At 35.0% G+C, this 57,671-nt stretch carries 49 protein-coding genes (1 of these 49 only partly in view); 26 read left to right on the plus strand and 23 right to left on the minus strand.

Features of this window, described 5'->3' with window-relative positions; translation table 11 throughout:
* Positions 1–144 precede the first annotated feature (144 nt).
* From HHL23_RS13505 to HHL23_RS13530, 6 genes are all read right to left on the minus strand, one after another.
* Entirely contained in the window at positions 145–615 is a 471-nt protein-coding gene (locus HHL23_RS13505; RefSeq protein WP_169235319.1) for a PH domain-containing protein, read from the minus strand.
* 477 nt (positions 616–1,092) lie between these two features.
* A complete protein-coding gene (locus tag HHL23_RS13510; RefSeq protein WP_169235320.1) occupies positions 1,093–2,775 on the minus strand; it encodes a DUF262 domain-containing protein in 1,683 nt (560 codons plus the stop codon).
* A gap of 86 nt (positions 2,776–2,861) precedes the next feature.
* Positions 2,862–3,188, minus strand: coding sequence for a hypothetical protein (locus tag HHL23_RS13515; protein ID WP_169235321.1), 327 nt, complete (start codon positions 3,186–3,188; stop codon positions 2,862–2,864).
* A gap of 110 nt (positions 3,189–3,298) precedes the next feature.
* On the minus strand, positions 3,299–3,658 hold the full coding sequence (locus HHL23_RS13520) for a helix-turn-helix domain-containing protein (protein WP_169235322.1): 360 nt from the start codon (positions 3,656–3,658) through the stop codon (positions 3,299–3,301).
* 87 nt (positions 3,659–3,745) lie between these two features.
* Positions 3,746–4,582: a hypothetical protein gene (locus HHL23_RS13525; protein WP_169235323.1), complete on the minus strand. Its 837-nt coding sequence runs from the start codon at positions 4,580–4,582 to the stop codon at positions 3,746–3,748.
* Positions 4,583–4,778: 196 nt separating this feature from the next.
* A complete protein-coding gene (locus tag HHL23_RS13530) occupies positions 4,779–5,846 on the minus strand; it encodes a DUF3800 domain-containing protein (protein ID WP_169235324.1) in 1,068 nt (355 codons plus the stop codon).
* Positions 5,847–5,997: 151 nt separating this feature from the next.
* Here HHL23_RS13530 and HHL23_RS13535 point away from each other — a divergent pair, with 151 nt between their 5' ends.
* Positions 5,998–7,494 carry a DNA/RNA helicase domain-containing protein gene (locus HHL23_RS13535; RefSeq protein WP_169235325.1) on the plus strand — a complete coding sequence of 499 codons (1,497 nt, stop codon included), beginning with the start codon at positions 5,998–6,000 and terminating at the stop codon, positions 7,492–7,494.
* A 244-nt stretch (positions 7,495–7,738) separates the two neighbouring features.
* Here HHL23_RS13535 and HHL23_RS13540 read toward each other — a convergent pair whose 3' ends face one another.
* Positions 7,739–8,665, minus strand: coding sequence for a hypothetical protein (locus HHL23_RS13540; RefSeq protein WP_169235326.1), 927 nt, complete (start codon positions 8,663–8,665; stop codon positions 7,739–7,741).
* Positions 8,666–8,937: 272 nt separating this feature from the next.
* Positions 8,938–10,260 (minus strand): caspase family protein, encoded by a 1,323-nt coding sequence (locus tag HHL23_RS13545; protein WP_169235327.1) that lies wholly within the window; start codon positions 10,258–10,260, stop codon positions 8,938–8,940.
* A gap of 112 nt (positions 10,261–10,372) precedes the next feature.
* On the opposite strand from HHL23_RS13545, the gene HHL23_RS13550 reads away from it, so the two are divergent.
* Positions 10,373–11,131: an IS5 family transposase gene (locus HHL23_RS13550; protein ID WP_169235328.1), complete on the plus strand. Its 759-nt coding sequence runs from the start codon at positions 10,373–10,375 to the stop codon at positions 11,129–11,131.
* A gap of 100 nt (positions 11,132–11,231) precedes the next feature.
* Here the strand turns inward: HHL23_RS13550 and HHL23_RS13555 are convergent, their stop codons facing one another.
* The 12 genes from HHL23_RS13555 to HHL23_RS13610 all read right to left on the minus strand — a co-directional run bounded on the left by HHL23_RS13555 (position 11,232) and on the right by HHL23_RS13610 (position 24,086).
* Entirely contained in the window at positions 11,232–11,558 is a 327-nt protein-coding gene (locus tag HHL23_RS13555; protein ID WP_169235329.1) for a helix-turn-helix domain-containing protein, read from the minus strand.
* Positions 11,559–11,586: 28 nt separating this feature from the next.
* Positions 11,587–12,018, minus strand: coding sequence for a transposase (locus HHL23_RS13560; protein ID WP_169235330.1), 432 nt, complete (start codon positions 12,016–12,018; stop codon positions 11,587–11,589).
* A 9-nt stretch (positions 12,019–12,027) separates the two neighbouring features.
* On the minus strand, positions 12,028–12,663 hold the full coding sequence (locus HHL23_RS13565; protein ID WP_169235331.1) for a hypothetical protein: 636 nt from the start codon (positions 12,661–12,663) through the stop codon (positions 12,028–12,030).
* Positions 12,664–12,758: 95 nt separating this feature from the next.
* Positions 12,759–14,207, minus strand: a complete 1,449-nt coding sequence (locus HHL23_RS13570; RefSeq protein ID WP_169235332.1) for a hypothetical protein — start codon at positions 14,205–14,207, stop codon at positions 12,759–12,761.
* Positions 14,208–14,510: 303 nt separating this feature from the next.
* Positions 14,511–15,017 carry a hypothetical protein gene (locus HHL23_RS13575; protein ID WP_169235333.1) on the minus strand — a complete coding sequence of 169 codons (507 nt, stop codon included), beginning with the start codon at positions 15,015–15,017 and terminating at the stop codon, positions 14,511–14,513.
* A 968-nt stretch (positions 15,018–15,985) separates the two neighbouring features.
* On the minus strand, positions 15,986–16,828 hold the full coding sequence (locus HHL23_RS13580) for a hypothetical protein (protein ID WP_169235334.1): 843 nt from the start codon (positions 16,826–16,828) through the stop codon (positions 15,986–15,988).
* Between the two features lies 1 nt (position 16,829).
* The gene (locus tag HHL23_RS13585; protein ID WP_169235335.1) at positions 16,830–17,690 is read right to left on the minus strand and encodes a hypothetical protein; all 861 of its coding nucleotides are present in this window, start codon (positions 17,688–17,690) and stop codon (positions 16,830–16,832) included.
* Positions 17,691–17,692: 2 nt separating this feature from the next.
* On the minus strand, positions 17,693–18,601 hold the full coding sequence (locus HHL23_RS13590; protein WP_169235336.1) for a hypothetical protein: 909 nt from the start codon (positions 18,599–18,601) through the stop codon (positions 17,693–17,695).
* Positions 18,602–18,945: 344 nt separating this feature from the next.
* Positions 18,946–20,409, minus strand: coding sequence for a helix-turn-helix transcriptional regulator (locus HHL23_RS13595; RefSeq protein ID WP_169235337.1), 1,464 nt, complete (start codon positions 20,407–20,409; stop codon positions 18,946–18,948).
* Positions 20,410–20,612: 203 nt separating this feature from the next.
* Positions 20,613–21,218, minus strand: coding sequence for a hypothetical protein (locus HHL23_RS13600; RefSeq protein WP_169235338.1), 606 nt, complete (start codon positions 21,216–21,218; stop codon positions 20,613–20,615).
* Between the two features lie 298 nt (positions 21,219–21,516).
* Positions 21,517–23,001 (minus strand): hypothetical protein, encoded by a 1,485-nt coding sequence (locus HHL23_RS13605; protein ID WP_169235339.1) that lies wholly within the window; start codon positions 22,999–23,001, stop codon positions 21,517–21,519.
* 302 nt (positions 23,002–23,303) lie between these two features.
* Entirely contained in the window at positions 23,304–24,086 is a 783-nt protein-coding gene (locus tag HHL23_RS13610; protein WP_169235340.1) for a hypothetical protein, read from the minus strand.
* Positions 24,087–25,058: 972 nt separating this feature from the next.
* Here HHL23_RS13610 and HHL23_RS13615 point away from each other — a divergent pair.
* Both HHL23_RS13615 and HHL23_RS13620 read left to right on the plus strand, forming a co-directional pair.
* Complete coding sequence (locus HHL23_RS13615) at positions 25,059–25,349, plus strand: hypothetical protein (RefSeq protein ID WP_169235341.1); 291 nt, start codon at positions 25,059–25,061, stop codon at positions 25,347–25,349.
* A gap of 395 nt (positions 25,350–25,744) precedes the next feature.
* A complete protein-coding gene (locus HHL23_RS13620) occupies positions 25,745–26,464 on the plus strand; it encodes an IS5 family transposase (RefSeq protein ID WP_394354157.1) in 720 nt (239 codons plus the stop codon).
* A 43-nt stretch (positions 26,465–26,507) separates the two neighbouring features.
* Here the strand turns inward: HHL23_RS13620 and HHL23_RS13625 are convergent, their stop codons facing one another.
* The 3 genes from HHL23_RS13625 to HHL23_RS13635 form a co-directional block, all read right to left on the minus strand.
* Entirely contained in the window at positions 26,508–28,583 is a 2,076-nt protein-coding gene (locus HHL23_RS13625) for a UvrD-helicase domain-containing protein (RefSeq protein ID WP_169235342.1), read from the minus strand.
* Positions 28,567–30,384 (minus strand): ATP-dependent nuclease, encoded by a 1,818-nt coding sequence (locus HHL23_RS13630; protein WP_169235343.1) that lies wholly within the window; start codon positions 30,382–30,384, stop codon positions 28,567–28,569. The genes HHL23_RS13625 and HHL23_RS13630 overlap by 17 nt, the downstream gene beginning before the upstream one ends.
* A 306-nt stretch (positions 30,385–30,690) precedes the next feature.
* Positions 30,691–31,296 carry a recombinase family protein gene (locus tag HHL23_RS13635; protein ID WP_169235344.1) on the minus strand — a complete coding sequence of 202 codons (606 nt, stop codon included), beginning with the start codon at positions 31,294–31,296 and terminating at the stop codon, positions 30,691–30,693.
* Between the two features lie 1,130 nt (positions 31,297–32,426).
* Here HHL23_RS13635 and HHL23_RS13640 point away from each other — a divergent pair.
* The 22 genes from HHL23_RS13640 to HHL23_RS13750 all read left to right on the plus strand — a co-directional run.
* Positions 32,427–32,777 carry a hypothetical protein gene (locus HHL23_RS13640; RefSeq protein WP_169235345.1) on the plus strand — a complete coding sequence of 117 codons (351 nt, stop codon included), beginning with the start codon at positions 32,427–32,429 and terminating at the stop codon, positions 32,775–32,777.
* The gene (locus HHL23_RS13645) at positions 32,774–34,297 is read left to right on the plus strand and encodes a relaxase/mobilization nuclease domain-containing protein (protein ID WP_169235346.1); all 1,524 of its coding nucleotides are present in this window, start codon (positions 32,774–32,776) and stop codon (positions 34,295–34,297) included. Before HHL23_RS13640 ends, HHL23_RS13645 begins: the two co-directional genes overlap by 4 nt.
* 88 nt (positions 34,298–34,385) lie before the next feature.
* On the plus strand, positions 34,386–35,039 hold the full coding sequence (locus HHL23_RS13650; protein WP_169235347.1) for a ParA family protein: 654 nt from the start codon (positions 34,386–34,388) through the stop codon (positions 35,037–35,039).
* Positions 35,040–35,075: 36 nt separating this feature from the next.
* Positions 35,076–35,615 carry a hypothetical protein gene (locus HHL23_RS13655; RefSeq protein ID WP_169235348.1) on the plus strand — a complete coding sequence of 180 codons (540 nt, stop codon included), beginning with the start codon at positions 35,076–35,078 and terminating at the stop codon, positions 35,613–35,615.
* Positions 35,616–35,732: 117 nt separating this feature from the next.
* Complete coding sequence (locus HHL23_RS13660) at positions 35,733–36,053, plus strand: DUF4134 domain-containing protein (protein WP_169235349.1); 321 nt, start codon at positions 35,733–35,735, stop codon at positions 36,051–36,053.
* Between the two features lie 3 nt (positions 36,054–36,056).
* Positions 36,057–36,371 (plus strand): DUF4133 domain-containing protein, encoded by a 315-nt coding sequence (locus HHL23_RS13665; protein ID WP_169235350.1) that lies wholly within the window; start codon positions 36,057–36,059, stop codon positions 36,369–36,371.
* Complete coding sequence (locus HHL23_RS13670) at positions 36,343–39,423, plus strand: TraG family conjugative transposon ATPase (protein WP_169235351.1); 3,081 nt, start codon at positions 36,343–36,345, stop codon at positions 39,421–39,423. Before HHL23_RS13665 ends, HHL23_RS13670 begins: the two co-directional genes overlap by 29 nt.
* On the plus strand, positions 39,410–40,063 hold the full coding sequence (locus tag HHL23_RS13675; RefSeq protein ID WP_169235352.1) for a hypothetical protein: 654 nt from the start codon (positions 39,410–39,412) through the stop codon (positions 40,061–40,063). The genes HHL23_RS13670 and HHL23_RS13675 overlap by 14 nt, the downstream gene beginning before the upstream one ends.
* An 11-nt stretch (positions 40,064–40,074) precedes the next feature.
* Entirely contained in the window at positions 40,075–40,797 is a 723-nt protein-coding gene (locus HHL23_RS13680) for a hypothetical protein (protein WP_169235353.1), read from the plus strand.
* 6 nt (positions 40,798–40,803) lie between these two features.
* Positions 40,804–41,469 carry a hypothetical protein gene (locus HHL23_RS13685; protein WP_169235354.1) on the plus strand — a complete coding sequence of 222 codons (666 nt, stop codon included), beginning with the start codon at positions 40,804–40,806 and terminating at the stop codon, positions 41,467–41,469.
* A 4-nt stretch (positions 41,470–41,473) separates the two neighbouring features.
* On the plus strand, positions 41,474–42,304 hold the full coding sequence (locus tag HHL23_RS13690) for a hypothetical protein (protein ID WP_169235355.1): 831 nt from the start codon (positions 41,474–41,476) through the stop codon (positions 42,302–42,304).
* A gap of 1 nt (position 42,305) precedes the next feature.
* Positions 42,306–43,553, plus strand: a complete 1,248-nt coding sequence (locus HHL23_RS13695; RefSeq protein ID WP_169235356.1) for a hypothetical protein — start codon at positions 42,306–42,308, stop codon at positions 43,551–43,553.
* A 21-nt stretch (positions 43,554–43,574) separates the two neighbouring features.
* Entirely contained in the window at positions 43,575–44,189 is a 615-nt protein-coding gene (traK, locus tag HHL23_RS13700) for a conjugative transposon protein TraK (protein WP_169235357.1), read from the plus strand.
* Positions 44,190–44,191: 2 nt separating this feature from the next.
* On the plus strand, positions 44,192–44,545 hold the full coding sequence (locus tag HHL23_RS13705; RefSeq protein WP_169235358.1) for a hypothetical protein: 354 nt from the start codon (positions 44,192–44,194) through the stop codon (positions 44,543–44,545).
* Between the two features lie 33 nt (positions 44,546–44,578).
* Positions 44,579–45,793 carry a conjugative transposon protein TraM gene (gene traM, locus HHL23_RS13710; protein ID WP_169235359.1) on the plus strand — a complete coding sequence of 405 codons (1,215 nt, stop codon included), beginning with the start codon at positions 44,579–44,581 and terminating at the stop codon, positions 45,791–45,793.
* 4 nt (positions 45,794–45,797) lie between these two features.
* A complete protein-coding gene (locus tag HHL23_RS13715; RefSeq protein ID WP_169235360.1) occupies positions 45,798–46,670 on the plus strand; it encodes a DUF4138 domain-containing protein in 873 nt (290 codons plus the stop codon).
* A 60-nt stretch (positions 46,671–46,730) separates the two neighbouring features.
* On the plus strand, positions 46,731–48,719 hold the full coding sequence (locus HHL23_RS13720; RefSeq protein WP_169235361.1) for a type IV secretory system conjugative DNA transfer family protein: 1,989 nt from the start codon (positions 46,731–46,733) through the stop codon (positions 48,717–48,719).
* Between the two features lie 4 nt (positions 48,720–48,723).
* Entirely contained in the window at positions 48,724–49,608 is an 885-nt protein-coding gene (locus HHL23_RS13725; protein ID WP_194306305.1) for a M23 family metallopeptidase, read from the plus strand.
* Between the two features lie 11 nt (positions 49,609–49,619).
* Positions 49,620–50,324, plus strand: a complete 705-nt coding sequence (locus HHL23_RS13730) for a hypothetical protein (protein ID WP_169235362.1) — start codon at positions 49,620–49,622, stop codon at positions 50,322–50,324.
* A 69-nt stretch (positions 50,325–50,393) separates the two neighbouring features.
* The gene (locus tag HHL23_RS22525; protein ID WP_228464755.1) at positions 50,394–52,367 is read left to right on the plus strand and encodes a hypothetical protein; all 1,974 of its coding nucleotides are present in this window, start codon (positions 50,394–50,396) and stop codon (positions 52,365–52,367) included.
* 71 nt (positions 52,368–52,438) lie between these two features.
* Positions 52,439–53,119 (plus strand): hypothetical protein, encoded by a 681-nt coding sequence (locus HHL23_RS13745; protein WP_169235363.1) that lies wholly within the window; start codon positions 52,439–52,441, stop codon positions 53,117–53,119.
* Positions 53,112–57,671, plus strand: partial view of an Eco57I restriction-modification methylase domain-containing protein gene (locus HHL23_RS13750; RefSeq protein WP_169235364.1) — the 5' portion only. 600 nt of this gene lie beyond the right edge of the window; 4,560 of the gene's 5,160 nt are visible here — the first part of the coding sequence; its start codon is at positions 53,112–53,114; its stop codon lies off the right edge, out of view. The genes HHL23_RS13745 and HHL23_RS13750 overlap by 8 nt, the downstream gene beginning before the upstream one ends.

Raw genomic sequence — 57,671 nt, forward strand, 5'->3', positions numbered from 1 at the left:
TTTTGGTCGGAAACGCATTTTGCGGAAAGCGGTGCAACCACATTTCAAAAACATAGCCGAATTTTAGCAGGGCATGTTTTTGAAAAGAGATTGCGGGATTAATTTATTGCAATTAATTCCAGATTAAATAAACTATACTTTTAATCAGACTGCTTTTTGAGAATGGAGTAAGGCACTTCTTAACTCCATTGGATTTTCAATGAAATATGAATGAGTCATTCCCCCGGTAGTAACAACCAAGGTTCCGAAATTTAATGTTTTACCTAAAAAGCTTTGTTGTAATTGCATTCCTTCAAGCTTATTTAATGAAAGATCGGAAAGTGTTTTTCCTAATATCCCCGTGGAAAAAGAAAGATGATTATCCGTAACGTAAATTTTTGTGTTTTTATTCCGGATTATTTTGATGATACCTTTAATGAAAAGAAAAATTAGAAACAGGGAAATAATGCCCATAAATCCTAACATAAATTTGTATCCGAGCAATAAAAAATAGAGAACTCCCACAGAACCAATTACTGTAAAGAAAACAGGAATAACATAGGAAATCCAGTGGACTCTCGCTTCATAATTTATAGATTCGGAAGATGTTTTGAAATCAGTAAGTAAGTCTTTCATAATTAAAAACTTTTCTTAAATTAAAATTATCCCAATTTAGTGAAAAACAATGAAAAACCAACTAATGATAAGTTTAGCTTAGCTTTTGTTTCTATTTTTATTTTTATTAGGAAACTTTAAACAACTTCATTCATTAATAGACAATATTTCCAGCATCTTTGATAAAAGTTACAAATATTTTCCAGCCCATATTTTTAAATTTTCATTTTATTATTAATTTAGACAGATCCTAATGCATTAACTAATGCGCTTAGTATAGTTTTTTGAGATTAATCTTTTTGTCTAAATAAATCCGTCTTTCTCTACACTTGCTACAAACGTTTCGGGGCTTTGATATGGTTTACAAATCGGAGCACTTTCGTTCATTTTTTTTTACAAAAAGTTCAATAGAATTACAACTGTTGAACATTGCAGTTTCTCCCCACACCCCTTGTTGCCTTCCAGTGATTTTTTTGGTCTTTTTAGTTTCTATTTTCATTAATCCAAATTAAAACGTAAAATGCAAAAATCTACAATTTCTTTTCTTCGGTTATCTACGTTTGTTTTATCAAAATTTCCTCTTTGTATTTGTCCTGCTAAATTTGTTATTTCTGTATTTGTTGATTTTAAATAGCCGTCAACTTTGTTTATTGGCGGAAGATTTCCTAATCCGATATTTAATCCTTTCTCTAAAAGGGAAAGATTTCCTAATCTATTTTTTTCATAATCGTAATCGTCTGCAAATCCATATGAAGTTGCATCATAATTTGGATCTTTACTAAATATGTGTTCTACTTGATAGTCTTTGTAAGTTTCAATGTCATGATTATCATTGCTATATTCTGAAAGTATATATTTTACCGCACCGTTTGCATAAATAGCTCCGTCAAGGTAGGTTCTAAAAACGTAATTGTTTACAAATTTTTCACTGAATCCTATTAGATGTCTTTTAATCTCTTCAACAGTTAAATTGTGTTCAGAAATATGAGAACTTAACCAATACATATCTGCAATAGGGTTTGTTCCTCTTAATTTGTAGACTCTAACTTCAATAGTTTCCAAGATTGTTAATAATTCATCAAGTTTACCTTGCATATAAAGTCTTACTAATAAAGGATATAAAGTTGCTGTAAACTCCAAATATCTAAATGGGTTTTGATAAATATCTTTTGTTTCAACTTCTTTGATTAGGTTTGAGTAACTAACAGCAAACTTTTCAAAATCTTCTAAATATTCTGAAACAAAAAGTTTCAATTCGTCTGGTCGTTCTTTTAGTTCTTCGCATTTTACTTTTAGATTATCAAATATTGTGTCAGCACCGTCTCTGTTGTTCCAAGTTGATGAGAATAATTTTCTTGAAGAATAGTAATGTTGGGTAAAAATTGTATTTTCTTCAAGTCTTCCCAATATTCCTAATTTGTCTCTGCTGACTAAAAGGTCATCATAAGAGTCAAATATTTTTTCAAAACTATTATTTATATTGTCGTTAAGTTCTTCTTTTAAATGTAGTGTTGAATAAAGCATTAAAATACTTTTAGTTTTATCTAAAATTCGTAACGGTAAACCTCTGTCGTTTATGATTGAAAACATTTTAACGGCCTGTGCTTGGCTCTCAACATTAAAAACCAAAACTTCAATATTATCACGAATAAAAATTATTCGTTGTTCAATTTCAGTAGCTGTCAAAGAGTTTGAAAATGCAGTGAATAATTTCTTTGCCGAAAACATAAATCTTTGACTTCTCTTGTTTATTTTTTCTGCATCTAATGTTTCAGGTTCAAAAAGAAGTTGATTTAAAAACTCTCCATCAATTCCAAGTGGTTGAAGTTTTAAGTTATTGTGACTACCAATAAATGCTAATAATTGACTTTTTTTAACATCTTCGTCTGAAATTTTGTCAATAAGAACTTTTAGTAATATGAATATTGTAGTTATGCGTTGTTGTCCATCAATGATTTCATATACTGTGTCAGTTGATAATCCAATAGATTTATTTTCTTTGAATGAAAGTGTTCCAACAAAATGGTTCATTTTGTCTTTTATACTTTCTTCAATGTCTTGCCATAACGCTTTTCTTTCCGTATCTGTCCAGCTATATTTACGTTGATATGTTGGAATAATAAATCTATTTCCATTGAAGATAGAGCCAATTTTTTCTGTCTGACTTTTTGTTATTGACATATTGAATTTTAATGCTGTTGTTTAGTGGTTACGTGCCTGGATCGTTTTTTGAGATTTATGAATTTCTTCTTTCCTTTTTTCCAAACTTATATTTTGTCAACTTCTTTATCATAAAATCTTGCTACTTCTTCGCCAACTTGAATTGCAATAAAGGTTAAAAAATCTTTCATAGTCATCTCTAAACCATTAGTATTTTTAAGAATTTCATCCAAATTAAAATTTGTTGCAGCAACAGCTTTTTCAAAAAAATCTGTATCGAAGTTAATAATTTCTGACCGGTAAATTAGCCTTGCGATATGTATTTCATCATTGTGATTTTGTGAAAGCTTTTTAAGCATCTCCAAAGGCTCGTGAATACTAATCATTTTTAGTCGATTATATTCTGAAATAAACGTAATGAGATTTAAATTCATAATAGTTTTTATAAAATAGATATTTGAATATTATTTATTTTTTATCGTTTTTTGAGATTATTTATTTTCTACTTAAAAAAGTGAAAGTTGTTTTTCAGTTTGAAACAATTCTATTTTTTTAACCTCTTAATCTCTGCTTTTAAATATGTTATGTAATCTTGTAAATCTTGAATAATAATTTTGTAGAAATTCTCATCTTTATAACTTGTCAGAAGTGTATTTTCCTTTAATATATACTGTGGATTTACATTTTCTACTTCGACACCACCTGATTCATAATCATCTTCATAAATTTGATCTACAGAAACATTCATATAATCGGCAATTTTCTGCCATTCTCTAGGAGTTATACTCACATTTCCGCTTTCCTTTCTGCTGAAATTAGAAACCTCCGTTGAAATAAGGTCTGCCAATTGTTGCTGGGTTATTCCTTTTTCTTTTCTGATTTTACGTAATTTCTCTTTTTTCATTTATGTGTTTTTAAATTGATTTCAGTTAATATCGTTTTGTGAGATTATTTTTGCCCAATAGATAACTGAAAAAGTATTGGCGATATGTTAATTGTTTTCAATTAATCTTTCAAAAAAATTGATTTTATTTTCTGGAGTATTGTTATAACCATTTTCATATTTTATGTGAATGTCATTCATAAAACCTATTTTAGAAAATTTATTATTATCATTTTGATTTGTAATTGGAAACTTAGAATCAGTAAGTAGAACCGATTCTTTTTCTTGATACATTCTTAAATAATCTTCATCGGATATATCTTTTCCAATTACCCAATTCGAAGTGATAAAATTGTTTGTTGTCCATCCTCCAAAAATCAGTTCATTTCCTACATTATATGCTATTGTTTCTGAATTATACAAATGGGTATATTTACCCATTTCATTCGTAACTTTTATCAAAATCTCAATCGCTTGCTTTAATTCAAATTTTAACACAAAATCTCTGCAAACGTCTTTTCCTAAAATGAACTTGGATACATTAGTTAAATCAAATTCAAATTCAGATGTAAAAACTTTACATCCAGCGTGTTTTGCATAATATCTATATAAATCTATTTTTTTTTCGAGCCAAAGTTCATCACCGTAAACATCTTGAAAGTCTATTATTCTGTCTCTCAATATTTTCTGTTGATTAGTATATGCGTATTTAACAAATTCGTCGTAAGCATCATCATGTTTTCGAGTTTTATTATTATTACAATCAATACAAATTGCTTTTGGAAATTGTATTAAATCATCTTTGTATGAAGTAAATGACTGGACATTTTTACCATTAAATAAATAGGCTTCAAATTTTTTTCCAAGTGCTCTTTTGATATCAGATGCTTTAAATTTATGTTCTTTAGAATTAGCTAATTCTCCACAAATCCAACAATTACTCATTTATGACAGTTTGTTTTTTAGCATATCGCCTAACTTCCAAATTTACGTATTGCGTAAATCTGTTTATATAACTTTCGCAAAGCTATTGATGATACTAATTTAAAATTTATTTTTATGATTTTATCGTTTTTTGAGACAATCAATATTAGAAAATTAATTCATATTTTTTAAATTCATGAACACTTTTATTCGAAATTTACAGTTTTTTTTCCTTTCTCATTTGTATAATACTTTGTGTTGCCAAGAAATCTAAAATATTTTGACCATCTGAAACATCTTGTTTAATTTCATTAGGATGCGATGGAAAGAGGGGATGGGTATTATTTAAGCGGAAAATTTTTGATTCTTTTATTTGATTTACGAATGCTTGATATTTTGGGTTTTTGTTGTTCTGTGAAAAGGAGATTGAGCTTGCAATTATATCAGAGATTTGTATATTAAATTCATCCTCAGAGTCTGACAACTTTATATTGTTAATTTGAAGGGGAAAAGTCATTTTTCTTGATCCAAATCCTACGTTTTGTATAGGAACATCCATTTCTCTAGCAAAGTCAATATAGCTCATATAATGCTCTAGCTGCTTTGAATTATCACAAATAACATCAAATTGCTCATTAAGCTTATTATACCACGAATCACACAATACTAAAAATGTACTTAAAGTAACATCAAGTGAAAATTTGTCAACAGGACTTAAAATTTCTTCAATATAAGTCTGACTTCCAAGAATAGGTCCTATAAGTGCCTTATCATCATCATTAACAACTTCATAAAGATTATGAATGACTTCATAAAAATTATAAATTGAGATTGGGGTCTTAAGCCTAAACATTTCGATAAAAGAATTGAGAAGTTCTTCATAAAGCCCTTTGTCCCATTCGTACTTTCCAAAAAAATAAATCATGTTAGCAAATTTTACTTGATCATTATTTTTATGAATGTCGGTTCCTAAATGATAATAAAATGTTTCTATCAGATGATTTACTATTTGTGCCACAGTTGCAAATTCTTTGTCGACGATAAAAATAATTATTTTATTTTCACATATTAAATCATGATTTAGCATTTTGACAATAGACCTTCTACCAGCTTGAGATTTTTTGAGCTTAACAAAATGTAATTCCTTTGTGTTCTTAAAAACGGATGCTAATTCAGAAGCTTCATTTTCGGTAAATATATTCGAGCATAGTGTAAACACTTTTTGCTCTGGATTGAGAAGATCCGCTCCAGTATTACCAGCTTCATCAAAAAAAATTTTTCTCATAGTTATTGTTTTTTTGAGACTTTAAAGTAATATAATTTTCCCAAATTCCTTTTGTGATTTTACACAATTCACCTATTTTAATAATTAACTAAAATTGCTTACTTTTTCAAAACTATTTTTTATAGAATTTTAAACAGTTTATATTATTAACATGTTACAAAAAACTAATTTATACAGTTTGTTCAGAGCGAACTTAGATTTTGATAAAGATACGTTTTTGGCTTATTTGAAATTTCATTCTATAAAAATTAAAACTAATGAGCTCTCAGATTTAGTAAAATGTATTAACGCTTTATTGACTCCAGGAACAGCGAAATACAGAGCATTTGAATACTTTTCATTTAGCTTCGTGATTCCTCAAATAGGAAAAGAATTTGATTTATTACGTTTTGGAGTAAAATCAATTATAAACATAGAATTAAAATCTGAAAGTACTTTTGATAAAATTAGAGATCAGCTAATAAAAAACAAATATTATTTGAAATTTTTGAATTTGACACTGTATTTATTTACTTATATTTCAAGTGAAAACAAGTTTTATGCTTTAAATGATAATGATGAGTTATATTTAATAGAAGCTTCAAAAATAATTATCTTACTAAATCAGGAAACTGTAGATACAGATATTGACTTATCAACAATCTTTAACCCTTCTGATTTCTTAGTTTCTCCATTTAATTCTACCGAAAAATTTATTAATAAAGAATACTTTTTAACCACTGAACAAGACCAATTTAAGAAGAAAATAATTAAAAATATTGAGACTGATAACAAACAATTTATTGTTGTTAAAGGTCAGCCAGGCTCAGGTAAAACCTTATTAATATATGATCTAGCAGAATATTTTTCTAAGAATAAAAATACTGTAATAGTACATTGTGCAAATCTAAATGAAGGACAAATTAAACTTATTAACGATTATAATTGGAACATTATTTCTATTAAAAACTATTCACAAATAACCCGTCAAGAAATTCAGGTTATTATAATAGACGAAACCCAAAGAGTAAGAAAAGCTCAATTAGAACAGATTATTGACTATGCTAGGCAAAATCATGCTATTGTAATTTTTTCGTATGATGAAAAACAAGTCCTTCAGTCCTCAGAGAAAAGTAATAATATACCGGAACTTATTCAAACTAAAACTTCACCGGAAATATATACCTTAACTTCTAAAGTAAGAACTAATAAGGAGATTAGTGCATTTATAAAATCTTTATTTGAAAGGACAAGGCTAATTGAACAATATCAGTATGAATCTGTAGAGTTAGTATATCTAAGTAATATGGAGCAAACTAAAGCATTTATGGCAAGTGATATTGTGGGAGATTGGACAGTAATAAATTATACACCTTCACTATACAATACTCATCAATATGAAAATTATCATAATCCACAAGTTTCAACAAAAACTCATAGCGTAATAGGTCAAGAATTTGATAAGGTGATAGTTGTTGTAGACCAAGATTTCAAATATAGAAATGATTCTTTAGTATATACAAAAAAATGTTTTTATGATCCTGGCCTTATGCTGTACCAAAATATAACGAGAGCAAGAAACAAAATTAAAGTTGTAGTAGTAAATAATATCGAAGTAATGAATAGATGTCTACAAATTTTAAATATTCAAAAAAATAGTCTGAGCTAAATTAAAGATGATATTACTTATCTTATCAGGTATTTTAAAATGAGAATTACCATTAATTTACTAAAATCCATAAATGAGTTAGATGAACATCATTTGACGCTGTATGAGCTATTGATTTCAAAGACAATAATCGGGATCATTTTTTGAGATTAATTAAAATCTAAAATCTCTTGTTTACTAAATTCCATAATAATGTATTTTTTATCTTTTTTTAGAGCTATTATTATAGCCAAAGCTTTTACTTCTAAAATTTATCTGCAAGTTTTATATTTAATTTTTTGTCTTTCATTATAAACAATAGCCAAATCCATACAAGTAATGCCAATAGAAAAGAAATAATAATACTCTGATAAAAGAAGTCTTTTGCTGTTTCATTGGTTTGAAACTCCTGAATTGCATGATTTATAGTAAAACCCTGTTTTACCAATAAAGTAATGACAGTCATGATGTTGGCAATAATGATGCTTACAATGTTTGTAAGAACAATAATATACTTTGTCAGTTTTCCATGCCGTCCTTTGAAATAATCATAGCCTAAAATTCCGAGGAATGCAATAACAAATGCCATTCCAGAGGCAAGTCTTTCAAAATATACTGCACACAAAATCCAAAGTATAATTCCCGGAACTGAAAAAATAAGTGCACCTAAAAATCCTGTTAAATAATTTTTTTCTTTTGAAATTCTTTCTTTTTCAATTTCATAGAATCTATGATCCTCTTGGCTGAAACAGGTATCACAAAGTATGATACTTGTATCGTTAAGGTCGTAATAGTTGATTCTTTGATCTCTCCCACAGTTATGACATTTGTTTTGCTCTGATATGTTTAGTTTTTTGAACAGGTCAACCAAAAAGTCGAACAAAGAATAAACAGTCTTAAGTTGAGTAAGAGTTACATTTTCAGTGAACTTAAAAAAAATCCCATTGTCGCTAATTTCAAAGAGGGTAAACTTTAATTTTCTTTTGTTGAGGTTTAATTCTGTTTTGATTTGTAGCTTTTGTTCTTCTGTTATATTGCCGGTGGTCGCCGTTACCAATTTGAATTGAGGAGTGGTGATTAAACTTGCGTCCGAAACGTTGAAAAAGTACCCTTTGTAAAGTCCAAATACGCTGTCGTTTGTTTTATGCCAGCCAAGGTCTTTGGCTATTTTTTTTGCTTTTGGAAAAATCATTTGTTATTTTAATTTTATTATTGATCTTACTAATCCCTCGTTTTCTGCTCTTTAAATAGTAATTTAGAGCTAACCGGAAATTAGTATTTTTTGAAATTTCTCACAATCCATTTTTTATTTTCTTCATATAGGTGCTTCCATTTAATCGTTTTTTGAGACTAATATAAATAGTTGTACCATTTTATATGTTAAATGTCGCTGATACTGAATAAAAATATTTTTCATTTTTTTTCATATTATATCTTACATATAAAGTGTTATTATGAGTAGTTTCAATCCCATTTAAATTTTTCTAACTCACCAGATTTTTTTTCTAAATGCTCTCTTTTGTTAAAATAGTTTTCTAAAAAACTCTCGGCTTCAGAATTTACTAATAGTCCATAATTATGAAAAGTTAGCGGCTGTTGGTTTTTCATAAAAATGATTGGACTTACTATATGTTGCTTTCCGTCAGACGTTACAAAGACGCTTAGAAGACCTTGTTTGTCATTAACAATTATATTATTGGCCATAATTTGAGGAAAACTTTCATCAGGTGTCCACAGAAAATTAAACCCATAATTAATTTCGTCAATTATTTCAATTTTCTCCAAATCTAATTTGCCGGGATTAATTTTCAAATTTTTTATAAATAACTCACTTAATATTGGAAATATTAAATCCACTCTCTTGGTAGTGTAATAATCTTGGTCGATAGTGCTTGGTACAATTTTTATTCTTTCCCTTTCAAACCCAATATCAAAAAGGGTGAATAGTAATTGTAGTTTCTCAGGCGAATAAATATTTTTGACTTTAGCATCATCAAACAAATTATTAATTTCATAAAAATCGATAGGTTCTGCTGAAGTTAGCCATCTGTTTATTATCTTGTCAAGTTCAATCTCTATAGAGTTAACTTTTAAAAATACAAAATCCTCACCATGCAATGATGACTCTTCCCATGGAACTTGACGTCCATTTGTATAATCCATTACTTTTGTTCTTGTGTTTCTAAATACTTGCTCAATTGTCAGGTTTGGTTTAACAATTTCTTCTAATAGTGCTTTAGTAAAATAGCTATTTCTTTCTCCTGTATTTTCAAGTGAATTAGTTCCAGGGCTAGTAGCAAAAGAAATTAAAGTTCCTAATGGCGCAGAAATTCTATTAAGTCCGATTTCATGACCTCTTGAATTGATAACACTTGGAAATTTATTATTCCTGCATGCATCTAGTATAATAATGTGAAGATTGTTATTTGCTGGTTTATTTGAAATTAATAGGTCCTCCGCATTAATACACTTATAAGGAATTTCTTCTACATATTCAATATTTGCATCTTTTGGGACAAGAAAATTATCTGTCTCAACTTTTAATCCATGACCTGCAAAAAAGATTAATGAAATATCATTTTCAGAAATTTGCAATTTAAATTCTCTTAATGCTCTTATGATTTCATCTTGAGTTAGATTTAAAAGTAATTTGGATTCGAAACCAAATTTTGTAAGTATATCTGATAAATCAGAAGCATCATTTTCACAATTACTCAAATTCTCAAAAAAATCGTAGTTATTTATTCCTATACAGAGGCTTAGTTTTTTCATAGCATTTTTATTCATCGTTTAAGTTTTATGAAATTATTAGAGCCTGTTTAAAAACGTTATAAAAAAAGAGTAAGGGTTACTCATTGGCTTAAAAACGTCAATTTAGAGCTGCAAAACAAAAAAATTGATGTATCCAACGGACTTAACTCTTACTCAGTGGCAATTTATAAAAAAAACGCTTGATTTTGATGATAGAAAGCGAAAATATGATTTATGTATCATCTGGAATGCCATTTATTATATCGTAAAAACAGGCTGCCAGTGGCGAATGCTCCCCTCGAATTATCCCAAATGGCAATTGGTCTACTATTACTACTCTAAATGGTCAAATTTAGAACTCTTCGATTTACTTCTGTGTAATTTAAGAGAGAAGGTACGAGTAAAGAGAGGCCAAAATGCAGAAGCAAGTTTAGGAATTATAGACAGTCAGAGTGTGCGCTGGGGAAATAATCGTTCCCTTAATGGGTTTGATGGGAATAAGAAGGTAAAAGGAATAAAAAGGCATGTTGTGGTAGATAAAAATGGATTTTTGTTAGCCGTAATGGTAAGTGTAGCCAATTTTCACGATAGTAAAGCTGCTTTGTTATTCATGAGAACATTGCAATATCTTTTGATTCCAATTACGGTGATTTTAGCAGATGGAGGCTATAGAGGAAATATTATTGAAGAAATAAAAGATAAGTTTGGCTACATTATTCAGGTTGTTTTACGGTCCGATCATAAAGAAAAACTCTTTAAGCCTATACACAAAAGATGGATTATTGAAAGAACTTTTTCTTGGTTTGATAATGACAGAAGACTTTGCCGAAATTATGAATTGCTAATGGAAAATTCTGAAAATATGGTCAAACTATCAGCTATAAAAATAGTATTGAACAAAATTTAAACAGGCTCTAAGTATTTTGTATATGTTAAATCGTAGATTCATTACAGCTTTGTACCTAAACTTTTTAATTTAATACATTTGTGAAGTCAATATTATACAGCTATATTAAAAACATTTTTTTCCACTTAGTTACGGTATTCCGGCTGAGTTTAAAATGTTTAGCCAACTGAGAATTATTAAGTTGATTTCTTTTTTGGTAATTTAATATTTCAAAAATATCAGATTTGTTATATGAATGATGCTGCTGATTGAATTGCTCAGTATCTTTTGTAGGGATTCCAAATATTTTTTTATTGATCTCTAAAACATCCAGCACGGATAAATCTTTCTTATTTAATAATATGCTGTACTTTTCTTTCAAATGAGGCAATTTCTCAGTTAGTATATCGCTATAGATACGATTGTAATCAGGCTTTTGTTGTATCATGTGTATTTTTTCCAGTATAATTAAGGCTCTAGGTAGTTCTGTATTTGTCTATCCATTTGTACAAAGTTGTTTTTGGAATTTTATATTCGTTTATGACCTGAAGTTTTGTCATTCCTCCTTTCTCTATTTTTTCCAAAATAAATTCTATCATTTCTTTCGTATAGATGTTTTTCTTAAACTGGGGAAGCGAAGATCGATTTCCATTAGATACAACATTATATTTTGTATTTCCCTGTGGCGCATATAATATCAGATGTTGATTATAAATTCTGAAAAAATCATATTCTAATAATTTACTCCAGCGAAGTAAAACTTCAGAATCTAAGCTTTTTGAGTCATACATTTTTAAAACTTCTTCTTCGGAACTATTTAAAAAATTACAGATACGGGATATTTCTATCCCGCATTCTGCAACCTTTTGGTAAATTAAATTTCCAATATGAATATCTTTGAAGTTCATCTTTTTAAATTACGGTTTCCAAAAAGACCAAACAGTACCATTGTATACGGCGAGCTGTTTTTTTGTAGTGTCATATGCCATTAAACCCGGTGTTGGGTTTTTGATGTTGAGATGTGGGCTTGCAACTTTCGGAAGTACCATTGCACGATTCGCATCTGTGAGTACCAAAATTCCAGCAGTAGTGTCTGTCGTGCTATTGCCTCCTATCGCTGCTTTTGCACTAGCACCTTCTTTTTTGCTATCCTGCAAAGAGCTGTCGACAGCATTGAAGCTACTGTAAGTAGTTGCACCCGCGATAAGTGGCAAAGCACCTGTTAATGCAGACCAAGTTCCATTTTTCATATATTTTACTTTCTTATCCGAAAGATCAAAAATTATAGTGCCATCTACCACTGTTCCCTGCATTCCTCTATAACCTGCTTCGGTTGTACTGTTGTAAGCTATAGGTTGGTTAATGACAGTAGATGTCCAAGGTAAAACCAAGCCTTTGGTATTATCTGCATTATCGTAAAACTCTAAAGATATACTTGGGTTGGTCACTGTATTAGCTGGTTGTATTTTACTCAGTTCGCTCTTTCCGATAGCTATTTGTGCCATTGCTATAGCAGAACTGAATACTGTTATAATTAGAACTATTTTTTTCATTTGAGCTGTTTTTTTTACGTTGTTAATATTAAAATATTGAGGCGGTTGTTTTTTCTAAAGCATTTCTCCGCCCCAATTTTTATTTTAGAATAAGATTAATCAGGACAAGCTTGCGTTGTGAAACAATGCCACGCCATTACAGTATCTCCGGATTTTAGGGTATAGATTTTCAAACAGTCTGCCTGCTCATCATACACCATCATTCCTTCTACAGGATTGGTAATGCTTGCTAAACCAGCTGTTGTAGCAACTCTGTTTACTACAAACCCTTTTTCTTTAGATTCTAAAACTGTCCAGGCACTTTGTCTTACCATTGGCCAGTTTTCGTTTTCTGCTCCGGCTCTTCCTAATGCTGTAATACCGTGTTTAGTGGGGTAGGTGTTAGCTGCATCTAAAACTCCTGGTTTGAAACAAAAACAAGTATTGACTGTAGCATCAATAGAGCTCCCAATTCCTTGTCCTACATCTCCACCAATATCAGCTGTACCACCGCTATTAACTAAATTAGGCACACCTGAATTGACATTGAAAGTAGTTCCTATACCTCCGGTAGTACCAATATTAATACTTCCATTGGCATTCAATTGTGTTGCAGTTACATTTTCATCCCCTTCAATGGCATCAAAACAACCGTCGCCGTCTGAGTCCAAATCTAAATAATCCGGAATCCCGTCACCGTCTGTGTCTTTGTGGTTACAGTATGTGATTGTATTCTGAGAAATACTGATAAGCCCCCTGCCGGCTGAGTTAGCTCCTGAGCCCGCTGTATTTGTAAATGCAGTATAATCCCAAATGTACGTGTTACCATAATTTACTGATAATGGTAATGTAGTTGCCGTGCCACCTGTATTTGTGGTGTTTTGAAGCTGCATTTTTGCATAAAACCCACTGTCGAGAAGTGAACCCCCTGAAACGTTAAAAACAGAAAATAAATCCAAACCTGTATTACTGCTGTAAGACGATAAAGCAGATACAGCAGGTAAACTACCAATGGTTGTGGTAAAGGTTCCTAACTGACTGATTCTATTTGTATTGAGAAAATATCTGAACCAGCCATCAGGTGAATTTGGTGTTGCACCACTGTGATCTTCTTGCGTCGTATTATTGGCTGGTAACCCAGTGTAAAGAGAAGTTGCGTTCGGTTCTATCATAAACCTGGTTGCGCCAAGACTGAATGCTGCCCAAGTATGATTCTGCGCATTAACAGAATTATTAAAATCAGAATACGAGAAAGGAACAGTAAAGGTGTTTCCCAAGGATGGCACAGCTGTACCAGATGTCAGCGTGTAGACCAAGTTGAAAGTCCCGCCATTTGCAGCAATCGTAGCCCCGGCTAATGTTGAAGCTAAATTCAGACTATAAACAGCCTGAGTGTCGCAATAGCCTTCCGCCGTATCTGAAATACCGTCGTTATCGTCGTCTAAATCAATTGAATTCAGAATCCCATCTCCGTCAGAATCCTGAGCAGAAACGACGGAAAATGAAAATAGGCAGAAAATGAATACTAGCAATCTGATATTCAAAAAAATAGGTATGTTTTTCATTTGTTTATGTTTTTAGTGGATCTCATTTGTAGATAAAGAGATTATTGTTAATAAAAATTCTGGAATTCTATTAGCTCCAAATTGGAGTAGTCTTACCGAGAATAATTTAGAATAAGGGCAATTTTGGCTAGTATTCCAACCTACTTTTCAACCTAACTTAAATGATATTATTGGTTCGGATAGGAGTAGGAGAGATGCGTCATCAGTAAAATACTGACGAGATTATATTCTTTAAATGCATTTTCTGAAAGTAAATTTTTTAGAAATACATTTATCTCAAAAAGTGAAACGTTAGCCTTTTTATCAGCTGAATGGTGGTGCACGGGAGGGCTTATAACAAATGTACTGCTCTGCAAAAAAGTTTGTCTTTTCAGATATTTTTCTATTATACCATAAAATTTGGAAATAATTATATTTTGTATCCTCAATGACTCCCATAACTTTCAATTGGGAATGCGAGTTCAAAGCAATTATTTGATGATTAGAAGCTACAGAAATAGAAGTGCCACTTTCTTGAGGTTTATAGGTAACTTCGATCTTTGCGGATGAATCGTCTTTTGCTTGGAGTCTTCTTTTTTTGTTTCTGGAAGCTTTTGGAAAATTCGTGTTTTTTAGCTTGCCAATCCTCGGTATTGAATTATTTGCGGAGCTATTACTACCGTGGTCGTGGTCTACTTTCGAGAAGTTTGGAGGTAATGCTACATTATCTATGTACATCACTGCCTCATCCTTAACTACAATATACTCTAACCCTGTAATAATAGTTTGTGCATTCGTAGGAATGAAAAAGAAAAAAAACTGTAGTATCACAATTCTTCTCAATAATGAATTGAGAGAATGAATTGAGAGAATGAAATAAGCTTGATGTAAGTGTGGTAAACATATTTTTTAGTTCATCAACAAAATAGAATCTTCGCAGTAATAAAAAAGACCATACTAGCTGGGGGAGATACTATGACCCGGGTATATAAAATTTGTGTTTATTAACTGTGTTTTGTTTTCGGAAAGGAAGGATACTTATTTCAAACAGCAATAAAATAAGCTACCATTTAGCTACCACATAATTATAAATTAAAGCAAATCAATTAGTTATAAATCATTTATCCATATATAGATGTCAGCATCTGAAGGGATATTCAGTCTTTTTCTGATTCTATTCTTCCGGTTTTGTATTGCTTTTGCGGTGACAAAAGTACAGGTAGCCATATCTTTGGTAGAAAAATTTAGTTTCAGATAAGCACAAAAAATTAATTCTGAAGTTATTAAGTCAGGATTAATAGAAGTTATTTTATCTATAAAGTCGGGGTACACTTCCTTGAAACTTAAAAGAAAATCAGGTGAATTTTTTTGGCCAATATAATGAGATTCTCATGAGAATCTATTTCTAATTTTGTTCGAAGGGAATCTATTTCTTTTTCCTTAGTATTGATAATGTTTCTTTCTGTGTGCTTTAGTTTTTTAAAGGAATACAGAAACCAAAGTTTCTCGAGAATAATAAATACAATCCTCAACAGTTTACTGCATTCCTCTATAACCTGCTTCCGTGGTATTATTGTATGCTACATGTGGATGTCCAAGGTAAAACCAAACCTTTTGTATTATCGTAAAACGCTAAAGATATACTTGGGTTGGTTACTGTATTAGCTGGTTGTATTTTGCTCAGTTCACTCTTTCCGATAGCTATTTTGCCATTGCTATTGCATGGCTATAATGAAAAAAATTGTAATAAAAAGTTAAAGAATATTAATCTTTAACTTTTTATTACAATTTTTTTTATCTTATTGCTGAATTCTCACAATCCTAAAAGTTTTTGTTATATCACTTCCGGGGACATTAACGATGATCCCAGAATTTGCTGCAAAGGGATTAGCTGTATTTGGTTTGTAAATCACAAATCTCAGAAGTTCATTCGCCAAAAAGTGATGGATAAATTTTTCGAAAGCGATACTTTGAGTTTTGTCTGCTGCATTTTTTTCCACAGGTGTTGCATTGCTGAAAAGATTGCTCCATGTGATACCATCCGTTGAGGACTGCAGCGCAATAATCACTTTGGTGCTATTTCCTGTTGTGCTTACCATTGGTTTAAAATTGACTGCACCAGAAATTTGATAGTAAGAATCTGTTAAGAACCTTACTTGATTTCCTGTCAGCTGCATATCATCTGGGTTATCTATAAACACGTCTCCAGCTACCCAGCTAATAACCACAGGGGATCCAGAGTTAACAGCGCCTAATTCTGCAGGACTGAAATTCTGTTGATCCTTAGATGTCAGTACATACAGTATAGGAACTTTTAGCATTTTTATCTCAGGCAGATTACTGATGCTTTCCCAGAAATTATTTTTCCAAACAACCATAGAGTTTTCTTTTATCAGATCATTACCAATTCCGGAAGTAGTCTTGCTGTATACCAAGAGTCCTGTGGCGGGTGAAGCGATAGTGCTGTTATCGTTACGATCCAACAGACTTACTCTTGGCAAAAGAAAGCCTTTTTTTGGTGTAATGGATGTTACATCCATGTCCAAAATAGCAGAAGCATTAGGGCTTGTGGTTCCAATTCCAACTTGCCCAACAAGAGAGTGTACCGTTATAAAACATACGATTGATATAATTTTTCTCATCTTAATCTAATTTTTGAATTTTTAAAACTTTACCATAGCTTAAACCTGTTGCAGAACTTATTGTTGCGGACGCACTATGATTAGTCCCTGAAGTTTTAAGTACTGTACATCGGATTAAATTGTTTTTATTAAGGCCAACTACAAGCGGAGGGATGTTATTGGTTTTGTTATTTGCCGTCGTTCCATTTCCCCAGACACCTACTGTTTTGGCAATGTTTGACCAAGTTGTTCCATTGTCGGTAGAGATTTGAATAGTAAATTCCATATTAGTTGCTGATGTTAAAACTGAAATTGCGGGATTATAACCCAGATATCCAGAAATCTGGTAATTACCGGAATTGTTGATCATGAAGTTATTTTCATTCAAAAGAGATATATTATTTTCTGAGTTCAAGACAATAGACCCAACAGAAAAATCGACTAGTACGGGCGCAGTATTTATATTGTCAGCACCAGAGACAGGGAGTTGGGGCGTTGTAACACCATTATTTCCCTCAGCAAGAAAGAATACTTGGGGCAAAAGCTCTCTTTTTATCTCTGTAATATTAGAAAGATTGATCCAATTTGTACCATTCCAATAATAAAAGGTATTGGCAACTACCGCAGAGATACCTGAACCATTAGCTGTTGTGTTATAAACAGTGAGTCCTGCTACCGGACTCTGAATTGTAGTAATGTCTGCATTATTTTGAAGAGCTACGCGGGGCAAAAGAACGCCTTTTTTATTATTGGCTGCCAAACTTGATACATCAAGATCCAGAACAGCAGAATTATTGGGAGTACTTGTTCCAATGCCCACCTGCGAAAAGAGCATTTGCGAGGCGAAAATATTCAGAAGTATTTTTATTTTTAGATATTTCATAATTAATTGATATTAAAATCCAATAAGCTTATTATAAGTCCTTTAGAAGTAGGGATATTATTAGCGGGATCGGCTGCAATGTAACAGTTACCTGCACCACAATGGTCATTTGACCCACTGGAATTGAAGGGGTTGCTAATCACCATTCTTATTTGGTCTCCCTGATTTAATCTTAATGGAGTTCCGAGTAGAATGGCTGTTTTTAGTTCACCGGCTCCATCCTCACCCCAAGCTGTTCTCGATCCTATTTCATTGGTCCAGGTCGTTCCATTGTTGATGGACTTCTGGATTTTAAGATTTAGAAAAGCTCTTTTCTGATAGCTGTTAGAAGGAACGCCCGTTGTTGTAGCCATAGGATTATAGTTAACAAATGAGGAAAACTCATATAAACCTGTGACATTTGCTGTAAAAGTAGAATTTGCACTATTGAAAGTAATGATATTTTTCACATTAATCATCGGTATAGTAAAAGTGACAAGGTTGTCGCTTGGTATTCCGGTAGCAATGTTCATATCTGCGCTTGTAAAGGTTTGATTTCCATTGCTTTCAATGTAAAAAACTCTAGGTTTTACAGCTTCTTCTACCAGGCTCGTATAGGCAAGTCCTTCCCAATTAGTTCCATTCCAATAATAGAAATTATTAGCAAAAACCTGATTGGGATCTACGCCTTGAGTTACCGTATTAAATACTAAAACACCGTTCGCTGGATTTGGAATTGTGGTAATATCATTGATTCCGCTGAGCCCAACCCTAGGGGGTAGAAAGCCTTTTTTACCTGTTATTAAGGAGCCTTCTGGAGGATCGGCATTCAGTTCCAAAATTGCAGAAGGATCTGGTGTAGAAGTGTTAATTCCTACATTTTGTGCATAGCATAAATTAATAGCTAAGATCGCAATTAAACTTTTTTTCATCATTTATTTGTTTAAATAATTAAATAATTCAAAATTTTTGTGTTCAAAAAATTTTATCTAAACAAATGTCTCTATTATAAATCTATAATCATATTACCAGTTGCCATGAAATTAATACAAATAATTCCAAATTGGTGTTTTTAGGCATTGATAAATTGACGTGGAATAAAATTTGGTTTTTATATAACTAGGTATTATAAAATATATTATTCTTAAGGTTGTTATAATAAATCATTTGTTTATTGTGTTTTGTTTTCGGAAAGAAAGGATAGTTATTTCCAACAGCAATAAAATCAGCTACCATTTAGATACCACATAATTATAAATTAAAGCAAATCAATTAGTTATAAATCATTTATCCATATATAGATATCAGCATCTGAAGGGATATTCAACCTTTTTCTGATTCTATTCTTACGATTTTGGATAGCCTTTGCGGTGACAAAAGTGTAGGTAGCAATATCTTTGGTAGAAAAATTTAGTTTCAGATAAGCGCAAAAAACTAATTCTGAAGTTATTAGATCAGGAGTAATAGAAGTTATCCTATCTATAAATTCTGGATACACTTCTTTGAAACTTAAAAGAAAATCAGGAGAATTAGTTTGTGCCAATATAATGAGATCCTCACGAGAATCTCCTTTTAATTTGGTTCTAAGTGAATCTATTTCTTTCTCCCTAGTATTGATAATGTTTCTTTTTCTATGCTTCAGCTTTTTAAAGGAATACAAAAACCAAAGTATCCCAAGAATAATAAACACTAAAATAAAACAGGAGGCCCAGAAAAATATTCTTTTGGTTTCTGAAATATTTTGTTCTTTTTCATTAACAAGCTTTTGTGTATAAGTTTCCTTTCCCTTATTTCGCACAAAGGTCATACTGTCGTTAATGCGGACATATTCGTTACGGTTTTTTAACTCTTCTGCTGTATTCTTTAAGAAGTGCTGATTGTCTGCAATGATCCTATACGCAGCCAAAACCTGCTCTGTCCTATTTTTAGCTATGGATTCTTTTAGGGCAATTTCTGCATATTTCAGAGATTCCTTGTAATTCTTTTTTAGAAATAGAATATCTGCTTTTTGGAGATAAACAACATATAGAAATGAATCATTATATTGTAAACTAATCTTTAATGATCTGTTGTTATGATAGAACGCAGAGTCTAAGCTTTTGGTTTCCGTAATATGGTAATCTGCTAAGCTGGAATAAATATAAAAATAATCTTCTTTATTTTTAATTTTATTATAATACGGAAGAGTTTTGCATAGGTAATAATACATGCTGTCTGCTTCTTCACTTGATGCCTGAAGCTGAATGTAAGCAGATATTTTATCTCTATAAATATCTTCTTTATCCATCCGCAAATCTGCAATTTCAAGTTCCTTTTTAAACTCTGTTTTTGCATTTTCGATAAAGCCCAAAGCAAGATAATTTCTGCCTTTTAAATCGATAACGTTTCTATTAAGTAACAGATCTTTTCTTACAATATCATTATAATCTTTTTCAAGAATATCGAGGTATTTAAAGCTTTCATCATATTTACCAATGTTGCATAAATAATATGCGATATTATAGTAACTTTCACAAATTCCCTTTTTGTAATTATTTTTTTTTGACAAATATAGAGCTTGTTTGCTAAGAGAATTGCTTTTCTCAAATTGAAAATCTCTTGATTCTTTTTTTGCTTTGGATAACAATAAATCAATCTGCTTATAATTATTTTGAGAGAAAATAAATGAAGAATAAAAATAGAAGAGGATGCAAAATAGCGAATTGTTAATTTTTAATCTTTGTGTTAATAAAAATTTCATTCATTTGTTTTTAATAAATTTTGTTTCTCCACATAGGACAGCAAATAAATAGTTTTATATCAAATTAATATCTGTTGATGCTTTTTGATCTTATTCAAATATGGATTGCTAACGCATGTATCTTTAATTTTTTCATTTAACAAATACACCGCATAGAAATCATTTTATCCGGTGTATATATTATCATTCTTTCATATAAAATATTACTGCGTCAAATATGTGATTGTTAAGTAATTCACATTTTCTCTTTTATAATTAATCAATTCAGTATTTATAGGCCACGCAGTTGGATCCATGTATCTTGTTCCTACTGCAATCTGTGCTCCTGCATTAAGATAAATTACCCCGGACACCTGAATACAATCAGGAATATTAGAACCTGTACTTTGATTAAGTCTTTGTGTCAGAAAAGCAAAACTTGCATTTCCATTTTGGAAATTTGTTTCATTAGCTACAGATACTCCTAAACGCATAGGAGAAATGCCTGCACCGATACTGTTTGCATTCCTAACGAGTAATCCTACTTCAATTTTAAAAAAACCTGTTTCACCAACTGTGAAAATTCCTGTTGTGGCATTAAATGAACCTGCCGTAGCCGCATATTTAACACTGTTAAATAAAACTCGACGAATTTCATTTCCCAGATCAGCCGTCGTATATGCTATTCCCGTATCTGTTGAAGGTGTAAATCCTGCTAACAGTTTAAAAGATACCGCATCAGCAGGTACAGAAACTACATCCTTATTAGCATTGAGTAGGAGTTTTCTATAAAGTGGGAGTAATTGCAGAAGACTGTACTTGAATTTCACCTTCTATCCTTAATGCCGATGCTTGAGCAGTAACTCCTGTATTATTGATGTGCAGCTTGGCTTGAGGATTTGTTGTACTTATGCCTATCTTGTGTAAAAAATAAAGTTGAAAATAATAATAAAGCAAAAGAAGTAATTTTATTTTTCATGTTTATCTTATTTATGTTTATGAGGAACATTCATCATTTATATCTATGATTTTTTTTCGTAAACAAAGGAAGGATAGTTATTTTCAACACCAATAAAATCAGCTACCATTTAGATACCACATAGTTGTAAATTAAATAAAATCAATTAGTTATAAATCATTTATCCATATATAGATGTCAGCATCTGAAGGGATATTCAGTCTTTTTCTGATTCTATTCTTACGGTTTTGTATTGCTTTTGCGGTGACAAAAGTATAAGTAGCAATATCTTTGGTAGAAAAATTTAGTTTCAGATAAGCACACAAAATTAATTCTGAAGTTAAAATGTCGGGTTGCAATTCTAAAATATTATTACAAAACTCAGGATAAACCTCTTGGAATCTCGCCAAAAAAGCAGGATCATTTTGCTTTGCTAATTGAAGAACTTCTTCGAAAGTATCTTTTTGCAACTTTTCTATTTCTATTTCTCTTTCCTTTATTTCAATTTTTTTTTCAGAAAGCAGATATTCTTGTTCTTGAATTATTTTTCTTTTTCTTTTCCTGATTTTGCGAGACCGAAGTAAAACGATAATTAATAATAAAACACTAATGAAGATTACCAATAGAATAGTGTAGAAATTTTTCTTTTGTAGATTTATTTTGTCAGTTTTCTCTTTTTTTAATGTTTGATTGAATTCATTTTGCACAAATTCCAAATCATCTTTGCGGTCAGTTTCAAGTCTAATTCCAGCTCTCTCAGAGTATAAAGACATATTTTTATAATCTCCCAATGCCTTATATGATGCTGCAATTTTAGAATCAACGAGTGCGTGATTCTGATGAAATTTTTCCTTATTATCTACAGTTTTTAGATAGTATTCTATTGCTTTTGGATGAGCTTGAGTCTGGAAATAATAGTCACCGTAAATCTCATAGAAAAGTGCCATGTAATTATACTTTTCTAGTATTGCATTATTATATGCCTTCTGAATGAAAGGTAATGCTTCGTCGGGTCTCTTTTCTTGCAATAAGATCCAACTTTTATAAAAATAAATGAACGGTTTTTCTCTGAAAATTTTTTTAGCAGAAAGGTATTTTTGCTCAGGGATTTTCTCAATGGCATCTATTGATTTGTCAGCATACAGATGTGCAGATTCAAAATCATTCGTATCAGTGTAGTAATCTGCGAAACTAATGTATAAATCAGCAATTAAAAGTTGAGATTCTAGATCATGGTTTAGTTCGATTAATTTTAAAGCCTTCTGCTTGCTCTGAAATGATTCCTCAAACAAAGACATTCTACTATAATATGATCCCTTCAAACTTAAAAACAATGATTTCAGAAGGACATCATTTGTAAGCGCATTTACCCTTAGGCCTTCTTCAATGTATTGAGTGCTTTTTTCAAGCCTTCGGAAAAAAACAAGAGATTTGGCTGCATAGAAATATGCTTTGGTAATTCTTTCGGGATCGTTTTCTTTCTTTGCCTTTGTAATTGCTTTTTCGGCAAATAGGAGAGTCTTATCGAAATCTACATCGATGTTTTGGTCGGCTAAATTGATCAGACTATCAATTTCCTGAATCTTTTCTCTATTTTGGGAAAAATAAAGATTACTGGATAAAACCAGGAATAAAAGTAATTTTTTTATACTCATCTGTATCAAGATATTAAAAACTTATAAAAATACTCAAAATATAATACTGACAGAGACCCAAAAGCCTTTCTATTGACCCTTTTTTCTACCGACTTATACACGCTTTTTCTCGTAACAGCTGATTAAAATCGGCACCTAAACAGGCATGAAATAAATAGTTTTATATCAAATTAATATCTGTTAGATACTATATTGATCTAATTCAAATATGTATAGGATACATATTTATTTTTTTATATAATAAATACACCGCATAAATCATTTTGTACGGTGTGTTTATTATAATTATGTCATATAAAATATTACTGCGTCAAATATGTGATTGTTAAGTAATTCACATTTTCTCTTTTATAATTAATCAATTCATTATTTATAGGCCACACAGTTGGATCCATGTATCTTGTTCCTACTGCAATCTGTGCTCCTGCATTAAGGTAAATTACCCCGGACACCTGAATACAATCAGGAATATTAGAACCTGTACTTTGATTAAGTCTTTGTGTCAAAAAAGCAAAACTTGCATTTCCGTTCTGAAAATTCGTTTCATTAGCTACAGATACTCCCAAACGCATAGGAGCAGTACATGCTGCAATATTATTTGCATTTCTTACGAGCAATCCCACCTCAATTTTAAAAAATCCTGTTTCACCAACTGTAAAAATTCCTGTTGCGGTATTAAATGAGCCTGAAGTAGCTTCATATTTAACATTGTTAAATAGAACTCGACGAATTTCACTTCCTAAATCAGCTGTTGTATATGCTGTTCCAATGTCTATTGAAGGTATGAATCCTGATAACAACTTGAAAGATACAGCGTCGGCAGGTACAGAAACCACATCCTTATTGGCATTTAATAAGAGCTTTCTATAAGCAGGTGTAACTGCAGCAGACTGCGCTTGAATTTCGCCTTGTATCCTTAATGCTGATGCCTGAGCTGTAGCTCCGGTATTATTGATGTGAAGTGTGGCCTGAGGGCTTGTTGTATTAATTCCTACTTGGGGAAAAAATAAAACCGGACATAATATTAAAGTTAAGAAAGTAGTTTTTTTTTCATTTTGTTTAAATTTATCATTATTATTTAGCAAATATATAAATAATAATTCGTTTTTAATATTAATTTTATTTAAAATGAATAGGTGTTCTGAAGAAAGTATAAATTATCAATTTTGAGATTTTAGAGCTTTGTTATTTTAAAATTGGAAAAAATATATTCTTGTTTGCTGAAGTTTCAAATTCAATTGTGGGATAAAAGTATTTAGTGCTAAATCTCTAGGGTAATTTGTAGTTAAATAAGATTCCTTTAATAGCACCTTTTTTTAGTATCTGAAATCAAAATAAAAACTACAAATCATTCATTTACGGTGTTTTATTTAGGGTTGGGGGGTGAGGCTTTTCTGCTGAAAGAAGTTTCAATAGAAATGAGGTTTGCAAGAATGGTTTGACATCAGGAATGTTTAGATAATCGTCTTACTGCCAAGGATAATTGCATAGCTATACTTACAATAGGTGCTAGTCTTATTTATAAAAATAATTAGGTCTAATTTACTAAACCTAAATTTGTTTTATGAAGAAATTTAAGGTTTAAGAGCTAATTATGAGTCATTGTCCCCAATGTTTATTTTTTAGATATGTAACAGTTACTAATCATCGATTTTTTATATAAATAATTTCAAAATTCATCCTGCCAAATTTCTGAAAATCCTTAACTGAAGATAGTTTGTAAAAGTAAATTTGTTAAAAGTGGGTAATTTGGATGTCTTCGCAGCTTAAAATTTGTAAGCAATCCCAAAAGTGGGAATTGTTACGATTCTATTGGAGATTTATATTTTGCCATGCCAAACAAAGCAAAGGCAATAGAATAATTCAAGAAAGCGTTGACGTTAAAAGAAATTCCAGAAACAAAAGAAAAGTTGGAAACGTTGTTGAAAGAAAAAAATAAAATGATAGGCTTAACATCTTTGCTAAGTCTTGTCATTTTGTACCTTATTTGTACCATTAAGATGCAATTAATTGATTATTAATTCTTGTTATTTTTGAAGAAGCAAAAAAATCTGAAAATGGAAGCACTACACCTGAATCCGAAAGAGTTTCCGAAACTCAGTCAATGGGGAGCGGAATACCTGAACGAAGCATTGGAGCGATTAGTGAAAACAGCCAATCCGAACAAACCAGAAATTACCGAGGCAGACAAGCAGTGGGCAGCGACGATGCTGGAAATGGATTTGGAGGCACAGCACAGCCAAGTTTGTGAGAACGAGAGCGAGGAAGAGGATCTAATGACAGCTCACAACAGAATGATGTTGAAAAAAATGAAGCAGGAAAATACTCCCTGGGCGGAAGATTACTAGAAAATTCTACTCATCTTGTAGAATTAGATGATTTAATTGAAAAATATAAAGGTCAAAAGCTGACCAATGAACAGGTTGCAGAAGTCATTTCTGTAACTTGTTTTTTATCTGGCGATAACAAAATTGTTCTAAAAGATAACCTTACCATCACCGAGGATTTAAAGGATATTTGTAATCAATTTAAAAGTGGTGGAACGGCAAAAGAGGGTCGAGGAATTTTAGATGAGTATTATACCCATGACAAAATTGTTGATGCTGTCCGCAATTTAGAGCCTGTTTAAAAACGTTATAAAAAAAGAGTAAGGGTTACTCATTGGCTAAAAACGTCAATTTAGAGCTGCAAAACAAAAAAATTGATGTATCCAACGGACTTAACTCTTACTTAGTGGCAATTTATAAAAAAAACGCTTGATTTTGATGATAGAAAGCGAAAATATGATTTATGTATCATCTGGAATGCCATTTATTATATCGTAAAAACAGGCTGCCAGTGGCGAATGCTCCCCGCGAATTATCCCAAATGGCAATTGGTCTACTATTACTACTCTAAATGGTCAAATTTAGAACTCTTCGATTTACTTCTGTGTAATTTAAGAGAGAAGGTACGAGTAAAGAGAGGCCAAAATGCAGAAGCAAGTTTAGGAATTATAGACAGTCAGAGTGTGCGCTGGGGAAATAATCGTTCTCTTAATGGGTTTGATGGGAATAAGAAGGTAAAAGGAATAAAAAGGCATGTTGTGGTAGATAAAAATGGATTTTTGTTAGCCGTAATGGTAAGTGTAGCCAATTTTCACGATAGTAAAGCTGCTTTGTTATTCATGAGAACATTGCAATATCTTTTGATTCCAATTACGGTGATTTTAGCAGATGGAGGCTATAGAGGAAATATTATTGAAGAAATAAAAGATAAGTTTGGCTACATTATTCAGGTTGTTTTACGGTCCGATCATAAAGAAAAACTCTTTAAGCCTATACACAAAAGATGGATTATTGAAAGAACTTTTTCTTGGTTTGATAATGATAGAAGACTTTGCCGAAATTATGAATTGCTAATGGAAAATTCTGAAAATATGGTCAAACTATCAGCTATAAAAATAGTATTGAACAAAATTTAAACAGGCTCTTAGTTTTGTTGTTCTTTAAAGCATTTATTTCTTACTACTCATCTACCGGCACAATCGTCCAGCCTGCTTCTCTAAATTTTTCAACATCATGCCGAACATTATCTCTTCTTATTGCAAAACAGAGAAGATCTGTCGGTCGCGAAAAGCCTACATACATCATTTTTAGCGTTTCATTGGATCTGACCTTATTTAAATGAGAAAAATTCTGCTCTTGAAAAAACAAAGGATTACATCCTATAAATTCAGCTTCTTTCTTTGTTCCCTTAACAAACACAGTCAACTTAGCTAGTTCAGATGTGTAGTAGTCCGTCTCAACATACATAGTTGCACAATGTGTTTGTCCCTTTACCGAATGGACAGATCCTAACTTAACGACAAGACCTCCGTCTTCAACCTGTTCAGGTTCTATCATTTCAGCAAGATTAAAATTGAATTCTTTGTTAATAAAACCTTCTGAATTTGCAATTCTAAAATTTGCGATTAAATCGGTTAATTGATTTCTTATATAATCAACATACTCATCAAATACCTTTTCATAATTTTCTTCAACAACGATTAAGTAACACCAGTTAAAAAGTCGATTCTTGAATACATCATAGTATGCGTCCCCTTTACTTTTAATCAACTGAATAAAAATAGACTTACGGTACATTTTGGAAGAATCTCCAGGAATATTAACTCCTTCAATTCGTAAAATTCTAACGATTCCATTTAAAAGAGATTTCCGAACAGCTTCAAAAGTTGGCTTTTTGCGGTCAAACAAAAATATATACTTCCTTAAACAATCAAAATCCTCTCTTTTCTGCTTTATTTCCCTTGAATATTCTGGAAAAAGCTTTCTTAAATGCCATCTTTCAGAACCCTCCTCCTTGTCAGTTGTCCAAGCAATGATATGAAAACCTCTTTCGATATTCGTAGTATTTTGATTAAGACCAAAACGCTTAATTAGCTCAATATACCTTTCTTTAAGCTTCTTAGCTTGAGTTTCATCCTTAAAAATTAAAAGATGGGGTGGAATTGATTCACGACCGGAAGCACCCACCACCCGATATTCACCGCTTCGGCTCAATGCAAAACCATCAACTAGCGCACCAATTATCGGTGTCAACCGATGTGAATTATTTAGACTGAGATCTGCTTGAAATCTTTCAGGATCAATCTCATTTCGTGTCCTCCAGACAGTTTCACTATGTAACGATGAACTTGAGTAAATTGCCTGGTTCCGGTCACCGATTCTTTGAATAATTGTAGTAGAACCTTCAGTAAAGAAAATACTTTCAACCAGCTGTACCTGATCAAAATCAAGATCCTGCATTTCATCAATAAAAACATATTTGAACCGGCTTTGTAAAATCTCTTTAAGATCAGTTGCACCGGGAAGATTTAGGTACCTTTTTGAGATATCAAAGCTATCTTTGAAGGAAAGTACACCCTGAGAAAGAAGACTTAACTTCCACCTTTCTAACTCAAGATAATATTCTCTATTTACACCAGTATATGTCAATTTAGAAGTATTACCAACTTTAACCTTTCTTCCTTCAAGATCATATGAGCAATTCTTCAGAAACTCCAATATATTTCTTTCCTTTTCACTAGGTGTACCTTCAAAATCTCTGTTAACCAAGCCGAAAAGTTTATTTTTGAGATTAGCCGGATTCTGCCCTTTTCTAGAATACTGAAGGCTTTTAAAAAATCTCTCAACTTCATATAAATACATCTCATCGTCATTCTTATGAATATAGCTACCATACAGCTCAAAGCAAGCCTGATTGGCGACAAATTTATTTGTAAAACTCTGAATGGTCCCTACAAAATTTGGGTATACAAAAAGCTGCGGACACAGAGGTTTTAAAACTTTTTCAATCTCCTCGATGGCATGATTTGTATGAGAGAGTATTAGTACCGCTCGATTCGCCTCTAAGGGTATCTGTTTAGCCAGACAATACAATTTTGCCAGTAAGGCTGTAGTCTTCCCACTTCCGGGTACTGCCAATAAGTCAACTGTATTCATGTTAGCAATAAATGCCCTTCTTTCAGGATCGAAAGCCTCCCCACCTATCAAAATTTCTTCCGCGGCTCTCAGGTGTGATGGATCAATTCTCATAATCATGTACGTACTTAATAGCGTTCACCAAATAAGAAAGATACCGATCTTCAGTCATCTGATCCGCCGTTATAGTGTTATCCTTGAACAATAGTTCAGCAAAGACATTCATAACCGCGACCTTATCTATGGGAGATGTCCCCGATTTCTTTGACAGCTTCTTAATAAACTTCCCCTCAAATGAAGCTTTAAAAGCACCATTATCCTTTTGGAACTCTTCTGTTTTACTGTGTACCTGCAAGACTGCTTCCTTAAATATGTCAGATAAGCAAGATCGATACAGACACCATTCCAGTGTCCATTGTATTGCAATGTTTAATTTTATATCTGTAGACTTTAGTTCACGTTTTAAAACATTAATGTTACATAGCTTATTTTTAAACGTTTTGTCTTCTCTAAAAAAAGACATGAACCGGCCAAACTCATTAGGCCTATTGTCCAGATCCGTAATAATTGCAATTGGGACATTCATTTTACGAGCATCCGCACGTAAAAATATTTTCGCAAAATGCAGGTATGCTGTTGAAGCCACATTGATAACAGATATTTCTTTTCTGGCTAGATCCATTCCTAACTTAGCGGCCAGCGTAGGAAGAAGTATTTCTTCAGACCAACCCTCAACTATAATATTTCCCTTTGAAAAGAAAAGGTTACTCTTAGTAACATCCAGGAAACGCTCCAGATATTTATAGTCCTTTCGCTCCAGTTTAGTATTTCCTTCACCTAGCGGAAACACGTCATTATTTTTACAAATTATAATTTCCTTTAAATCTGCCTGTGAAGTAATATTTGAGCTGTGGCTGGTAAGGATATACTGAATTCCTACTTCCTTTTTCAACCGATTTATGATTTTTAGCTGTGCCTGTGGATGAAGATGGGCTTCAAGTTCCTCGACCATACATAGCTTTAGACCGTTCCAGTCTGCTTTCCGCAGATGGAGTAATTCTGCAGCCATAAAAAGCCGGTTCATCGTGCCCAAGCCTAAATTTTTTGCTCCAATTATCCCAAGGGACATTTTCTCAAGGATATTGGTGATCTTAGTAGGCCCAAAGTCAAATACGGATTCCGAGCTGTCACTGATGAAATAGCCGATGAAGTCATCTACAACCTTCTTTATGTTCGTATGATATCCCTGCTCTTCATCTTTAAATTTACCCCTGATCTGCTCACTTGTACCTTCAAACAGCTCCTCAAATTCATGTAGTCCATTTTCCTGTTTGAGTTTAAACTCTTTATGCTCCTTCAAAATCTGCGATAATCTTGAATTCTTTTTAGCAGCAAGCTCATTATCAGCATCTCGTAAAGCCTTAAGGTAAGTGCATTTGAGATATTCTTTAGCTTCTGCTGTCAGCGCATTTCCCACACCATCCATGCCTGCCTTGATGTCGGCAGGAATTACCCGCCCATCCTTGTAATGAACCTGATAGATCAGATACAACTTCGGCCTCCGGAATATCTCTTCCCTGCCGCCAACATCCATGACCTCATTTTGGATTCCGCACCATTCTGTAAAATTAGCCGCCTCGACATTGGTAATTCCGGAAAACTCCAGTTCAATTCTTAGAATGGGTGAAATTTGATCGCCATTACTAAAAAAATCGCTCTCCTCAACCTTGATCCATTCGTATGCGTGAGTTTTTAAAACAATCTTAATGGCATCGATGATAGCAGATTTTCCCGAATCATTTTCTCCAATAAGAATATTCATTCCCTTATTAAAAGGTACTGTTAAATTTGGCAAGTTAAGATCAAAATCTGGACTTCCGTACTTTCTGAAGTTCCAAAGTTTCAAAGAAGATATATACATGTAGAGTTAATATGGTTAAAGTGAAAAAATACAAAAAAAAATCAAAAATTTAATAACCGACTAATACTATATTTGTAGCGTTACGGAAAGCCGTAAATCAGGAAGCGAAAATTGTTGGTCGTGTGAGCTTTTAAACACTTAATTGGCACATTCTACACTTATTTAGAATTAAAATAGAAATGAAATTATTTGTTTTTAGTCAGTTTTCCGTACTACTATAAACGCCCATCTTGATGGCATTGAACGATATCGGTCGACCATCAAGATATGAGGCAAAAATTTTTGCAAGATTTTCCATTTTCTAAATTACTTTTTATTTGACATCTGCTTAATTTCTTCATCAGTATGATTATCCAGAATTTTAGCATACCTATAAAAAGTTGCTCTTGTCAATCCAAACGGTTTATAAATTTCCTCAGGACGTTTAGTGACATCCTTATATATATTACGTAGAAGTAACAGTTTAGAAATTGTTTCTTTAGTATATCCCTTTGGTTTTCCTCCCAATCTACCTCTTGCTCTTGCCGACTGCAAGCCTGCATTGGTTCTCTCTCGGATCAGCTCACGCTCATATTCAGATAAAAATGCCATTATATTTAAAAAGAGCCGGCCATTCATAGTAGAAGTATCTACTCCATCAGTTATCCCTTTTATGATAATACCTTTGTCACTTAAACTTAAGACAAGATCAATAATATTTTTGAGACTTCTCCCTAATCGATCCAGTCTCCAGACATACAATTCATCACCTTCCCTAAACTGCTCAATCATCTTATCGAGCTCCGGACGATTTTTTGTTGCACCCGAAATTTTCTCCTGATAAATTTTCTCACAACCTGCTTTTTCTAAAGCTTCAATTTGTAAATCTAAATTTTGGTCTTTAGTTGAAACCCGGGCATATCCTATTTTCATATATTGTTACATTAAACTCATACTTGGTAAATTTGTGAAACGTTGTTTAATGATACGACATTTTGAGAAAATAAATAGAAAAAATAAAGTGACGAGATCTAATCACTTCAAAAATCTCAAAATACCACCCGATTGTAGGATCTGCGTAAAATAGTATCAGGTACATTCTGATATTAAATGATTACACAGGTTAAAGTCGAGCCTGCGTAAAAATTACCCATGTTTTTTTACCTGCGTAATTTTTACCCACCTTATTGTAGCACCTGCGTAAAATAGTATCAGGTACATTCTGATATTAAATGATTACACAGGTTAAAGTTGAGCCTGCGTAAAAATTACCCATGTTTTTTTTAACCTGCGTAATTTTTACCCACCTTATTGTAGCACCTGCGTGAAATAGTATCAGGTATATTCTGATCTTAAATAGTTACAGCCTAAAGTTGAACCTGCGTAAAAATTACCCATGTTTTCTTTTAACCTAAGTAATTTTCACCCACTTTATTGCAACACCTGCGCAAAATAGTATCAGGTCATATTCTTACCCTGATTAAAATGGATACAGCTCAGTGTATTCTCCCTTCTTCAATATTTGTAATGTTTTTTTTGTTTCAAGAGCAAAAACGTCTAAATAAAAGCAATGTTTTGATTATTAATGTTTTATAGCTTTGTTTGGATGCTTTTCAGAATTCTGAAAAAAGTGGGCGGCTTTATATAGCAAGATGTGTCTTTGTACGTACAAACTTTTCAAGTTGTACTTCCAAAGACGATCTTGCCTTTTTTTGCAAAAAGGAGAAAAAACGGCGGAACTTGTTTTTTTGTTTCGGGGAAAATTAGGAGCAATATTCCAAATTAGCCCAGTATATTCTTTTTTAATCTCCATATATTCCAGATGAGTCCAGCTTGTTCTTATTTAGCCCAAGCCCGATGAATACTATTGCTTTCTCGATTTTTATGTCCCAATTTTGCAAAAGAAATTTTAACCAAAAACAAAATGAAAATACAGATTTATTTTTCTGCCATTCATCAAAGGGACAATATCAAGCCTTACTTACCGAGAAGCGCTGAGCTATTTTAATCGGATAAAGCTTCACTGAGTTATTTACCATAAGAAAAATTGAAAATGAAAAAGGATGGAAAAGGAGGTACGGATTTACATCAGAATTCAAAAATCCAGAAAAGGAAACTGGAAAAAAATCTGCTCAGAAAAGCAGATCTCCTTAACCAGCTTGATTATCCATTCGGTAGAGAACAGGATTCAGGATGATGAAAGGCGAAAAGTACTGGCGTTCATTGAAAAACAAGATAACATCTTTATCAAGATAGAAACCAACATCAACCAGATCGCTAGAATTGTAAATGGTCAAAAGTTTATTTCCGAAAAAGAATTGAAGGATTTCCTGGGTAAACTTTCCGAAATCGAAAAACTGAAGAGAGAACAGAATCTGATTTTCTCAAGGATTTATTCATTGCTTGGAAAATGATTGTCAAGATAATGGAGCCTGCGGGTTCCGGCTTTCCCGGAGTACAGTATAATGATAAAAAGGTAGAGAAAGGGGGCGGTGAGCTGATGCTGATGAAAAATTTTCCTTCCTTCATTAACGAAAATAGCAGTCAACAGGAAGTTCGGAATTATTTAAAATCCATATCAAAGAATGAAAGGGTAAAAAAGCCTCAGTTTCATGCTGCTATTTCCACGAAGTTTCAGGAACATACCAAAGAAGAGCTCACAAGGATTGCAGAAAATTTTATGGATGAGCTGGGGTACGGAAAGCAACCCTTTATTGTGGTGTTCCATAATGATACAGAAAATCACCATGCCCATATTGTTTCTACCCGTGTCAGTAAACAGACCGGTAAGAAAATCAATGACAGTTATGAAAAGCTTAAAGCGCAGAAAGCATTAAGCAGAGTCATGGAAAAGCTGTATGGATTAAGTACGCAGGAACAAATAGAAAAATTACTGAGCTACCGATACAGCTCTTTAAAGCAACTGGAACTGCTTTTGGAAAGAAACGGATTCCGGCTTTCCCAAAATAAGAATGATGAGGGTGCTTTGGATATCTTGAAAAACGGAGTTCGGGAAAAAACAATTAATGTAGTTCAGCTCAACTTCAGCAGTCATAAAAATGATTCCCGAGCATGGCAGTTAAAAGCAATTTTTTTAAAATACAAAGAATTGTACTCGAGCAAGGTGTTCAAGATTGAAGACTGCAGGGCTCAGGAAGCGATGTTGCCTGAAGAAAAGCAAAACGAGAATTGGAAACCGAAAATTGAATTCGAGAGTGAGCTTCAGAAAAAGTTGCGGGATGTTTTCGGGTTGGATGTGGTATTTCATTACAAAGAAAGCGAGCCACCTCTAATAGAGGATAGCAATAAGAAAACCGGAAGCGGCACTGCTGCCGCCCGCCCTTTCGGATATACCTTGATTGACCATAAGACAGGATCGGTGTATAAAGGAAGTGAGATTGTGAAAATGAATGAGTTGTTTGAGTTCACTTCCGATACCATAGACAAAAGACTTTTTGAAAGTTTAAAGGATTACAATATAGCAGATGAAGCTTCTAAGCAAGTCTTACTAGAGCATTTGAAACGCCAAAACCCTGACCATACGCCAAAAGATTTTATGCTTTTTGAAACTAAAAAAAGGAAGAATAAAGAAATATTTGGCTCAGTCAGGAACGAAGTAAAGCAATATCTCAAAACACAGAACCCAAAAGACGTTCACATTATAAGGTCCGAAGAGGGTAAATATTATGCTATCAACTCAAAATTACACTATGTAGGAGAGCTGGAACAGCTGATAGGCGAAAAAGATTATCAAAAGTTCCTGAATCCGGCTGAAAACCAGCAGCAGGTTTCAGTAACCCAAAATGAAAAACTTTCAAAAGAACTGAACAGAAGTATCAATGATTTGATTTTTCAATTCAGTAAATCCTCAGGAGGAACCGGAAAAGACCCTTCGGAAGAAGAGCTCAAAAAAAGAAGAAAAAAGAGAAAATAGAGTTAATGGTTTTCAGTTGATCTCCCATAAAAAATTACCCAACACCTTTAAAATTGATAACCATTACCCAACAACTAACAACCAAACTATGATTATCACCTTTGCCACCCAAAAGGGCGGAGCGGGAAAAACCACTCTTGCCATTGCATTTGCCAATTACCTTTGTGAGGTTTCCCAAAGGAAAATTAAGGCGTATGACTTTGACTTTCAGAAATCTTTTTTCAACAAATGGAAAGAGGACGAATATTCAGAGCTGCCAAAGCTGTATGAAGTGGAACTCGTCGGAGACGATGAAGAAGAACAGCCTTTTGCAGATTTGGAAAAAATTATAGGTCTTAAGGAAAGTGAAGCAATATACCTGTTTGATTTGGCGGGTACACTCGACCAGAAATACAGTGATCTATTGATTTACAGTGATTTTATCATCATTCCTTTTGAATACTCCGATGTATCGGTAAAATCAACCCTGGTATTCAAAAACCTGCTGGGTTTACTCGAAAGTGAGGCAGAGCGGATCTTTATCCGATCCAAATATGACAAAGGTTATAAATATCTTAACCAAAAGGAGATGGATATCGAGATCTCAAAATACGGAACCCTGATTGAAAGCCCTGTATACAAAAGAAATTGCTTACAGAGCATTAATACGAGGAAGCTTACCTACGAACAGCGATATGCGATAAAAAAGCCATTCAACGAAATTATTGAACAAATAAGTGAAGCATTACAAATTACCTTGTAAGGCTGATTCCAAAGAAAAACAAAATAAAAATGAAATATGATAAAGTATTCACTCATCCTGTTAGCAGCTTATTTCCTGTATTATGCCGGAAATATCCTGTACGACCTTTTCTTAAAAAAAGAAAAGATCATTCACGTCGATCTGACCGAAGAATTTTCACTAGGCGATTTTGCTCAAAGAGAGAGTAAGCCTCCTTCTACCATCGGTATTGAAGACGTTGAAAACGTCAATACTCCCAAATCCTTCTTGAAAAAAGAACTTGATTCCCAAAAACAATCAGCTACCGACGAAAAGCCGGATTTGGAAGAGCTAAGAAAACGATTTGAAGCTGAGCAGGATATTGATGATATGCCTGCTGCACCTGTGAACGAAACCAAAGCAGTAACAATAGAAGAGAGCCAGTCAGATAACACAAGCCATCCTCAGGATATGCCTGGCAAAGCAGAAGAGCATTTCAATGGTGAAAAGACTGAGCCTAAAAAATCCCATTGGAAGGAGCTCCTGAATTTATCGGAGACCACCGTTCAAATGGTCGCTAACTACGATGGGCAAAAGGTTTACCATTCCATCATTTAAACAGTAATAAACACTTCAAAATTACCCCATCTCATCCTATCAATTGATACGGATAGCATACCCCTTATGCCAATTTCTAAGCACAAAAACCTAATTCTAAACAAACATTTAATCATTATGAACAACAATTTAAAACGCTATATGGCAGTAAAAAAGATACTGACTGCTTGTATGATTCTTCTTGCTTTCACGCCTGTATTTGCACAGGGCGGAGCAACAGCCATCTCCAATGCGGCAAGTGACATTAGAGACTATTGGGATCCCATCAAACTGATTTTGAAAGCCGTGGGCGGGCTGGTTGGTTTCATCGGAGGTCTCAGAGTATATAATAAATGGACCAATGGTGATCAGGATGTCAACAAAGAAATCCTTGGTTATGGGGGAGCCATGATCTTTCTGATTGTCGTTCCGGAATTCGTAACGGCTTTCTTTGCTTAAGTTATGGGATTCTATCTCTACAAGGGGCTCAAAAAACCCCTTGTATTCTTCGGACTCAAGGGAAAATATATTTTTTATGCCGTGGGTGTTATCGGAGGCGGAGTCATTGCAGCACTCATATTATCCAGGTTCGGATTATTAGGCTCTTTACTAGGGCTTGCAGTCACCGGAGGCGGTGTATATCTCATTTTCAAAAGACAGGACACCCATGGTCTGTATGACAAGACTAAGAATTTCGATCAGATTTTCATTTTCCCTAAAAGGTTGAACAGCAAAAGATTTTTAAAGCATGGCAACAACAAAAAAACAAGCATTTAGTATTCCTTTCATCGGCTATGATTATGGAAAAGATCAGCATTGGGATTTTGATGTCCTTTTCGGGCAGTATGGAAATCCCATCATTGGTATCAGAATCAGAAATATCGTGGAACAGTATTCAGCAGACCCGGATTATTATCTCCATTTTCATACGGTTTTGAATCAGGTCGTGTCCATCATCGGGGAGGGGAGAATTGTTCAGAAGCTTGATATTTTCTCAAAAAAGAAATACTCAGCCGAGCTTTCCAAGGAATTCCTACAACAGAAATATTCTGAGCATTTTGACGGAAGGCTTTTTAAAACCATTGAAACGGTATTACTGTTTACAGATATTATTGATGATAAGCTGAAAAAGAAAAATAAATCCTACAATTTCTCTGCAAAGAGCTATAAAGAACTTAGGGACAAATGTCAGAAGGTGTTTATGCTTTTGAAACAAAGTGACTGTGAACCGGAGTTCTTATTAGAGAAAGATTTTGAGTATTATATTTCCGGAGCTTTATCAATGCAGTTTTCGGGTACCCCGGTTTTTGACAATATTAGAAGTACTAATGAATATTTGCAAATAGGCAACCGCTTTGTTAAAAACATCTCCTATGTCGATGTGGAAAACATTGACCTGCCTTCCGAAATAGAACCTTATTCCATCTTGGGAGGTAACGGAGCCGCAGCCGAAACGGCAGTAGATAATTTTACCTTTATTAATGAACTGGAAGATTATGAAACCATTATCTACAATCAGGTCATTACCATTCCGGTACAAGCCCAGCAGCAAAGGGAATTGGACAAGAAGAAGAAAAAGCACGAAGGAGCAGCGAACAATTCCCCATCCAATGCCATTATTGCCGAAGAGATTCAGAGCCTCCTTCATCATATAGCCATAGACGGACAGTTGATTGTCAATGCCCATTTTTCCCTAATATTTTCAACAAACACTCTGGAAGAAATGGAAGGGACACAGTCCCTGATTGAAAATAAGCTGTTTACCAAGGGGATCATTGTCTCCAGGAATGCCTATAACCAGCTTGAACTTTTCCGGGCAGCCCTACCAGGCAATGCCACGGAACTCAGGGAGTATGATCTGTTTATGACTACGAGCGAAGCAGCGCTTTGTTTTTTTTTTAAAGAAAGCTACCCCGTAAACGATGAAAGTGGCTTCTACCTAAGATTTACCGACCGTCAGGGTGTTCCCCTAAAAGTTGACCCCTCGGATTTACCGATGAAAACCGGAAGAATTAACAACCGTAACAAATTTGTATTGGGGCCCAGCGGTTCAGGCAAGAGCTTTCTAATGAATAATATCGTGGAGCAGTACCTCACCTACAATTATGATGTCGTGATCGTGGATACCGGAGATTCCTACTCAGGAACCTGCCAATATAAGGGTGGAAGATACATTCAATACACGGAAGAAAAACCCATTACGATGAATCCTTTCCTGATGGATCAAAAAGAATTCAATATTGAAAAAATAGAGTTTTTGACGAACCTGATCTTTTTGATCTGGCAAGGCCCTGATGCGACAATGTCGTCCGCACAGAAATCCATATTGGATAATGTCCTGATGTCGTATTATCACAGTTTTTTTCATTCGGGAACGAAGTGGTACGAAAATAAAACCCCGGAAGAGCTCATTCTTTATTTAAGCAAATATAATATTCACGAAGAAGATGTTTATGCAGTATACGAAGAGGAATCCAGGGGGCAGCATACCTATTATGATATTCTGGGGATTGCCTTCGATGCCGGTTTTGATGAAGTGAAAGAAGCCTTTAGAAAACTCGCCATTGAATACCATCCGGATAAAAATCTGAATAATCCTGATTATGACAGCGAGAAATTCTATACAATCTATGAGGCTTATGAAACCCTGAGTGATCAGGAAAAACGTAAAGTCTATAATGAAACCCAGCTGATACTCATTCAGGCTAATGAAATCATACAGCAACCCAAGGATACTGAAGAGTGGAATGAATCGTTCAGAAAAGCCCTTATTAAAAAAATTAAAGAGCTGGAAGAAAAGCTCATTATAAAAGAACTTTCCTTCAACGGATTCTATGAGTACTGCGATAAATTTCTTCCCATATACCTGAATAATAAAAAACATAAAATTAGAGAGACGGAGTTTAATCTGAGAACATTTCTATTTGTATTAAGGGATTTTTACAAAGGTGGAAGATACGGAACCACCCTCAATGAAAGTGCCGACAATACCTTATTCAATGAGCCCTTCATTGTATTCGAAATTGATAACGTCAAGGATAATCCCAAACTTTTCCCCATTGTAACGCTGATCATTATGGATACTTTCATCCAGAAGATGAGACTCCGGAAAGATCGTCGCAAAGCTCTTATAATAGAGGAAGCGTGGAAAGCCATTGCTTCAAAATTAATGGGAGGGTACATCCTCTATCTCTACAAAACCGTAAGGAAATTCTGGGGCGAAGCGGTAGTAGTTACTCAGGAACTGGACGATATTATCGGAAATGCTGTAGTAAAAGACAGCATCATCAACAACTCCGATACGTTTATCCTTCTGGATCAGACCAAATTTAAGGACAACTTTGACCGGATAGCCGCTCTGCTTTCCTTGAATAAAGTAGAACAGAACAAGATTTTCACGATCAACAACTTAAATAATAAGTTCGGACGAAGCAGGTTCAAGGAATTTTATCTCAAACGGGGTTCCAAAGGAGAAGTATACGGTAACGAAGTGGCCCTTGAACAATATTTAACCTACACCACGGAAAAGCCCGAAAAGTCGGCTGTTGAATACTATATACAAAAGTATGGAAACTATGATAAAGCCTTAGAAATCTTTGTAGAACAGGTGAAAACCTTCGGGGGTGATATGGGAAACATGGTCTCCTTAGTGAACCTCTATCAAAAGCCTTTGGATTCAAAAGTCCTTGCGTTCTACCACGGGTTTAAGAACCGGAAGACGAACCTTGATAAGAATATCTTCAAAAGCATTTCCAAGGAATTAGAGGACCAAAATATCAGTCTTTCGGAATTAATCAATAGACAATCTTATACATATGAAAAAGTTTAGTTTATTTTTTTTAGGATTTGGAAGTTTAGTATATGCCCAAAACACCTACATAGACCCTACCGTAACGGCAGCGATGATTCTGTATTCAGAAAACCTGAAAGCCAAGCAGAATGACGTCATAGAAGAAACTTCCAAGCTAAAAGATGCCCAAACCTGGGTAGGAACCCAGATGGTAGCCGCCAATGATATTCAGAATAAAATACTCAAAGGCTTAAAAGAAGTTTCCGGAACCCTGCAAAACGGAATTCAGGTAAAAGAAATTTATACGGAGCTCAATAAATGCTACGGGTATTCTTCTGACGTCGTTCAACTGGCATCTGCACGTCCCCAATACGCCATTTTCGGGGTTAAAGCGTCACAAAAAACCTATGAGCAAAGCCTAAAAATCGTAACGGATGTATCGGACATCCTGGCCTCAGGAGAGCTGAACCTCGCTACGGCAGGCGACCGCTATAAGATCCTGCATAACATCTCCGGAAACGTAAAAAATCTAAAACTGTGGCTATTGGCCATCAAGCTGCGATTGGAAAAAGCCAACAGACTGGGATTCTGGAACTCCATTAATCCCTTTGCGGGCTATATCAATACGGATAAAGCCATTGTTGAAGATATTATGAACCGATATAAACGCAATTTTTAAATTTTTTTAAGATGAAATCGAGGGACGAGATTCGCCGACCTAATGAAGGCAAAAAGAAAATTTTTCTAAGCGTATTCATTCCGACGGTCTACATCGTAATCACTTCTTCCGGAGGAGGGTCCACGCCCGCCTGGCAAAAAGAAAATGTTTCCTTTCCGATGATGGATTTGGAAATCAATGCCACGATGAAGGAGCATAACAGGCAAAAGGAAATGCGGCAAAACCAGACGCTGAATGCCGGTATTGAGACGGTCAATAAAAACGAGTGGAACAGCTTCAAGGATAAGGTTGTTAAAATACAGGACAGGCTCAGAATTGTTTCATTTGCCTTGCAGGCGATTCCAACAGGAGTGGCGATGAGCAGGGAGGTGAATAAGATCACTCAGAACCAGGCTGACATTATTGACGAAATCAGTACCGCACCTTACTCTATTGCAGCGGTCTTGCCTTCCGGAGTACAGTATGTGGATGATTTACAAATGGTAACACGCCTGATCACCGGAGTGATCCTCTCGTACGGAGCCATCAATCAAATGGAAAAATCAGAACGCAAGATTTTATTGGATTATGCACTAGGTGAAGTCAAAACCCTTAGCAGGAATTCTACTCATATGCTGTTGAAAATACGGGATATTAAAGCCAAAGTACTGCGCAATAAAAGAGCTTTCCAGTATTACGTCAACAGGGATAAACAAGTGGTGGAAAACATTATGAAGAACATTAAATCCTTTTAATAAAAAATGAAAAAGATAGTAACCCTCGGAATTGTAATGTTTTCTACGGTTTCCGTAAAAAGCCAGCAGATCGTGATCAATGATAAATTACTGTCCCAGATTACCGTCAATCACGGCGTTCGTTTAGGGAGTGAACAAGCTTTTTTAGATTCTTATGAAAAGCAGAATGAATTGTATATAGAGATCAAAAATAAAACGGCTCAGGTGATTGCCATTCAGGAGTATATCTACCAGCAGCTTAAAAATGTCAATTCAGCCCTTACCCAAAGTAAAAAGCTCATCTATCTCTATCAGTATCTGGGGAAAATCGTAAGCAACTCCAAAACCATGCTGGATTTATCCATGCAGCATCCGGAATATGCCGCGCTGGTTTCAAAATATTATACCGCCATTGGACAGCAAACACTGAAGCTCCAGCAAGAGGTCTCGCAAGATATCCTGAATGAAAACAAGGATTTTATGATGGATGCTATGGATCGGGAGATGCTCATTGAGAAGGTATTTACACGCGTGAGAAATATTCATGGTAACATTCTCTATATCATTTTACGGCTACAGAATGCAAAGAAGATCCCTTATCTGTATCAAGTCCCTGTGCTTCGGAATTACATCAATATCGATAGAGCCATTGTGGGAGACATTATTCAGAAATACAAATACATTTTTAACTAAAACAATGAAAAATTTATTCATAAAATTAATCAGGCTGCAATTTTTGCTTGTTGTCACTGTCGTATCTGCACAATTGAGTGTAAAACGGCTCAATGACCCTGCCATTGTCGCCCAGCACAAACGGATGGTTTTTGAAAGCTGGGGAGACTGGCGGCCTTATCCCAAATATTTCCTGGGAGTCCAGACCAATTTTGCCTACGCTACGGTGTGGGGGATGTGGGCGCCTAAAATTAACAGGGATTATAAGGATGGAGATGACATAAGACCCTTAAAACCTACGGGAGTACAGAATCAACGATTTGCTGAAGTGAAATATGAGGAAGAAGAAGCTAAAAAAATAAAAGCAGCTTCCGATACCATTTATAAAAGGAGTGTCCAGGATTTTGCCCATTGGACTTCTGCTACCGTAGATGCAGATCCCCTTTGGCTCTTGTATTACAAGCGCATGTTAAAACCCATTACTGCATTCCCTGATACCCCGCAAAATTTTATGGAATGGAGGCTGAAAGACCAGCAAACTTATGAAACGCTTAATAGTATAGGAACATTAAAAAGGCTTCAGGAAGAGCTGGATCTGATTAAGGAAAAATATACGATGTCCCGGTCTATGGATATGCCAAGGGGAAAACGTTTTCTGATGTATCACGAAACCCTACTTCGTTGGAGAAAATTTGCTCAGGAGTTAAGGAAACATAATAACAAAACGACCCTTCTTCTGGATTATAAAAATATCCTGAAAAGCCATTCTCCTTATGCTTTGCCTACAGCATGGACACCGGCATCAGACAGGCAGATCGTACAAAATATAATGCTGCAATACAAACACCGATATTAATATGAATAAAAAACTCACTTTATGCTGCTGCCTCTTGGCATTTGTGTTACCGGTGATGGGCTTTGCCCAGACCGATAGTGATTACAGCAATTTACTCCAGTTCCTGAAGGGCGATGGTGCTTTTGAGAAATGGTTTATGGAGGTCTTTACCAAACTGGATACCAGTATTCAGGACAGTGCCGGAGAAGCCGCATTGGTCGGAAAGGCCATTGGCGGATTAGGGTCTTTGATGTACCTGGGCTATATGGGATGGCAAATGGCTGCCGGAGACCGGGAATGGGAAATTACTCCTATGCTCAAACCGATTCTGATTGGATTCACCCTGATATACTGGACGGGATTTGTCAATCTGATACAGGCTCCCTTTGAAGCCATTGCAGAGCCGGGAGTGAGCATTTTCAGTGATATAGAATCCGAGGTCAATGACCTTCGTGTTGAAAGGTTCAAAAAGCAGCAGCAATTGTTGGACGCCGTTATCAAACTGAAAGCAGATGAAGATGCCAAGCAGGAGGTCATTGAGAATACCGGAAAAGATGCCGATGATTCCTGGTTTGATATCAGCGACGGACTGGATAAACTCATCCAGCCCATCAAGGAATGGCAGATCAGGATGCAGTTCCAGATGCAAAAATTAGTAGCTGAAGTCATTGAGTTTATCTGTCTTTCCATTCTTAGAATTTGCGTTTACCTGATTTTTTTTATCCAGAAAATCTGGGCATACATCCTTATTATATTAGGGCCGATTGCCGTGGGAATGGCATTGGTTCCCGGATTTGAAAACTCTCTCTACAGCTGGGTTTCCAAATTTATCAATATCAATCTGTACACTTTTGTGGCGTATACCATTATCAACATTGGGCAGCAACTCATTGCTTCCGGTTATATGATGGAAATAGAAAGGTATGACACGCTTTTAACCAATGGAACGGTGACCAATTTAGATGCCCTAATGGTCTATGTCAGTAATTCGGGAATGATCTATAATCAGCTTTTTACCTGCGTCGCCTATATCGTTACCGGAATCGGGGTTTTGATGACCCCTACCATTGCAGATACCATTGTGTCGGCAGGTGGAGCCGGAGCAATGACAAAAATGAAAAGTGCTGTGGGCAAAATGGCGGGCAGTGCAAAAACTGCGGTGTTGGCTGTTAAAACCGGAGGTGCTACTGTAGCTGCCACAGCCGCAAAATCTACTGCGGCAGGTTCTGTATCGGGAAGAGTTCAGCAGGCCATGAAAAACAAAAAATAATCTCAAAAATATTATCATAAAATGCTTATCAAAAATATAGAACAAAGAATCAAGGTAAATAAGGTGGTTTCACTTTCTGCCATTGCCTTTGCCGTATTTATTGTCATCGGAGGTTTTTTCTTCGCCTATAAAATGATTGAAGATTCCAGGAAATCCATTTACATCCTAGATAACGGTGTACCGGTTTTGGCTAAACAGACTGATGTCTTACTCAACAGGCCTGTAGAATACAAAGCCCAGATTGAACTTTTTCACCGATTATTTTTCACATTAGCTCCTGACGATACCTATATCAAGGATAATATTCAGAAATCACTCTATCTGATCGATGACAGCGGTAAGAAAGAATACACCAACCTGAGGGAAAAAGGTTTTTATAACCAGATTATTGCGTCCAGCTCCATGGTCAGTATCCATAGCGATTCGATTACCCTCAGCCCGGAACAAAAGAAATTTGTTTTTTTCGGGAAACAGATGATTACAAGAAAATCATCTGTCATTACCCGAAAGCTCATTACCGAGGGCTTCTTTGAGGATATTATCCGCAGTCCCAATAACCCACACGGGGTGATCCTTAAAAACTGGCGCATCCTTGATAATGAAGAAATCTCCAATCAAACCAAAAATTCGTACTAACAATGAACGCTTTATTCAAACATGCCCGACAGAAATGCTTACAATGGATCGTCCATCACCCTAAAAAGTTTTTTACCTATTCGATGATTTTTTTGTCAGTATCATTCGTAGGTTCCCTGATCTTGGGAATTTTCTTTCCCAAGGAAACAGTATTTACCATTAAACCACCTGTCCTTTACTCCAAAGGTCAGATGGTTCAAAACCCTGCTGTAAACAATGAAAAAGAGATGAAAAAGATTGTAGAAGAGCTCAAAACTTTAAAAGGGAAAAGAGACCGGAAACAATTACAGAAAGAGGACAGCTTGAGGATTGAATATTTGTTTAACCAATACCAGCAATTAAAAAATGACCGGTAGCACCGGAGGCAATTTATATAAAATCAAAACTCAATGAAAAAACTTAATTTCAAACAGAAGAAATATATCCTGCCCCTTTTGGCATTGCCGTTTCTGCTGCTTTTTGTTTATGTAGGAACCCAGTTTACGGGAGAAGAACAGCCCAAGGATAAACCCAAAGAGCTCTCGCTTTCCCTCGGTGAGTCGCATGATTCCATTATGAGTAAAAATGATGCGTATGATGCATTTTTCAAAAAAGAGGATAACAGGACGATGCTCGAAGGGCTGGGCAAAGAAAAGGACAGTTTGCTGAGCTACGAAGACCAGTTGTCATTAGCTCAGAAGAGAAAAATAGATTCGCTCAAGGCTCTATCCGGAAGACAAAACGGGTATCAGCCGAAGGGAAATCTATCTTCTTACTATAACCCGAAACAAGAACAGAATGACAACAGGGATTACAAACGGTCTTCGGAAATTATCCGGATGCTGAACGATAAATCTTACGGCAAACCGGAAAGTGACTATGCTTCAGAGCATTCAAAATCAACCCCTCAAACTCATCAGCAAAACCCTGATCCGGTCAAATACCTGAAACAGCAGATGCTGGTTATGGATTCTTTGGAAAAAACAAGAGATCCGGAATATCAAAGTAAGCTGGCAGCGGAGGAAAAATTGAAGGCTAACAAAGAAAAAATGGAAGATTTCCTTAATTCAACCTTCAATGTCAGCAAATCGGTGATCAACAGCGAGTTCAATGCCTTTTACAAAGAAAAGGAAAACAGTTTTATCAAAGCGGTCATTGATGAAAATAACAAGGGATATTTAGGAAGCCGGATTCGGCTTAGGCTACTGGAAGACATCTTTGTGGGGAACAAAAAGCTCAGCAAAGGCTCGATACTCTATGGACAAATTTCAGGATTTGCGATGCAAAGGGTGAATCTCAGTATCGTATCCGTATTCACTAAAGGAGAAATTTACCCGGTCAACTTATCGGTTTACGATGTTGATGGAATGAAGGGGCTGTATGTTCCGGAGAGCATTTTCCGGGATATGATCCGGGAAATGGGAAGCAATTCTGTACAGGGAACACAGATGGATATGGGCGGACAGGGATTTTTCACCAGTATCGTCTCCAAATTATTCACATCCACTTCCAAATCCATTGCCAACCTGATTAAAACTAACAAAGCCAAATTGAAATACAACTCTTATGTATTTCTGATTGACGAAAAACAACTGAAAGATGCACAAAACCAACAAAAAAAATAAAGAAATGAAAGCCATATTATATACTTTACTGATTTTCATAACCCAGCTTTTTACAGCACAAACCGCCACGAAGCAGCAGTTGAGTTCAGATTTGCCGGAACTCGAAATTACTGAAGGAATCAGCCTTCATATCATTTCTCCAGAACCCATCCAATATGTGGATCTATCCACTCAGCAGCTCACCGGGGATTTACCTTCGACCCAGATTGCGCGTGTTAAAATTGTAGATCTTACCGATGATTCGGATAAAGATAAAAACAGAAAAACACTTCTGTATTATTCTAACGGAGATCAAATCGGGGTGATTACGGTGGTCGGTCAATCCTTTATTGCCCAATACAAAGCCGTTTACAGAAATCCTGAAAACCTGAATACCGTAACCAATATCCATATTCAACCGGAGGAAATGCAGCCCATAGAATTTGATAAAATGGTTTTCTCCAATCTTGAGCTCAGGAAATTTGCCATGGATATCACCAGGAAAAAATCAGAAAAAAAACCGATCCGGGAAGAAAAAAAAATGGGGCTTAGTGTTCAGCTCAATAATGTCTATGTCATCAGTGACTATATCTTCCTGGATATGACCTTTAAAAACAACTCCAACCTAAGTTATGATATCGAAGCTTTGAAATTTTCTGTAGAAGATAAAAAAATCCATAAGGCGACCAACAATCAGAGCATTGAAATGAGTCCGATGTTTCAACTGAACCCTCAAAAGCGTTTCAGGAAGAATTTCCGGAATATCTATGTGTTCAAAAAATTCACGTACCCGAACTCTAAAGTGATGATGATCCGCCTGATAGAAGAGCAGCTCTCCGGAAGAACCATTGAAATGAAAGTAAAATACTCGGATATTCTGAAAGCCGACACCTTCTAACGGAAGTTCTGCTTCCATTTTATAAATCTCTCAATTCATCAACCCTTTAGTTAAAGAAAAATGCAAGAACAGCAGCATCAGATCAGGATTTACGGCTTCTTTCAGAAGGCGGTATATGCCGTTGTGGTGCTGGATTGTGTATCGCTATTTTATCTGCACGCAGATATTCCGGTACTCTCGAATTTGCTCAGGAACTTCTCTAAGATGAGTTTCATTTATCCTCCTGTCCATGCAAAATTGGCAACATTTATTTTGATAGGGTTAGTGGCGATTGGAACAAAAGCTAAGAAAAAGAAAGACCTTAACATCACTATGGAAATAGTCGTTCCTATGGTATTTGGGCTGATGATGATGTTTTCTTCTTTGGTTTGGCAACATGAAGCCGGAAACCCTTCACTCCCTAAAATCTTTCCGGGAATGAATCTCTATCAGATGGTTTATGCTTTTCTTTCGTTTTTTGGGGCGGTTATCCTTCAGATGGGTGCTGATAGTATCTCCAAGCTAATACAGCAGAAAATGGGTAAGGATCGATGGAATGTAGAAGAAGAGTCTTTTGACCAGAACCAGGAACTTGTAAATACCGATACCTCTATCAATATCCCATATATTTTCAGATATAATAATAAAATCTATAAAGGATATATCAACATTGACCCTTTTCGAGGTACCATAGTAATTGGAGTTCCAGGTTCAGGAAAATCGTTTGGTGTGATCAATCCTGCCATTCGGCAGATGATTGCGAAAGGTTTTTGTCTCTGCATTTACGATTTTAAATTCCCTGATCTGGCCCAGATTGCCTATTATCATTACTTACTGAAAAAAAGTAAAGAGTCCGATTATAATTATAGTTTCCACGTGATCAATTTGAATGAAGTTGAGAAATCCAGAAGAGTCAATCCGTTTAAAAAAGAATATGTGAAAACATTAGCCGAAGCACAGGAAATGGCTGAAGCTATGGTGTCTTCTCTACAAAAAGGCAGTACCAGTTCCGGAGGTGGATCAGAAGCGTTTTTTACCCAATCCGCGATTAATTTCCTTTCATCCTGTATTTATTTTTTTGCGACCCACGAAAACGGAAAGTATTCGGATCTGCCTCATATTCTTTCTTTTATGAACCGTAGCTATAAGGAAATTTTTGATACACTTTTTGGACATGAAGAACTGTATTCTTTATTATCACCTTTTAAATCAGCCTATGATAACAAGGCTTTTGACCAATTGGAAGGGCAGGTAGGAACATTAAAGATTTTCCTGTCCCGACTGGCTACCAAAGAAAGCTTTTGGGTGTTTTCAGGGGATGAAGTGGAACTTAAAATCACAGACCGGAACAATCCTTCCATTATTATTTTAGCATCAGACCCGGGAACTCAGGATATCAACTCCGCTTTGTATTCTTCGGTACTCAACAGGACTTTACGTTTAATTAACTCCAAAAACAATCTCCCCGGAGGAATCATTGCCGATGAGTTTCCAACAATTTACATTCATAAGATTGATAATGTCGTGGCTACTGCAAGAAGCAATAGGGTTGCCGTAATGCTCGGGCTTCAGGAACTTCCTCAACTCCGTCAGTTTTACAAGAAAGAAGTGGCGGATACCATTTCTGCCATTGTCGGAAATATCCTTTCCGGCTCTGCAAGAGATAAGAATACGCTGGATTGGCTCGAAAAACTGTTTGGAAAAATAAAGCAGAAGTCGTATTCCCAATCCATCTCCCAACAAGGTACGACAACCAGTATTAATGAGAAAATGGACCATATGATTCCTGCCGGAAAAATTGCAGCACTTAGAACCGGAGAAATGGTAGGAATGATCGCCCAGGGAGAAGAAAATGATACCGAAGAATACAAAACCTCCGCTGTGAACGGCAAAATCAACCTGGATATGAAAAGTATTAAAAAAGAGGAGGCGGAACTTCCGCCCATGCCTTCCTATTACTCTTTTGTTGATAAAGCAGGTATCAACCGTAAAGAAGAAGTCTTAATGACCAACTTTAGGAAAATCAATAAGGAAGTGGAATTAATCGTGCGCGAATCAGTAAAAGCATAATCTTATGAAAAATAAAATAATTGGTATCCGGATTTACAAGATGATAGTATCTATGTTCCTTTTGGTAAGCAGCTTTACGTTTGCCCAGTTCAATACATTGATGCCTGCCCGGCCCCAAAAGCCCGAAAGTCAAGCTCGTATTGAAACAACAAAAGAAGAAGATTCTCCGGAGCAAAAAAAAGGGAAAAACTTCTGGAAGAAAATCTTCAATACGACGACAAAGTCGGATTTAAAAAATGAATTGGATTCTTTAAAAATACTGGTAAAAGAGTACAGCCATGCCAACAATTCCAGAAAAGAAAGCTTTCAAAAAATGAAAGATTCTTTACTATTGGCTACTAAACTTAGAGCTGAACAGAAAAAGGATCTTTTAAAAAATCAAAGTTCTCAGGCTTTACATGATTTTGTGGAAGAGCCTAAAGATTCTTTATCAAAAATTGTAATGCCTCTGGCGGGTAAAATGACGGTCACATCTCCCTACGGGACACGACTTCATCCCATTTTTGGGACGAAGAAAATGCACAGCGGTATTGACCTGAAAGCGTATTATGACAATGTACACTCCGTCATGGACGGAATCGTAACCGCAGCGGGCTGGGATGCTCATGGCGGGGGCAACTATATTAAAATACGGCACTTTAATCGTTTTGAAACCGCCTACTTGCATCTTTCGGAGATTTATTATCGGACCGGAGAGTTCGTGAAAGCTGGATTTATCGTTGGAAGAAGTGGAAATACCGGAAATTCTACAGGGCCTCACCTGCATTTTTCGGTGAAAGAATTCGGACAAAGAATTAACCCCGCTCATTTTTTAAATGATTTAATAAGAGCTACTCACCTCATGGCAACCTACCATAATACCGGTACAGCCTCATACAAACCCTACTAAATAAATTAAAAATGAAAAACAGCAATTTACCCACAGACGAACTGAAAAAATATGGAATTATTGGTGAAGACCACACATTTTCCAAAAAGCTAAGTGCAGAAGATATTCAGAAATTCTTACAAGGATACACCATTGTCGCTGACAACGATAAGAACAGGGCAACATTTCAGCTTACCGATAACAATACCCAACTGAAAGTTATCTTCTTAGAAAGGGATAAAAGCCTACCGGAAATCCTTAAAAACAGTGAAAAGAGAATCGAATATTCTGATATAATGGAATTCTCAAATAAATTGCCACCGGCGCTTCCGGCGCTGGAAAAGAAAGCCTTTATTTTCGATCAGGAAACCGGCAAAGTAGCCGAGTTTGATTTCATCAGGCATACAACGGGGTTGACTGCTATTATTGCTGATCTAAGAGATGCAACTGAAACTGGGCGATATAAAATTGAATTGCAAAAATTGAAAAGTTTTCTTCAGGATAAAATCGACCAATATCCGGAGATAGCTAAAGAAATTACCAGTGATTTGAATATTATCTCTAAAGAGATAGGTACAGTTGATGGAATTCTTGCCAGGCAGCATAATAATTCTCAAAAACAGGAAGAATCTGATATCCAGTTAAATATAAACGACCCGGATCTCTATCAGGAAGCCAACCGGATGAGAGAAGAAGAGGAGCTGGAGCAAGAAGAAAAACGAAGGTTTAGAAGATAAATCCTATGGATCAATTTAATACACCTGTCTCAGCACAAAGTATAAATAACCTCAAAGTAAAATTTAAAAATGGATTTATTTGAAGATTATGAGCTCCTTCCGGAAGAATTGAAGGCTGTCTGCGATAAATGGCAGGAAAAAGAAGAACATGGGGGACTTGGATATAATGATTGTAAAAATTTTCAGAAAGAATGTGAAGCTATCGGCTATACGTTTGATTACGGACTGGATGCAGTACCTATTGATTTACGCCCCATTGGATTAGAACAGCAATTACAAGACCATACCACTAACAATCAAGATCCAGACATTATGGGAACAACAAATGATCTAAACTGGTATGATAAGAATATTACTCCGAGAACCCGGGCTTATAAAGATTTTGTAAAAGAAAAAGAAAATATACCGCCTGAACATTTTTTTCAGGATGGCGAAAGAATCTTTACGGCAAGAGAAATCAAGTTTTTAGAGATTCTTGAGTATAAAAATTCTAAAAACAAAATGAATGTTTCTTATCCCGAAAGTAGAGAATCAGAACCCAGTAAAGAAAAAATGAAAGATATCAGGAATGAATTTATTAAGGATAATCTAAGTTTTGATCCCAGTGTCCGAAATAATGTTATGCAAGAGAACTTAGGTATTACAGAGAACAGAGAATCAAAGCTTGATGAACTCAAGGATATGCTTACTCAATATTATGAAAATGAGCAGGAAAGTATGTTTGATTTTACCCATCCGAAATCTATTAAAACGTTGGAACTGGCATTATTTCTTCAAAATGCAGATGAACGATTAAAGAAAGAAGTTCTGACATACATTTTTACAGAACCGCCACTACAGCCTGATTTTTACGACTTCAGGGATGATTCTTATGATAGGGGAGAATCTTCTTATGAGAAAGCAAAGGAATCCTATAAGTTAAAGATAGAAAAATATAATCTTTTTTTAGAAAATGCTTATTCAGTTTTTGATCAGTATAATTTTGATATTCATATGATCCATGAATCCAATGTCGAAAGAGCACCGGATGCATTCAAAGTCTTACTGTATGACCTTTCAACTCAATTTTCTGCTAAAACTAAAGTAATAACTGAAACCATTAGTACAGATCAGTCTGCAATTCATGTTAAAAGCGACCGGAAACAGATTACTGAAGAAATACAGGCTCTTCACACAGAACGAAATTATGAATTATTAGCAGATAATTTTTCCACAGCAAAAAAAATAGAGCTCAAGATAAATAGTCTTGAAAATCAAATTACAAATCGTAACAATCAAAATCCCAACATTATGGAAACAACAAAAGAATTCGATCAGGTTCAATACCTAAAAGACCAGTTAAAATACCTTGGTTTTGGAGAAGATGAAAAGCTTCACAAAGATCTGGAAAAAGGTATTAAGTCTACCAAACCGCAGTTTGAAATCAAGACGTACTCCGACAAAGCACTGTCCGGAAATACGGTAGACTTTATTTTAAAATTCAATAAAAGCGAAAATGGAGGTGTTTTTTTTAATTCTTACCAAGCAACGCTGAAAAATGAAAAAAACGAAAGTTTTTCCCACAATTTTTATGTCAGCAAAGAAAGCACCTTTACCGCTAAAGAGGCTGTCAATCTTCTGGAAGGGCGCAGTGTTAAGATTGAATTTCACAATCCGAAAACAGAACAGATGGAACCTGCCTTTGTTAAGCTCGATTTCAAAGAGCCTAAAACCGAAAAAGGAAATTATAATTTCCAGAATTTTTATAAAAACTACGGTATTGATACCGCTGAAATTGTAGAAAAATCCAATTTAGTATTTGCTCAGCCTGAATATAAGGAGAATACGATAAAATCTTTGGAAAAAGGAAATATCGTGAAAGTGAAATTTGAGATGGAAGACGGGGTCATAGAAGGCAAAGCAGTGCTGAACCCTCAATACAAAAATCTTAACCTGTATGATATGGATATGAACAGGATCAATACCAATAAGCCTTTACAGGGTTTGGAAAATGACAGAGAGCATGAGAAAGGCAATGTGAAAGAGCAAAGTATTAAACGATAAAATTATACCTATTCATTATCCGAAAGCGGTAAGTCTGATAATGATTTGCCGCTTTTTTAAAATCTATCCATATGAAAATAAATCTAATACTGCCATACCTGCTTTTTCTTTTCATCGCCAGTTCCTGCCATAAAGAAATCAAATCTGAGAAAGGTGGAATTGATTTGATTTCCAACATCTATTTTGATGCATCCAAAGGACTGGATGAAATGCAGAGTTTTCACGTATCGAAAATAAGTTATTCTCACGATCAGCTTATAGAACAGGTTCCTGATCATTTATTTCCCGAGATTAATAAACAGGTGTATTACATCAGGGATTCACTCTGTTATCCTATTGACCCGATGGAGCGTAATCTCATCTTTTCTGATCTTTCCAGGAAACAACGGCCTTTATTGGTATGGAATAAGAAAGAAGGGGCTGTGTTTTCAAAAGAATGGATTCCCAACTACAGGAACAGGAGAAATCTGTCCGACACGGTATTATTCCATAAGAAATACAAACGCTTTGAGATCAATTCTCCCTGGACGTATACAAGATTCTATATGTATCCAACAGATACCATTTTACCTTATTCACTGTACAGACATGCTGAGAATGACTATCACGGACGGTTGGAACGTATTGATTCCTACAATAAAAAGGATGACGTTTTTGTAACGCTCCAATTACTGCCCAGAAAAAACTGGGATAATGCTGCCAAAGAACTATTTGAATTTAATCATTTTGTAAAAATCCGAGAAAGTGAATGAAAATCAGCTAGCATATAACGTCGATGATATTTCTGTAATAGGAGGGAATAAAAATGAACTGATTGTTTTTAACAGCAGTAAGGACAGGAACTCATTTTTAGACCTTTTGAAATTAAATCAGCAAAGCAATAACAGAACCCTTGTTGCCCTTCATTCCGCTACAAATACTAAAAAATTTATTAACAGGTATCAGAACTATGAGGGTAAAATATTTCTTTGTCTGGATGGAGACAGAACGGGAAATATGATGACACTGAAAATCCTTACTGAATTGAATGAGACAAATATTAAGGACATCCGTCCCTTATATGGAATTTCAGAAAGTGGCAATCAAAACCTGAGTGAGTATTTAGAAAACAAACTAGGTCTTCAAAATAAAAATACTATTTTAGTTGAACCAAAAAATTCAGAAGATGCAAACCTTACTATTAAACGAAACGGAATTCCCAACACTCAGCATGTGGGATTCGAACTTTCTGAACGAAATTCTGGAAAGCCTCTCCAAAGCAGCCAATCCGGGCAAAACGGAAATCACCCGGGAGGACAAGCTATGGGCAGCAACCATGCTGGAAATGGATTTGAAGGCACAAAGTGGAGCGATTTGGGAAGCGGAACAAGAGGAAGATCCACAGACGGAGCACAACCGCAAAATGATGAAAACAATGAAGGAAGAAAACATTCCGTGGGCGGAATCGTATCCGGGAGAGCTTTATCCAATAGATCAGGATTAGATTTATCCCATAAAAATAATGAGGATGTAGACATTCTCATTTCAAAATATAGAGGTCAGAAGCTGACTAATGAGCAAGTTGCGGAAGTTGTTTCCGCAGCTTGCTTTGTTTCAAGGAACCACAAAATTTCTCTAAATGAAAATCTTAACCTCACAGATGAGCTGAAAGATATTTGCAGTCAGTTCAAAAGCGGTGGAACAGAGAAAGAAGGCAGAGGAATTTTAGATGAATACTATACCGACTCAAGGATTGTAGAAGCCATCCGCAATTTAGTTAAAGACCGGTTTAAAAACCGGCAGGAAATTTCGGCATTGGAACCCAGTGTTGGAACAGGAAATTTTCTCTTTGCTGCAAAACAGCTTGGAATAAAAACTAACATTACGGCTTTTGAAATCAACGAGACCACAGCAAAAATTGCAAAAATCCTTCATACTGAAGCTGATATCCACATTCGCTCCTTTGAAACTGAATTTATTGATGAGAAAGGTCATAAAAAAGAATTTTCTGAAAAATATGACTTAGTTATTGGTAATCCACCTTACGGAGAACATCGGGGATTGTATAAAGGTTTGGGAGAAGAGCCGAAAATCTCAAAATATGAAGATTATTTTGTCAAACGCTCTTTAGATTCTTTAAAGCCCGGTGGCATTTTGGCTATGGTACTCCCTTCGGGTTGGCTAAACCGTCAAAACCAATTGAAAAATGCAGGATTGATAGAGGGGTTCCGTTTGCCCAGCGGTGCTTTTGCAGGAACCGGGATTGGTACGGATATTATTATTCTAAGAAAAGACCCTCAGAAAATTTCCACGGATATTTCCAACTATTTTGAAATTAATCCTGAAAAAATTCTGGGTGAAACTCGGCAGAAAACCAACCGTTTCGGGCGCCAGGAAAACTATGTCCACGGAAACTTAGAGGAGGCTTTATTAAAAATAGAACAGCTGAAGGGCAAAAAGGAAACCGAAAGAATCGGGAATCTTTTTGAAGATTTATTCCTGGAAGCTGAAGAAGAACCAAAAATCACCTCAAAAAATAAGGATTCGGAGGCTCAATCGGAAAGAATTACAGATACTGGTGAGATAAATCTTACTGAAGTTCAGGAAAAGGTTGAACAGGTACTCTCATCGCTCAATGCTGTAAAATTCAAATCTCCGGCCATTATCAAGGAGATTGAGAAGTACTCGAAAATTCAATCCCAAATCGGAAGCGAGCCAAAGAAGTTCGATCAAAACCGAATTGATGAAATTCTACAAAAAGCCGAGAAAATCCTTCAGTCCCAAAATGCAAAAAATACAGAGTATAGAATTCAGACCAAACCGGAGCTTAAAAAAGGTGTTCTGAAATATCAATTCCTTAAATCCGATGAAATCGTAAATGCTTCGCTTCAAAACAACTCTGAGCTTTCTAAGGAGCAGATTGAGGCTTTTAGAGATACAAATTACGAAGGAGTTTTAAATAAAAATGGTAAACATCATCAATACGCCAATTTTATTAACGGAAAATGGGTGCATGACTTTTATTATGCTGAAGGGAATATTTATGCAAAATTAGAGCAATTAGAAATTGATTTTAAAGCTTCTTTTTCGGAAAGATATTCCGAAACTCAGTATTCAAAACAAAAAGCCTTATTAGAAAGTGTTTTGCCCAAGCCAAAATCTCTTGATGAAATTTTCATCAGTCCCAATCACGAATTTATACACCAATTTGGGTTAGGCTATGTAGAAAAAGAACATTGGAATTCTAATTCAAGACAAATAGAAACCGTAATGGTATCCTACAATCTTGCTGAAAAGTTTAAAGATTTTGTCGGAACACTATCCAGTGAGGCTTTTGCCGGTTCTTCAGCATGGGAAGTACGAAGTTTTGTAGATAATGAAACCGTTACAGGTAGCGATAAAGAAAGAAATGCTCTCGTCCGTGAAAGGAGAAAAGCCGCTGCTAACGATCTGTTTTATAAATTTTTGAGAGAAGAATTATCGGATGAGCTAAGGGAACGTTTTGTAAAAGACTTTAACAGGAACTATAATAATATCTATGTTCCGGATTATTCCAAATTCCCTCTTTTTTCTAAAATTCATTTCAATTTCAAAGGAAGAGAGTTGAAATTAACCGAGGTTCAGAAAGCAGGAATCGGGAGGCAAACTACAAAAGGGGTTGGATTATTGGCTCATGAAGTAGGCTTTGGGAAGACTTTATCAGGAATCCTATCCATTCATGAGGCAATGGAACGTGGAAATGCAAAAAGACCTTTAATTGTTGTTCCCAACGACAGTATTCTCAAACAATGGGTGGAAACGATTTTTGAAACCATTCCTCATGCAAAAATGAATGTACTGGGAAATCTCGGCAAAGATTATGATCTCTCAAAGTTTGATAACAAGGACGGAGAGATTACCATAGTTACCTATGAAGGCTTCAATAATATTGGCTTTTCCGAAAATATTACCCAGGAGCTGGCTTCCAGATTTTCTTATATTTCAGAAAGTGAACTGAAAAGTGTTAACTCCATTAGCGAAAGGGATTTTCAGAAAGAACTGGAGAAAGAAAAAGAGATGGAGGGAAAAATGAAGCGTGGTAAAATTTATGATTGGGAAGATTTTGGATTTGATCATCTCACTTATGATGAAGTACATAATGCCAATCATATCGTCGGAAAGGTTAGAGTAGAAGACCGTAGATTTGCTTCTGATTTCAGGAGCCAAAACCAGCAGACGTCAAAACTGGGAATCAATACCTGGATGGCAGCACAATACATTCAGGATAAGAATGATGGCAGGAATGTGACATTGCTTTCCGCTACACCTTTCACCAATAAGCCTTTGGAATATTATTCGATTTTATCCCTGATTGCAAATAAGAGACTAGAAGAGTCCGGCTACTTCAATGTCAATACATTTTTTGAAACCTTTATGGAAGCGGATAATGACATGGAAATTGATGCCAAAGGTGACGTGAAATTCAAAGCCAATGTCCGGAGGTTTAAGAATAATTCTTTGTTTCAGCAATTGCTTTCTGAATTCATTGATATCAAAGGAGAAGAAGACAATCCCGAGCTGAAGCGACCTAATAAAATAAACAAAGAATATAAAATTGAACAAAATGATCTGACGAAAGAGCAATATGATTTACTCAATGAAAATTTTAGTGAAACAGAGAAAGGAGCTATCCTTACCCATATTCTCAATGCCCGGTTGATTGCTATTTCTCCATATCTGTCGATTTATTATGATGGAGAAGAACCTTCTATACAGGAATTTATAGAGAACTCTCCGAAGCTGAAACAGACGATGAATCTGATTAGGCAGAATAGAAAAGATATTCCGGATTCAGGACAAATTATTTATTCAGAATTAGCCGTTGCAAAATTTCCAAAGCTGAAAGAATATCTTGTACGGGAAGTTGGCTATAATCCCGAAGAAATTGGGATTATTACCGGAGCGATAAGTAAACCCAATAGGTTAAAGATCCAGGATGATTTCAATTCCGGAAAAATAAAAGTAATCATCGGTAGTGAAGCCATTCAGGAAGGCATGAATCTTCAGGAAAATACAACCGATCTGTATCTCCTTTCTTTACCCTATAATTTTACTTCTTTACGACAGGTGGAAGGACGAATATGGAGACAGGGGAACAAAAATGAAAATGTTCGTGTCAATTTTATGTTGACCAATGACAGTATTGATGTTTTTATGCTTCAAAAATTGCAGGCTAAACAAGCAAGATATTTAGAAGCCATGAAAAAAGGAGCTGATGTTTTGGATGTTTCTGACATCAGTACCCAGGAATTAAAAACTGCTATTATTACCAATCCGGAAACAAGA

The organism is Chryseobacterium antibioticum (assembly GCF_012927325.1).
Lineage (GTDB): Bacteria > Bacteroidota > Bacteroidia > Flavobacteriales > Weeksellaceae > Chryseobacterium > Chryseobacterium antibioticum.

Excerpts from the sequence above, each read along its gene's own strand:
- HHL23_RS13720 (WP_169235361.1), top strand. The coding sequence starts at position 46,731 with ATGCAAGAACAGCAGCATCAGATCAGGATTTACGGCTTCTTTCAGAAG.
- HHL23_RS13670 (WP_169235351.1), top strand. The coding sequence starts at position 36,343 with ATGGCAACAACAAAAAAACAAGCATTTAGTATTCCTTTCATCGGCTAT.
- HHL23_RS13580 (WP_169235334.1), bottom strand. The coding sequence starts at position 16,828 with ATGAGAAAAATTATATCAATCGTATGTTTTATAACGGTACACTCTCTT.
- HHL23_RS13635 (WP_169235344.1), bottom strand. The coding sequence starts at position 31,296 with ATGAAAATAGGATATGCCCGGGTTTCAACTAAAGACCAAAATTTAGAT.
- HHL23_RS13545 (WP_169235327.1), bottom strand. The coding sequence starts at position 10,260 with ATGAATAAAAATGCTATGAAAAAACTAAGCCTCTGTATAGGAATAAAT.
- HHL23_RS13520 (WP_169235322.1), bottom strand. The coding sequence starts at position 3,658 with ATGAAAAAAGAGAAATTACGTAAAATCAGAAAAGAAAAAGGAATAACC.
- HHL23_RS13685 (WP_169235354.1), top strand. The coding sequence starts at position 40,804 with ATGAAAAAGATAGTAACCCTCGGAATTGTAATGTTTTCTACGGTTTCC.
- HHL23_RS13645 (WP_169235346.1), top strand. The coding sequence starts at position 32,774 with ATGATTGTCAAGATAATGGAGCCTGCGGGTTCCGGCTTTCCCGGAGTA.
- HHL23_RS13625 (WP_169235342.1), bottom strand. The coding sequence starts at position 28,583 with ATGATTATGAGAATTGATCCATCACACCTGAGAGCCGCGGAAGAAATT.
- HHL23_RS13585 (WP_169235335.1), bottom strand. The coding sequence starts at position 17,690 with ATGAAATATCTAAAAATAAAAATACTTCTGAATATTTTCGCCTCGCAA.
- HHL23_RS13535 (WP_169235325.1), top strand. The coding sequence starts at position 5,998 with ATGTTACAAAAAACTAATTTATACAGTTTGTTCAGAGCGAACTTAGAT.
- HHL23_RS13525 (WP_169235323.1), bottom strand. The coding sequence starts at position 4,582 with ATGAGTAATTGTTGGATTTGTGGAGAATTAGCTAATTCTAAAGAACAT.
- HHL23_RS13515 (WP_169235321.1), bottom strand. The coding sequence starts at position 3,188 with ATGAATTTAAATCTCATTACGTTTATTTCAGAATATAATCGACTAAAA.
- HHL23_RS13605 (WP_169235339.1), bottom strand. The coding sequence starts at position 23,001 with ATGAGTATAAAAAAATTACTTTTATTCCTGGTTTTATCCAGTAATCTT.
- HHL23_RS13715 (WP_169235360.1), top strand. The coding sequence starts at position 45,798 with ATGAAAGCCATATTATATACTTTACTGATTTTCATAACCCAGCTTTTT.
- traK (WP_169235357.1), top strand. The coding sequence starts at position 43,575 with ATGCTTATCAAAAATATAGAACAAAGAATCAAGGTAAATAAGGTGGTT.
- HHL23_RS13725 (WP_194306305.1), top strand. The coding sequence starts at position 48,724 with ATGAAAAATAAAATAATTGGTATCCGGATTTACAAGATGATAGTATCT.
- HHL23_RS13595 (WP_169235337.1), bottom strand. The coding sequence starts at position 20,409 with ATGAAATTTTTATTAACACAAAGATTAAAAATTAACAATTCGCTATTT.
- traM (WP_169235359.1), top strand. The coding sequence starts at position 44,579 with ATGAAAAAACTTAATTTCAAACAGAAGAAATATATCCTGCCCCTTTTG.
- HHL23_RS13690 (WP_169235355.1), top strand. The coding sequence starts at position 41,474 with ATGAAAAATTTATTCATAAAATTAATCAGGCTGCAATTTTTGCTTGTT.
- HHL23_RS13650 (WP_169235347.1), top strand. The coding sequence starts at position 34,386 with ATGATTATCACCTTTGCCACCCAAAAGGGCGGAGCGGGAAAAACCACT.
- HHL23_RS13540 (WP_169235326.1), bottom strand. The coding sequence starts at position 8,665 with ATGATTTTTCCAAAAGCAAAAAAAATAGCCAAAGACCTTGGCTGGCAT.
- HHL23_RS13510 (WP_169235320.1), bottom strand. The coding sequence starts at position 2,775 with ATGTCAATAACAAAAAGTCAGACAGAAAAAATTGGCTCTATCTTCAAT.
- HHL23_RS13640 (WP_169235345.1), top strand. The coding sequence starts at position 32,427 with ATGGAAAAGGAGGTACGGATTTACATCAGAATTCAAAAATCCAGAAAA.
- HHL23_RS13570 (WP_169235332.1), bottom strand. The coding sequence starts at position 14,207 with ATGAAAAACATACCTATTTTTTTGAATATCAGATTGCTAGTATTCATT.
- HHL23_RS13590 (WP_169235336.1), bottom strand. The coding sequence starts at position 18,601 with ATGAAAAAAAGTTTAATTGCGATCTTAGCTATTAATTTATGCTATGCA.
- HHL23_RS13675 (WP_169235352.1), top strand. The coding sequence starts at position 39,410 with ATGAAAAAGTTTAGTTTATTTTTTTTAGGATTTGGAAGTTTAGTATAT.
- HHL23_RS13745 (WP_169235363.1), top strand. The coding sequence starts at position 52,439 with ATGAAAATAAATCTAATACTGCCATACCTGCTTTTTCTTTTCATCGCC.
- HHL23_RS13695 (WP_169235356.1), top strand. The coding sequence starts at position 42,306 with ATGAATAAAAAACTCACTTTATGCTGCTGCCTCTTGGCATTTGTGTTA.
- HHL23_RS22525 (WP_228464755.1), top strand. The coding sequence starts at position 50,394 with ATGGATTTATTTGAAGATTATGAGCTCCTTCCGGAAGAATTGAAGGCT.
- HHL23_RS13680 (WP_169235353.1), top strand. The coding sequence starts at position 40,075 with ATGAAATCGAGGGACGAGATTCGCCGACCTAATGAAGGCAAAAAGAAA.
- HHL23_RS13530 (WP_169235324.1), bottom strand. The coding sequence starts at position 5,846 with ATGAGAAAAATTTTTTTTGATGAAGCTGGTAATACTGGAGCGGATCTT.
- HHL23_RS13615 (WP_169235341.1), top strand. The coding sequence starts at position 25,059 with ATGGAAGCACTACACCTGAATCCGAAAGAGTTTCCGAAACTCAGTCAA.
- HHL23_RS13555 (WP_169235329.1), bottom strand. The coding sequence starts at position 11,558 with ATGATACAACAAAAGCCTGATTACAATCGTATCTATAGCGATATACTA.
- HHL23_RS13660 (WP_169235349.1), top strand. The coding sequence starts at position 35,733 with ATGAACAACAATTTAAAACGCTATATGGCAGTAAAAAAGATACTGACT.
- HHL23_RS13630 (WP_169235343.1), bottom strand. The coding sequence starts at position 30,384 with ATGTATATATCTTCTTTGAAACTTTGGAACTTCAGAAAGTACGGAAGT.
- HHL23_RS13665 (WP_169235350.1), top strand. The coding sequence starts at position 36,057 with ATGGGATTCTATCTCTACAAGGGGCTCAAAAAACCCCTTGTATTCTTC.
- HHL23_RS13565 (WP_169235331.1), bottom strand. The coding sequence starts at position 12,663 with ATGAAAAAAATAGTTCTAATTATAACAGTATTCAGTTCTGCTATAGCA.
- HHL23_RS13505 (WP_169235319.1), bottom strand. The coding sequence starts at position 615 with ATGAAAGACTTACTTACTGATTTCAAAACATCTTCCGAATCTATAAAT.
- HHL23_RS13550 (WP_169235328.1), top strand. The coding sequence starts at position 10,373 with ATGTATCCAACGGACTTAACTCTTACTCAGTGGCAATTTATAAAAAAA.
- HHL23_RS13705 (WP_169235358.1), top strand. The coding sequence starts at position 44,192 with ATGAACGCTTTATTCAAACATGCCCGACAGAAATGCTTACAATGGATC.
- HHL23_RS13560 (WP_169235330.1), bottom strand. The coding sequence starts at position 12,018 with ATGAACTTCAAAGATATTCATATTGGAAATTTAATTTACCAAAAGGTT.
- HHL23_RS13730 (WP_169235362.1), top strand. The coding sequence starts at position 49,620 with ATGAAAAACAGCAATTTACCCACAGACGAACTGAAAAAATATGGAATT.
- HHL23_RS13655 (WP_169235348.1), top strand. The coding sequence starts at position 35,076 with ATGATAAAGTATTCACTCATCCTGTTAGCAGCTTATTTCCTGTATTAT.